General features: G+C 62.6%; 53 protein-coding genes and 1 pseudogene (2 of these 54 running past the window's edge). 16 read left to right on the top strand and 38 right to left on the bottom strand.

What is annotated here, in order from left to right; all coding sequences use genetic code 11:
* The 22 genes from nuoG to A3722_RS04800 all read right to left on the bottom strand — a co-directional run.
* A protein-coding gene (gene nuoG, locus A3722_RS04900) for an NADH-quinone oxidoreductase subunit NuoG (protein WP_067630645.1) crosses the window boundary here: on the bottom strand, positions 1–1,164 show its 5' portion. Its footprint begins 852 nt before the window's first position; the window shows 1,164 of its 2,016 coding nt (coding positions 1–1,164); its start codon is at positions 1,162–1,164; its stop codon lies off the left edge, out of view.
* 4 nt (positions 1,165–1,168) lie between these two features.
* Positions 1,169–1,579: a DUF5333 domain-containing protein gene (locus A3722_RS04895; RefSeq protein WP_067630648.1), complete on the bottom strand. Its 411-nt coding sequence runs from the start codon at positions 1,577–1,579 to the stop codon at positions 1,169–1,171.
* A 120-nt stretch (positions 1,580–1,699) separates the two neighbouring features.
* Positions 1,700–2,026, bottom strand: a complete 327-nt coding sequence (locus tag A3722_RS04890) for a hypothetical protein (RefSeq protein WP_067630650.1) — start codon at positions 2,024–2,026, stop codon at positions 1,700–1,702.
* 139 nt (positions 2,027–2,165) lie between these two features.
* Positions 2,166–3,461, bottom strand: coding sequence for an NADH-quinone oxidoreductase subunit NuoF (nuoF, locus tag A3722_RS04885; RefSeq protein WP_067630653.1), 1,296 nt, complete (start codon positions 3,459–3,461; stop codon positions 2,166–2,168).
* A gap of 5 nt (positions 3,462–3,466) precedes the next feature.
* Entirely contained in the window at positions 3,467–3,700 is a 234-nt protein-coding gene (locus A3722_RS04880; protein ID WP_067263425.1) for a DUF5337 domain-containing protein, read from the bottom strand.
* An 18-nt stretch (positions 3,701–3,718) separates the two neighbouring features.
* Positions 3,719–4,663 carry a hypothetical protein gene (locus A3722_RS04875; RefSeq protein ID WP_067630656.1) on the bottom strand — a complete coding sequence of 315 codons (945 nt, stop codon included), beginning with the start codon at positions 4,661–4,663 and terminating at the stop codon, positions 3,719–3,721.
* Between the two features lie 94 nt (positions 4,664–4,757).
* A complete protein-coding gene (locus A3722_RS04870) occupies positions 4,758–5,909 on the bottom strand; it encodes an NADH-quinone oxidoreductase subunit E (RefSeq protein WP_067625732.1) in 1,152 nt (383 codons plus the stop codon).
* A 79-nt stretch (positions 5,910–5,988) separates the two neighbouring features.
* Positions 5,989–7,233, bottom strand: a complete 1,245-nt coding sequence (locus A3722_RS04865) for an NADH-quinone oxidoreductase subunit D (RefSeq protein WP_067625730.1) — start codon at positions 7,231–7,233, stop codon at positions 5,989–5,991.
* Positions 7,233–7,406, bottom strand: coding sequence for a hypothetical protein (locus A3722_RS24515; protein ID WP_162931847.1), 174 nt, complete (start codon positions 7,404–7,406; stop codon positions 7,233–7,235). Before A3722_RS24515 ends, A3722_RS04865 begins: the two co-directional genes overlap by 1 nt.
* The gene (locus A3722_RS04860; RefSeq protein WP_067625726.1) at positions 7,406–8,035 is read right to left on the bottom strand and encodes an NADH-quinone oxidoreductase subunit C; all 630 of its coding nucleotides are present in this window, start codon (positions 8,033–8,035) and stop codon (positions 7,406–7,408) included. Before A3722_RS04860 ends, A3722_RS24515 begins: the two co-directional genes overlap by 1 nt.
* Positions 8,036–8,135: 100 nt before the next feature.
* Positions 8,136–8,750 carry a NuoB/complex I 20 kDa subunit family protein gene (locus A3722_RS04855; protein ID WP_236627345.1) on the bottom strand — a complete coding sequence of 205 codons (615 nt, stop codon included), beginning with the start codon at positions 8,748–8,750 and terminating at the stop codon, positions 8,136–8,138.
* The gene (locus A3722_RS04850) at positions 8,741–9,106 is read right to left on the bottom strand and encodes an NADH-quinone oxidoreductase subunit A (protein WP_067263411.1); all 366 of its coding nucleotides are present in this window, start codon (positions 9,104–9,106) and stop codon (positions 8,741–8,743) included. Before A3722_RS04850 ends, A3722_RS04855 begins: the two co-directional genes overlap by 10 nt.
* Positions 9,107–9,268: 162 nt before the next feature.
* Positions 9,269–10,051, bottom strand: a complete 783-nt coding sequence (locus tag A3722_RS04845; protein ID WP_067625724.1) for a crotonase/enoyl-CoA hydratase family protein — start codon at positions 10,049–10,051, stop codon at positions 9,269–9,271.
* A 1-nt stretch (position 10,052) separates the two neighbouring features.
* Positions 10,053–10,907, bottom strand: a complete 855-nt coding sequence (locus A3722_RS04840; protein WP_067625721.1) for a hydroxymethylglutaryl-CoA lyase — start codon at positions 10,905–10,907, stop codon at positions 10,053–10,055.
* Between the two features lie 31 nt (positions 10,908–10,938).
* Positions 10,939–11,607: a glutathione S-transferase family protein gene (locus A3722_RS04835; protein WP_067625719.1), complete on the bottom strand. Its 669-nt coding sequence runs from the start codon at positions 11,605–11,607 to the stop codon at positions 10,939–10,941.
* Positions 11,604–13,544 (bottom strand): acetyl/propionyl/methylcrotonyl-CoA carboxylase subunit alpha, encoded by a 1,941-nt coding sequence (locus A3722_RS04830; RefSeq protein ID WP_067625715.1) that lies wholly within the window; start codon positions 13,542–13,544, stop codon positions 11,604–11,606. The genes A3722_RS04835 and A3722_RS04830 overlap by 4 nt, the downstream gene beginning before the upstream one ends.
* A 78-nt stretch (positions 13,545–13,622) precedes the next feature.
* Positions 13,623–15,227, bottom strand: a complete 1,605-nt coding sequence (locus A3722_RS04825) for a carboxyl transferase domain-containing protein (protein ID WP_067625712.1) — start codon at positions 15,225–15,227, stop codon at positions 13,623–13,625.
* Positions 15,224–16,726 (bottom strand): AMP-binding protein, encoded by a 1,503-nt coding sequence (locus A3722_RS04820; RefSeq protein WP_067625707.1) that lies wholly within the window; start codon positions 16,724–16,726, stop codon positions 15,224–15,226. The genes A3722_RS04825 and A3722_RS04820 overlap by 4 nt, the downstream gene beginning before the upstream one ends.
* A gap of 1 nt (position 16,727) precedes the next feature.
* Entirely contained in the window at positions 16,728–17,444 is a 717-nt protein-coding gene (locus tag A3722_RS04815; RefSeq protein ID WP_067625704.1) for a flavodoxin family protein, read from the bottom strand.
* On the bottom strand, positions 17,437–17,838 hold the full coding sequence (locus A3722_RS04810; protein ID WP_067625701.1) for a DUF1622 domain-containing protein: 402 nt from the start codon (positions 17,836–17,838) through the stop codon (positions 17,437–17,439). Before A3722_RS04810 ends, A3722_RS04815 begins: the two co-directional genes overlap by 8 nt.
* Before the next feature lie 42 nt (positions 17,839–17,880).
* Positions 17,881–18,366 (bottom strand): lysozyme inhibitor LprI family protein, encoded by a 486-nt coding sequence (locus tag A3722_RS04805; RefSeq protein WP_067625694.1) that lies wholly within the window; start codon positions 18,364–18,366, stop codon positions 17,881–17,883.
* Positions 18,366–19,526 carry an isovaleryl-CoA dehydrogenase gene (locus A3722_RS04800; RefSeq protein ID WP_067625692.1) on the bottom strand — a complete coding sequence of 387 codons (1,161 nt, stop codon included), beginning with the start codon at positions 19,524–19,526 and terminating at the stop codon, positions 18,366–18,368. The genes A3722_RS04805 and A3722_RS04800 overlap by 1 nt, the downstream gene beginning before the upstream one ends.
* Before the next feature lie 143 nt (positions 19,527–19,669).
* On the opposite strand from A3722_RS04800, the gene A3722_RS04795 reads away from it, so the two are divergent.
* A complete protein-coding gene (locus A3722_RS04795) occupies positions 19,670–20,146 on the top strand; it encodes a pyridoxamine 5'-phosphate oxidase family protein (protein ID WP_067625736.1) in 477 nt (158 codons plus the stop codon).
* Between the two features lie 5 nt (positions 20,147–20,151).
* Here A3722_RS04795 and A3722_RS24710 read toward each other — a convergent pair.
* Positions 20,152–20,345 (bottom strand): annotated as a pseudogene (locus A3722_RS24710) (aminotransferase); the annotation flags it as partial.
* Positions 20,342–21,016, bottom strand: a complete 675-nt coding sequence (locus A3722_RS04790) for an HAD-IIIA family hydrolase (RefSeq protein WP_067625690.1) — start codon at positions 21,014–21,016, stop codon at positions 20,342–20,344. The gene A3722_RS04790 and the pseudogene A3722_RS24710, both read right to left, overlap by 4 nt.
* A gap of 138 nt (positions 21,017–21,154) precedes the next feature.
* Between A3722_RS04790 and glmU the strand changes: the two genes are divergently transcribed.
* The 3 genes from glmU to A3722_RS04775 are packed head-to-tail and all read left to right on the top strand — an operon-like array spanning position 21,155 to position 25,025.
* Positions 21,155–22,507: a bifunctional UDP-N-acetylglucosamine diphosphorylase/glucosamine-1-phosphate N-acetyltransferase GlmU gene (glmU, locus tag A3722_RS04785; RefSeq protein WP_067625686.1), complete on the top strand. Its 1,353-nt coding sequence runs from the start codon at positions 21,155–21,157 to the stop codon at positions 22,505–22,507.
* A 2-nt stretch (positions 22,508–22,509) separates the two neighbouring features.
* Entirely contained in the window at positions 22,510–24,330 is a 1,821-nt protein-coding gene (gene glmS, locus A3722_RS04780; protein ID WP_067625684.1) for a glutamine--fructose-6-phosphate transaminase (isomerizing), read from the top strand.
* A complete protein-coding gene (locus A3722_RS04775; protein WP_067625682.1) occupies positions 24,327–25,025 on the top strand; it encodes a DNA alkylation repair protein in 699 nt (232 codons plus the stop codon). The genes glmS and A3722_RS04775 overlap by 4 nt, the downstream gene beginning before the upstream one ends.
* A gap of 9 nt (positions 25,026–25,034) precedes the next feature.
* Here the strand turns inward: A3722_RS04775 and A3722_RS04770 are convergent, their stop codons facing one another.
* Entirely contained in the window at positions 25,035–25,562 is a 528-nt protein-coding gene (locus tag A3722_RS04770) for a hypothetical protein (protein WP_067625680.1), read from the bottom strand.
* An 85-nt stretch (positions 25,563–25,647) separates the two neighbouring features.
* Between A3722_RS04770 and moaA the strand changes: the two genes are divergently transcribed.
* From moaA to A3722_RS04755, 3 genes are read left to right on the top strand one after another with little or no spacing between them, the layout of a single operon-like run.
* Positions 25,648–26,655, top strand: a complete 1,008-nt coding sequence (gene moaA / locus A3722_RS04765; RefSeq protein WP_067625674.1) for a GTP 3',8-cyclase MoaA — start codon at positions 25,648–25,650, stop codon at positions 26,653–26,655.
* 5 nt (positions 26,656–26,660) lie between these two features.
* Positions 26,661–27,956: a 3-deoxy-D-manno-octulosonic acid transferase gene (locus A3722_RS04760; protein WP_067625672.1), complete on the top strand. Its 1,296-nt coding sequence runs from the start codon at positions 26,661–26,663 to the stop codon at positions 27,954–27,956.
* Positions 27,949–28,992, top strand: a complete 1,044-nt coding sequence (locus A3722_RS04755; protein WP_067625669.1) for a glycosyltransferase family 4 protein — start codon at positions 27,949–27,951, stop codon at positions 28,990–28,992. Before A3722_RS04760 ends, A3722_RS04755 begins: the two co-directional genes overlap by 8 nt.
* Before the next feature lie 61 nt (positions 28,993–29,053).
* Here A3722_RS04755 and A3722_RS04750 read toward each other — a convergent pair whose 3' ends face one another.
* The 5 genes from A3722_RS04750 to A3722_RS04730 all read right to left on the bottom strand — a co-directional run bounded on the left by A3722_RS04750 (position 29,054) and on the right by A3722_RS04730 (position 35,929).
* Positions 29,054–30,217: a M20 aminoacylase family protein gene (locus A3722_RS04750; RefSeq protein WP_067625667.1), complete on the bottom strand. Its 1,164-nt coding sequence runs from the start codon at positions 30,215–30,217 to the stop codon at positions 29,054–29,056.
* Between the two features lie 67 nt (positions 30,218–30,284).
* A complete protein-coding gene (locus A3722_RS04745) occupies positions 30,285–31,451 on the bottom strand; it encodes a M20 aminoacylase family protein (RefSeq protein ID WP_067625664.1) in 1,167 nt (388 codons plus the stop codon).
* 26 nt (positions 31,452–31,477) lie between these two features.
* Entirely contained in the window at positions 31,478–32,824 is a 1,347-nt protein-coding gene (locus tag A3722_RS04740) for an NAD(P)/FAD-dependent oxidoreductase (protein ID WP_067915949.1), read from the bottom strand.
* Positions 32,825–32,922: 98 nt separating this feature from the next.
* Positions 32,923–34,086, bottom strand: a complete 1,164-nt coding sequence (gene argE, locus A3722_RS04735; protein WP_067630263.1) for an acetylornithine deacetylase — start codon at positions 34,084–34,086, stop codon at positions 32,923–32,925.
* Positions 34,087–34,096: 10 nt separating this feature from the next.
* Positions 34,097–35,929 (bottom strand): ABC transporter ATP-binding protein, encoded by a 1,833-nt coding sequence (locus tag A3722_RS04730; protein ID WP_067630266.1) that lies wholly within the window; start codon positions 35,927–35,929, stop codon positions 34,097–34,099.
* Between the two features lie 316 nt (positions 35,930–36,245).
* Here A3722_RS04730 and A3722_RS04725 point away from each other — a divergent pair, with 316 nt between their 5' ends.
* The 4 genes from A3722_RS04725 to A3722_RS04710 all read left to right on the top strand — a co-directional run bounded on the left by A3722_RS04725 (position 36,246) and on the right by A3722_RS04710 (position 41,397).
* Entirely contained in the window at positions 36,246–37,967 is a 1,722-nt protein-coding gene (locus A3722_RS04725; protein ID WP_067630268.1) for a peptide ABC transporter substrate-binding protein, read from the top strand.
* A gap of 120 nt (positions 37,968–38,087) precedes the next feature.
* Positions 38,088–39,125 carry an ABC transporter permease gene (locus tag A3722_RS04720; RefSeq protein WP_067630270.1) on the top strand — a complete coding sequence of 346 codons (1,038 nt, stop codon included), beginning with the start codon at positions 38,088–38,090 and terminating at the stop codon, positions 39,123–39,125.
* On the top strand, positions 39,118–40,116 hold the full coding sequence (locus A3722_RS04715) for an ABC transporter permease (protein ID WP_067630271.1): 999 nt from the start codon (positions 39,118–39,120) through the stop codon (positions 40,114–40,116). Before A3722_RS04720 ends, A3722_RS04715 begins: the two co-directional genes overlap by 8 nt.
* Positions 40,117–40,323: 207 nt before the next feature.
* Positions 40,324–41,397, top strand: a complete 1,074-nt coding sequence (locus tag A3722_RS04710) for a YeeE/YedE family protein (RefSeq protein WP_067630273.1) — start codon at positions 40,324–40,326, stop codon at positions 41,395–41,397.
* Here the strand turns inward: A3722_RS04710 and A3722_RS04705 are convergent.
* The 4 genes from A3722_RS04705 to A3722_RS04690 all read right to left on the bottom strand — a co-directional run bounded on the left by A3722_RS04705 (position 41,333) and on the right by A3722_RS04690 (position 46,798).
* Entirely contained in the window at positions 41,333–42,601 is a 1,269-nt protein-coding gene (locus A3722_RS04705; RefSeq protein ID WP_067630275.1) for a DUF3422 family protein, read from the bottom strand. The genes A3722_RS04710 and A3722_RS04705 overlap by 65 nt on opposite strands.
* Positions 42,602–42,818: 217 nt before the next feature.
* Positions 42,819–44,252 (bottom strand): NAD(P)(+) transhydrogenase (Re/Si-specific) subunit beta, encoded by a 1,434-nt coding sequence (locus A3722_RS04700; protein WP_067630277.1) that lies wholly within the window; start codon positions 44,250–44,252, stop codon positions 42,819–42,821.
* A gap of 13 nt (positions 44,253–44,265) precedes the next feature.
* Positions 44,266–45,840, bottom strand: a complete 1,575-nt coding sequence (locus tag A3722_RS04695; protein WP_067630280.1) for a Re/Si-specific NAD(P)(+) transhydrogenase subunit alpha — start codon at positions 45,838–45,840, stop codon at positions 44,266–44,268.
* A gap of 241 nt (positions 45,841–46,081) precedes the next feature.
* Positions 46,082–46,798: a porin gene (locus tag A3722_RS04690; protein ID WP_067630283.1), complete on the bottom strand. Its 717-nt coding sequence runs from the start codon at positions 46,796–46,798 to the stop codon at positions 46,082–46,084.
* 233 nt (positions 46,799–47,031) lie between these two features.
* On the opposite strand from A3722_RS04690, the gene A3722_RS04685 reads away from it, so the two are divergent.
* Positions 47,032–47,784 carry an SDR family NAD(P)-dependent oxidoreductase gene (locus A3722_RS04685; protein WP_067630287.1) on the top strand — a complete coding sequence of 251 codons (753 nt, stop codon included), beginning with the start codon at positions 47,032–47,034 and terminating at the stop codon, positions 47,782–47,784.
* Between the two features lie 44 nt (positions 47,785–47,828).
* Complete coding sequence (locus tag A3722_RS04680) at positions 47,829–48,413, top strand: REP-associated tyrosine transposase (protein ID WP_067630290.1); 585 nt, start codon at positions 47,829–47,831, stop codon at positions 48,411–48,413.
* Between the two features lie 217 nt (positions 48,414–48,630).
* On the opposite strand, the gene A3722_RS04675 is transcribed toward A3722_RS04680, so the two are convergent.
* The 3 genes from A3722_RS04675 to A3722_RS04665 form a co-directional block, all read right to left on the bottom strand.
* The gene (locus A3722_RS04675) at positions 48,631–49,413 is read right to left on the bottom strand and encodes a gamma-glutamyl-gamma-aminobutyrate hydrolase family protein (RefSeq protein ID WP_067630293.1); all 783 of its coding nucleotides are present in this window, start codon (positions 49,411–49,413) and stop codon (positions 48,631–48,633) included.
* A gap of 52 nt (positions 49,414–49,465) precedes the next feature.
* On the bottom strand, positions 49,466–51,631 hold the full coding sequence (locus A3722_RS04670; protein WP_067630296.1) for a malate synthase G: 2,166 nt from the start codon (positions 51,629–51,631) through the stop codon (positions 49,466–49,468).
* 91 nt (positions 51,632–51,722) lie between these two features.
* Positions 51,723–51,947 carry a hypothetical protein gene (locus tag A3722_RS04665; protein ID WP_067630299.1) on the bottom strand — a complete coding sequence of 75 codons (225 nt, stop codon included), beginning with the start codon at positions 51,945–51,947 and terminating at the stop codon, positions 51,723–51,725.
* Between the two features lie 103 nt (positions 51,948–52,050).
* On the opposite strand from A3722_RS04665, the gene pepN reads away from it, so the two are divergent.
* Positions 52,051–54,609 carry an aminopeptidase N gene (pepN, locus tag A3722_RS04660; protein ID WP_067630302.1) on the top strand — a complete coding sequence of 853 codons (2,559 nt, stop codon included), beginning with the start codon at positions 52,051–52,053 and terminating at the stop codon, positions 54,607–54,609.
* Positions 54,610–54,631: 22 nt separating this feature from the next.
* Positions 54,632–55,063, top strand: coding sequence for a hypothetical protein (locus A3722_RS04655; RefSeq protein ID WP_067630304.1), 432 nt, complete (start codon positions 54,632–54,634; stop codon positions 55,061–55,063).
* A gap of 1 nt (position 55,064) precedes the next feature.
* Here A3722_RS04655 and A3722_RS04650 read toward each other — a convergent pair whose 3' ends face one another.
* Positions 55,065–55,805 (bottom strand): transglycosylase SLT domain-containing protein, encoded by a 741-nt coding sequence (locus A3722_RS04650; RefSeq protein ID WP_236627344.1) that lies wholly within the window; start codon positions 55,803–55,805, stop codon positions 55,065–55,067.
* A 253-nt stretch (positions 55,806–56,058) separates the two neighbouring features.
* Between A3722_RS04650 and A3722_RS04645 the strand changes: the two genes are divergently transcribed.
* On the top strand, positions 56,059–56,965 hold the 5' portion of the coding sequence (locus A3722_RS04645) for a hypothetical protein (RefSeq protein ID WP_236627343.1). The gene runs 368 nt beyond the window's last position; the window shows 907 of its 1,275 coding nt (coding positions 1–907); its start codon is at positions 56,059–56,061; its stop codon lies beyond the right edge, outside the window.

Genomic DNA, 56,965 nt, shown 5'->3' with positions numbered 1-56,965 from the left:
CACTGGCGCTTCAACCGCTGGGTTACAGCCGATCAGTTGGATCATCTTGGCGCCGTCCAGATCTTCGATCCGCGCGTTGCCGACATAGCCGAAGCGATTGCCTGCAGGCAGCTTTGCCCCATCGGTGCGGCACTCGACGACTCCGCCCTGCCCTTCGATCAACTGCTTTAGCGCAAACGCCGCTTCGACCGACGCCAGATCACCGACGAGACCGGCAAGCTTCTTGCCCTTCATCGCGGCAGCGGCGGCATTCAGCGCCTCGGGCCAGCTTGCTTTGCGCAGCTTGCCATTCTCGCGGATGTAGGGTGTATCCAGACGCTGACGGCGCAGGCCGTCCCAAACAAAGCGCGTCTTGTCGGAAATCCACTCTTCGTTCACACCGTCATGGTTGCGCGGCAAAAAGCGCATGACTTCGCGGCCCTTGGTATCCACGCGGATGTTGGAGCCAAGCGCATCCATCACATCGATGCTCTCGGTCTTGCTGAGTTCCCACGGGCGGGCAGTAAAGGCGTAGGGCTTGCTGACCAGCGCGCCGACGGGGCAAAGATCAATGATATTGCCAGACAGGTTGCTGTCGATCAACGAGCCGAGATAGGTCGTGATCTCTGCATCCTCGCCCCGGCCCGTCTGGCCCATGACGTGCTGGCCTGCGACTTCGGTGGTGAAGCGCACGCAGCGGGTGCAGGAGATGCAGCGGGTCATATGGGTCTCGACCAGCGGGCCCAGATCAAGGTCTTCGGTCGCCCGCTTCGGCTCGCGGTAGCGCGAGAAATCGACGCCGTAGGCCATCGCCTGATCCTGAAGATCGCATTCGCCGCCCTGATCGCAGATCGGGCAATCCAGCGGGTGGTTGATGAGAAGGAACTCCATCACCCCTTCGCGGGCCTTTTTGACCATGGGCGAGTTGGTTTTCACGACCGGCGGCTGGCCCTCGGGGCCGGGGCGCAGGTCGCGCACCTGCATAGCGCAAGAGGCGGCGGGCTTGGGCGGCCCGCCGACGACTTCAACAAGACACATCCGACAGTTACCGGCGATCGACAGACGCTCGTGGTAACAGAAACGCGGCACCTCGACGCCGACCTGCTCGCAGGCCTGAATGAGCGTCATCGCCCCTTCGACTTCGACTTCTTTACCGTCGATGATGATCTTGCGGATATCGCTCATAAGCTCACTTTGCCTTCAGTAACGAACCGATCCGGCTCGATTTTTGAATCTCTTCGCGTCCAAGCGCACAATAGCTTTGCGGGTCCGAAGTATCGACCCCCTTGGCCTTGAAAAACGCGGCGCCCCGCGCTCTCATGCGCGCTTTTTCAGCGTCACTATCAATATAGGCGTCGATCTCGGCGTCGGAGTAGCCCAGATCGCCCGCCTTGCCCTTCAAGTCCCATGCCATCTTGACCGCGCGCAGCATCCGCGCGCTGATGTCGGGGCAGTTTTTCCGGATGATGTCGGCAACGCCCATATCCAAGAGCGCGTCGTCGATGGCAGCCACTTCGCGCAGCGGCGGTTTGGCGGCTGCCGGTGTCACGGTGGCAGCGGTCAGGCTCAGGCCCATCACGGCGATCATCAGGGTGCGCATATCAATTCTCCTTCATGCAGCGGGCCGGAACGGGCCGTCTGACAGATGGAGATTGGGGGTTATGATATTCAATATCACCGCCCCTTTGGGCCGGAGCCCCGCGATATGTCGCCGATGCGATCACTGGGGGCAGCGCCCCTGAAAGGTCAGCGCCCCGCCATCGAACCGCAGCGTGCCCGTCGGCGCATCGGGGCCTATGGTCCAGTCTATCTTAGAGTTGCCGTAGTTGCCGACGCAGTATTTCACCGCCTCATAACGCGCCGCTGCGCGTGCACCGTCGATGGATTTGCCAGCATCCTTGACCGTCACCTGAAATACGTCGCGCTGGCCATCCACCTTGCGCAGCTTGGTGCTGAAATACTGCCCGTCAAAGGCAACACGCTCACCATCATTGGCACAGCCTGCCAGCAGAGCGCTGACCGTCAAAACCGTCAAAGCATATTTCATAGACCTACTCCGCTGCGCCATGGGCCCGGCTTTGCCGACCGCCCCCGCGCCTATTGTGGACGGACGCGCCTGACACGCGCCCGCTATCGCCGCTCCTGCGCCAAGCGTCAAGCCATCGGGCCTGCCGCCGCGCAGGGTTTCACTCTGCCGCGACCGCGCTGACACGGCCCGTGCGCTTGTGTTTGATCCGGTCTTCGATCTCATCCCGGAAGTGGCGGATCAGACCCTGGATCGGCCAAGCCGCCGCATCGCCAAGCGCGCAGATCGTGTGGCCTTCGACCTGTTTGGTCACGTCGAGCAGCATGTCGATCTCTTCGGGTTCTGCATCGCCGGAAACCAGACGGTCCATCACGCGCATCATCCAGCCTGTGCCTTCGCGGCAGGGCGTGCACTGGCCGCAGCTTTCGTGTTTGTAGAACTTCGACAAACGCCAGATCGCTTTGATCACGTCGGTCGAGTTGTCCATCACGATCACCGCCGCCGTGCCGAGGCCGGAGCGCTGTTCGCGCAGATAATCAAAATCCATGATCGCGTCGCGCATGTCTTTGCCGGGGATCAGCGGCACCGAAGAGCCGCCGGGGATAACGGCCTTTAGGTTGTCCCAACCGCCGCGAATGCCGCCGCAATGTTTTTCGATCAACTCTTCAAACCCAATGCTCATCGCCTCTTCGACAACGCAGGGGTTGTTGACGTGGCCCGAGATCGCAAACAGCTTGGTGCCCGCGTTGTTGGCGCGGCCAAAGCCTGCGAACCACTCCGGCCCACGGCGCAGGATGGTCGGCACCACAGCGATGGATTCGACGTTGTTCACGGTCGTCGGGCAGCCATAAAGACCCGCGCCCGCCGGGAACGGCGGCTTCATCCGGGGCATGCCCTTCTTGCCTTCGAGGCTTTCCAGAAGAGCTGTTTCTTCGCCGCAGATATAGGCACCCGCACCGTGGTGCAGATAGATATCGAAGTCCCAGCCGGATTTGGAGGCGTTCTTGCCCACCAGACCAGCCTCATAGGCTTCATCAATCGCAGTCTGCAACGCTTCGCGTTCGCGGATATATTCGCCGCGCAGGTAGATATAGCAGGCGTGGGCATTCATCGCGAAAGAGGCGATCAGGCAGCCTTCGATCAGCGTATGCGGGTCGTGCCGCATGATCTCGCGGTCTTTGCAGGTGCCCGGCTCGGATTCGTCGGCATTGACCACCAGATAGGACGGGCGGCCATCGCTTTCCTTGGGCATGAAGGACCATTTCAGCCCGGTGGGGAAGCCCGCCCCGCCCCGGCCCCGCAGGCCAGAGGCTTTCATCTGGTCCACGATCCAATCGCGGCCTTTCTGGATGATTCCGGCAGTGCCATCCCAATGGCCGCGCGACTGCGCGCCTTTTAGGGTGCGGTCATGCATGCCGTAGATATTGGTAAAAATGCGGTCTTTGTCCTGAAGCATGATGCCTACCTTTGGTTCTCACGGCTGGCCCGGCGGGCCTGCCACATTTGATATATCACGACCATCGCCCAGAAAAGCGCGGCCAGTGCAGCAAAATCGAAGAGCAGCGCATAGCGCCCCGGCAGGCCAAGCGCCGGGCCAGCCCATTGCATGGCCAGCCACAAACACATGGTCACGGCAATGACCAGCCCTGCGGTGCGGCCCTTACGGGCAAGCGCTCTGTCTTCGGCTTCGCTCATGTCTCTCTCTTACCCCGATCAGCCCTCGGCCTTGCCGTCACTGGCAAAAGCTTTGGCTTGACCGATCCAATCGTCGCGCCGGATACGGCCCTTGAAACGCAGGCGGGAATCGACCCAGTCGATCTCATCCCCCTGAAGGGCTGCGATCTGATCGAAATGGAAGATGCCCAGTTCATTCAGGGTCTGTTCCAACTTCGGCCCGATGCCGCCAATCCGCTTAAGGTCATCTGCCCCGCCCGCACGCGGCGCGTCGAGCAGCGCGGGTTTGCCATCGGTAGAATGGCTATCGGTCGCAGGCACTGGTGCAGGCTCGGCCTTCGCAGGTTCGGCGGGCGCTTCGACGACCTTTTGCGGGGTCTTCACAACAGCGGGCGCTTCTTCGGCCTCGATGACCTGTTCTGGTGCGGCTTCAACGGCAGCGGTATCGGCCACGGGCGCTGTCGGCTCCTGAAGCGGCGTTTCCTTAGAAGGCGCGGAAGGGGTTTCGACGGCCTCCTTCGGGGGCGTCACTACAGCAACTGCTTCTTCCGCCTTGGCGACCTGTTCCGGTGCCGCCTCAACGGCAGCAGTATCGGCCACGGGCGCTGTCGGCTCCTGTGGCGGTGTTTCTTCAGCGGGTTCAACCGGCGCGCTTGCCTTGCGCGCCGCCCCGATCCCGGCGTCCCCCGCGGGGACTGAACCCACAGCAGAAGAAACGCTTCCCGATGCCGTTGAAGCCCCTGCGACCGATGCAGCCGCCGCGCTGCGCGTGCTGTCTTGGGGGGCAGCGGCGGGCACGTCTTTGCACAGCAGGGTCAGCGCCAGATAGCCCACGATCACCGCCACCAGCACACCGGCCACGATCGACATCAACAGCCCCCAGATGCCGAAGGCCAGCAATAGGAATGCCACCAGCAAACCGGCACCGGCACCCAGCCACCAACAGCGCTTGGTGCAGGCCTCTCGTTCCGAAATATCCGTCATGACTGTCCTTCTCTCCCTTAATGCGGGCGATGCGGCTTATGGCTTTGCGGGGTGGTAATGGTGCCGTCCTTGGCCCGTTGTGAAATCTCCGTCTTTAGTCTTTGGCGAGGCGCGCGGCCTGCTCTGCCCAATTGTCGCGGCTGACGCGACCTTTGAACCCTTCGAGGTTCTGATCAACCCAAGCGACCTCTTCTGGGCCCCACTGGGCGATCTGGTCAAAGTGGTAAAAGCCCATGCCGTTCAGCATCTGCTCCAGCTTCGGGCCGACGCCTTTGATCTTTTTCAGGTCGTCCGCACCGCCCTCGCGGGGGGCGTCCAACTGGGCGGGCTTTTGGCCAGGCGTCGCGGGGGCGCTGGTCTCGGCCTTTACCGCATCGGGACTCTCGCCCTTGGGGTCGCGTTTGGAGCGTGGTTTGCTCTTTGACGTGGCTTCGGCTTCTTGTTCGGTGACGCCGGTTTTGTCGGTGGCCTCGCCCTCGGCGGGACGCGGCTCTTCGGCTTCGACCTCTTCCACCGTTTCAGGCTGCGGCGCCTCGGGCTGGTTTTGCCACGGGGTCAGCAGCGGCACTTCGGTGCCGTCGATGCGTTTGACGGTATCGCCGATGTCCACCGCAGCCTGCACGCTGGCATTGTATTGCGTGCGCCCGCTTTCGTGGTCCGTGAGGCTGGTCAACCCGCCCAAAGGCTCTGACGCATAGCGCCCGTTCTGCGGGCCGGGCACCGGCACGCGCCCATCGCTCAACTCATCAAGGATTTCATTGAGCCGCGCGGTGGTCAGGTCTTCGTAATAGTCTTTGCCAATCTGGGCCATCGGCGCGTTGGAGCACGCGCCAAGGCATTCGACTTCTTCCCACGAAAAACGCCCATCCGCCGACAACTCATGCGGTTTGGCGGCAATGCGTTCTTTGCAGACGGCGACCAAATCCTCGGCCCCGCAGATCATGCAGGATGTGGTGCCGCAAACTTGGATATGTGCCACGGAACCAACAGGTTGCAGCTGAAACATGAAGTAGAATGTCGCCACTTCCAGCCCGCGGATATAGGCCATGCCCAGCATTTCCGAGACATGTTCAATCGCCGCACGGGTCAGCCAACCCTCTTGCTCCTGCGCGCGCCACAGCAGTGGAATGATCGCGCTGGCCTGACGGCCTTCGGGGTATTTGGTGATCTGCGCTTCGGCCCATTCTTGGTTGGCGGGCGTGAAGGCAAAACTGTCGGGCTGGTCAGGGTGTAGACGGCGGAGCATTAGTTCGAACCTATGGTCAGGCGGAGGCCAAAAGCGCCTCCGGCGTAAATTTCTTCAAAATGGAGCGATGCGGCCTGCATCACCGGTCGATCTCTCCAAAGACGACGTCCATGGTGCCGATGATCGCGGCCACATCGGCAAGCTGGTGGCCGCTGGCCACATGGTCCATCGCCTGCAAGTGCAAGAAGCCCGGCGCGCGGATCTTAGAGCGGTAGGGCTTGTTGGAGCCATCGGCCACGAGGTAGACGCCGAACTCGCCCTTCGGCGCCTCGACCGCACAATACACTTCGCCCTCGGGCACGTGGAAACCTTCGGTGTAAAGCTTGAAGTGGTGGATCAGGCTTTCCATGTCGGTCTTCATTGCGGTGCGCGATGGCGGGGTGATCTTGCCGCGGGCGAGGATATCGCCCTGCCCTTCGGGGGCGCGCAGTTTTTCGATCGCCTGCTGGATGATGTGGGTCGACTGGCGCATCTCTTCCATGCGGCAGAGGTAACGGTCAAAGCAGTCGCCGTTCTTGCCCACGGGGATTTGAAAGTCGAATTCGTCATAGCATTCATAGGGTTGCGAACGCCGCAGATCCCACGCCAGCCCCGAGCCGCGCACCATGACGCCGCTGAATCCGTAATCGAGAATTTCCTGCTCGGAGACGATGCCGATGTCGACGTTCCGCTGTTTAAAGATCCGGTTCTCGGTCAGCAGCTCGTCGATATCGACCATGAATTTTGTCAGGAATTGCGCGCACCATGTTTCGATATCGTCCAGCAGCGCTGGCGGCAGGTCTTGGTGGACACCACCGGGACGGAAGTAGGCCGCGTGCAAACGCGCGCCACAGGCCCGCTCGTAAAAGATCATCAGGCTTTCGCGCTCTTCAAAACCCCAGAGCGGCGGCGTCAGCGCGCCCACGTCAAGCGCCTGCGTGGTGATGTTGAGAAGGTGGTTCAGGATGCGGCCAATCTCGCAGAACAGCACCCGGATCAGCGAGGCACGGCGCGGCACCACGGTGCCGGTCAGCTTTTCGATGGCCAGACACCAAGCGTGCTCTTGGTTCATCGGGGCCACGTAATCCAACCGGTCGAAATACGGCAGGTTTTGCAGATAGGTGCGGCTCTCCATCAGCTTTTCGGTGCCACGGTGCAGCAGACCGATATGCGGATCGCACCGCTCTACAACCTCGCCGTCAAGCTCAAGCACCAGACGCAGAACACCGTGTGCGGCAGGGTGTTGCGGGCCGAAGTTGATGTTGAAGTTACGGATCTTCTGTTCGCCGGACTCAAAGTCGGTCGACCCGTCGTCAAAGGCTTTTGTGCGAATGTCGCCGTCCATTACCGTTTCTCCAGTTCTTGCAGCTTCATGCCCATCCACCACAGCAAGGCGATCGTGCCCAGCGGGATCAGACAGGCCGCCGCCCAGTATTTATTAATGCCAAAGAACGGCAGCAGCTTGACCATTGGAATGGCCGTCAGCGCCGAGAGGATCAGCCAGCCCAGCCCGCCCATTACTTCGCGTCCTTGCTCACATTGCCATCGGGCGCGGACCTGTCATCGCCGGGCAGAATGTAATCGGCCCCTTCCCAAGGCGACATGAAATCGAACTGGCGGTATTCCTGCACAAGGCTCACCGGTTCATAGACCACGCGCTTGGCGGCTTCGTCATAGCGCACTTCGGTATAGCCCGTCGTCGGGAAGTCCTTGCGCAGCGGGTGGCCGCGAAAGCCATAGTCGGTCAGGATGCGGCGCAGGTCCGGGTGACCGGAAAACAGGATGCCGAACATGTCGAAGACTTCACGCTCGAACCAATCGGCACTGGGGTGAACGCCGGTGATCGAGGGCACCATATCCTTTTCACGCGCGGTGGCACGCAGGCGGATGCGGTGGTTTTGGTACATCGACAGGAAGTGATACACCACGTCGAACCGTTTCGCACGGCCCGGATAATCCACCGCCGTGATATCGACCAAAGTCGAGAAACGGCAGGTCGGGTCGCCTTTGAGGAACTCAACAAGGCCCGCGATATTTGCCAGTGCCACGGACATGTTCAACTCACCCTTGGTGACATCCCATCCCAGCACACAATCGGGCCGCTTGGCTTCGATATAGGCCCCAAGTTCCTGCAGTTGTTCGCTCATCGCAAATCTTCCTTCCACGCGCCGATCAACGCCATCTCACTGTCCCGCGCCTTTGGCGCATCGTCCTTTTGCCTGCCCCGATCCGGCGCAGGCCCTTGTCTTAGCGCACAATTGTCCCGGTGCGGCGGATTTTACGCTGCAACTGGAGGATACCATAGAGCAGCGCCTCTGCCGTGGGCGGGCAACCAGGCACATAGACATCAACCGGCACGATCCGGTCACAGCCGCGCACGACCGAGTAGCTGTAGTGGTAGTAGCCGCCACCATTGGCACAGGAGCCCATCGAGATCACATAGCGCGGCTCTGGCATCTGGTCGTAGACCTTGCGCAGCGCCGGGGCCATCTTGTTGGTCAGCGTCCCCGCGACGATCATCAGGTCCGACTGGCGCGGAGAGGCGCGCGGTGCGGTGCCGAAACGCTCAAGGTCATAGCGCGGCATGGAGCTGTGCATCATCTCAACCGCGCAGCAGGCCAGACCAAAGGTCATCCAGTGCAAGCTGCCGGTACGCGCCCAGTTGATGATGTCTTCGGTAGAGGTCAGCAGGAAACCCTTGTCCTGCAACTCGGCATTCAGGCTCTGGGTCGCGAATTCAGGATCAGGCCCCGCACCGTATTGACCGTAGGCTGCTGGCGCAGAAGCACCGGATTTCACCCGCGGGCTTTGGTGGCCATCGCCCATCACCGGGGTGACCAGCGCGTCATCATTTACTGCCATTCCAGCGCTCCCTTCTTCCATTCATAGGCGAAGCCAGCCGTCAGCACGCCCAAGAACACCATCATCGACCAAAAGCCCACCATGCTCACCTCTTTGAAGGCCACGGCCCATGGGAAGAGGAAGGCGATTTCGAGATCGAAGATGATGAAGAGGATCGACACCAGATAGAAACGCACGTCAAACTTCATCCGCGCGTCGTCAAAAGCGTTGAACCCGCACTCATAGGCCGAGACCTTTTCCGGGTCAGGATTGCGCACGGCCACGACCACGGCGGCGAGGATCAGCACGAGGCCAAGGCCAATCGCCACGGCCAGAAAAACGAGGATGGGCAGGTATTCCCGCAGCATGTCGTCCAAGGGGATGCTCCTTTCGCGGTGCGCGGCATGAGGCAAAGGCCAAAAGCCCGCGCAGACAAACTTGGAACGGGTTTAACTCTGCCCGTGGGTAGGGTCAACGGGCCAAGCCCGGTTAATGCCGCCCACGGGCCCGCAATAGAGCCATTTCGCCAAAGCCTTGAGCTAGACCACCCATGCGGCTTTGCGCTTGTCGAAGAAGGCACCGATTCCTTCAGCGGCCTCATCGGTTTCCCAGCGTGCCGCGAGCGCGTCGATCGACATTTTCACCGCCTCTGGTGTGGCGATTCCACCCAAGTCCTGCGCCAGCTTCTTGGCCGCCGCAACGGCACCCGGCGCGCAGGAGAGATAGGGCACGACTTCGGCCTCAATCGCCGCGTCGAGCTCGTCGGCCGGAACGGCGCGGGCGAGCAGCCCCAGATCGACCGCCTCCGCCGCGCCAAAAAGCCGCGCCGACATGAAGACGCGGCGCGCGCGCCCCTCGCCCATCCGCGCCAAAACGTATGGCCCGATCGTCGCCGGGATGATGCCCAGCCGGGCTTCGGTGAACCCCATCTTGAGCGTATCGACCCCCACGGCCACGTCACAAACCGAAGCCATGCCGACCCCGCCGCCAAAGGCATTGCCCTGCAACTTCCCGATCACCGGCTTCGGCAGCGCATTGAGCGCGCCCAGCATCGTCGCCAGCTTGCCCGCCTCGGCTGAGCGTGTCACGCCATCCATATCCGCCTGATCGCGCATCCAGCCCAGATCGCCGCCCGCGCAAAAGGATTTGCCCGCCCCGGTCAGCACCACCACACGCACCGCATCGTCGGCGGCCAGTTTACCCGCCGCATCCGTCAGGTCCGCCAGCATCTGCGCGGACATCGCATTGTGCTTTTCAGGACGGTTCAGGGTGAGCGTCGTCACCCCGCGCGCGTCGGTTTCGATCGTCAAAGTCTCGTACATGTCAGCCTCGCATTGCCCGCGCCATTTCAGCGGCTTCCAGCACCACCGCCTGATCGAGGCCGGTGTCATAGCCAAGCGCCGTCAGATGTTCGTTCACCGCCTCGGTGGCGACATTGCCCGCCGCGCCGGGCGCATAGGGGCAACCGCCCAAGCCGCCCACCGCCGCGTCAAAGACCCGCAGCCCCATCGACAGCGAGGCGTCGATATTGGCCATCGCCCGCCCGTGCGTGTCATGGTAGTGCCCCGCCAGCCGCCCTGCCGGCACCACGTCGCGCACCGAAAGCAGCATCCGCGCGATGCTGTCGGGCGTGCCCGCGCCGATGGTGTCGCCCAAGGAAATCTCGTAACAGCCCATCGCAAAGAGCCTGTCGGCCACCCGCGCCACCGCGCCGGGGTCGACCTTACCGTCATAGGGGCATTCCACCACGCAAGAGACATAGCCCCGCACCGGCATGTCCACATGCCGCGCCTCTTCAAGGATCGGGGCAAACCGCTCAAACGCCTCTTCGATGCTGGCGTTGATGTTCTTCTGGCTAAAGCCTTCCGAGGCCGAGGCGAAGATGGCGATCTCATCCGCCTTTGCGGCCAGCGCATCCTCATAGCCGCGCATGTTCGGCGTCAGCGCGGCATAGCGCACGCCCTCGGCCCGTGTGATCCCCGCCAGTACCTCGCCTGACCCGGCCATCTGCGGCACCCATTTCGGGCTGACGAAACTGGCGCATTCGATGCGGGCAAAGCCTGCGGCGCTCAGCTTGTCCACCAGCGCGACCTTTTCGGCCACGGGAATCTCGCGTTTTTCGTTCTGCAGACCGTCCCGCGGGCCGACCTCGAAAATCTCACATGGTCCAAGGCTCATTGGCCGCTCTCCTTCCCTGAATGGGCCACGGTCACTCAACCGGCCATGGCGCGTAGAAATCCTCCTCGTAAAGCTTTGCCCCATCGGGCAAGGCCTGTGCGAAGCTGTCACGTTCCGTGATCCGTTCATACCACGCCGCGACCGAGGGGTGGTCATCCAATTTCACGAAATGCCGCGCCATATAGACCGCTTGGCCCACCGAGATATCGGCGGCCGAAAAGCCAGAGGTCAACAAGTAGTCGCGGTTCTCCAGCGGTGTCGAGAGCCGCGCCTCCAGCGCATCATAGCATTTCCCGATCCGCGCGGCTTCGAGCTTCATCACGATGGGGCTGCGCATGGAATCGTCGCGCAGGGCGATGTGCTGCTGGGTTAGCGCCGCGGTGTGCTGGCTGACGGTTTCCGCAAAATGCACCCAGACCAGCCAAGCCATCCTATCAGGGCTGCCGACAGAACGGCCCATGCGGTCGGGGCTGTAGCGTTCGCAGAGGTACTGCGTGATCGCGCCAGTCTCAAACATACGCTCGCCGTCGATTTCCAGCGCCGGAACCCGCCCCGCGGGCGAGAGGATCAGATATTCCGGGTCGCGCAAACTGCGGTCGAAGGCATGAACCTTGACCTGAAACTCCACATCGTCGAGTTCGTGCAGCAGCCAGAGTGTGCGCATCGAGCGGGTCTGGGGGCAGTGGTGCAGCGTAATCATGCGTCTTCCTCGGCTTCCAGCCGTACCAGCGCGGCACCGGCTTCGACCTGATCACCGGGCTGTGCCAGCACCTCGGCCACCACGCCATCGCGCGCGGCGAGCAACGAATGCTCCATCTTCATCGCCTCCAGCACCGCCAGACGGTCGCCTTTGGCAACGCTTTGGCCAACCTCGGCGTCGATGGCACGGACCAGACCGGGCATCGGGGCCTCAACGATGTTGCCATCGCCATGGGCTGCGGCGGCCCGCGCCAGCGGATCGATCACACCAAAAGCGATACCATAGGCGTCAAAGACCGTGACCATGTCGCCAGCAACTGAGACCGGCGGCGCGACATGGCCGTCGATCTTCCAGCGTCCGCCAATCCGCTCAGCGCGCAACTCGTGATCGGCCACGGTCCAAAGCTGCATGTCCTCGGACAGCACCCGCACCTTCAGCAAATGCTCTTCGCCATCATGGCCCAGCATCACCTGCCGTCGCAAGGGCCGCCAGAGGTTGAACCCGGCCTCTGCCTGCGGCTGATCCAACCCAAGCGCCGCCATCCCCGCCAGCGCGAAATGCCGCCCCGGCACCTCTGGCTGCGCGGTCAGCGCGTCGATATCCCGCGCGATCAGCCCGGTGTCGACATCGCCCTTGGCAAAGCCTTCATGCCCCGCCAGTGCGCCGAGGAAGGCGAGGTTGGTGACCGTGCCGCCCACCTCGCAGCCCTTGAGCGCCGCGCGCAGGCGCGACAGTGCCACGTCGCGCGTGGCCCCGTGCACGATGACCTTAGCGATCATCGGGTCATAAAAGGGGCTGATCGTGTCGCCCGCCCGCACACCGCTGTCCGCGCGGGTCTGGGGCGTGAAGGACAGATGCGTCAGCGTGCCGGTGGCGGGCAGAAACCCCTTCGGCACATCCTCGGCATAGAGCCGCGCCTCGAAGGCATGGCCGTTGATCGTGAGTTCATCTTGAGCCTTTGGCAGGGCCTCGCCCGCTGCCACGCGCAGCTGCCATTCCACCAGATCGATCCCGGTCACCAGTTCGGTCACCGGATGCTCCACCTGCAGGCGCGTGTTCATCTCCATGAAGAAGAACCCGTCGGTCGAGAGCCCACCGGAGCCGTCGACGATGAATTCCACCGTCCCTGCCCCGGCATAGCCGATCGCTTCGGCGGCGCGCACCGCCGCTTGGCCCATGGCCGCGCGCATATCTTCTGTCATGCCCGGCGCGGGCGCCTCCTCGATCACCTTTTGGTGGCGGCGCTGCAGCGAACAGTCCCGTTCGAACAGATGCACCGCATGGGTGCCGTCGCCAAAGACCTGCACCTCGATATGGCGCGGCTTAGTCACGAACTTCTCGACCAATACATCCGGGTTGCCAAAGGCGGTCTTGGCCTCCGAGCGTGCCGAGTCGAGCGCCGCCTGAAAGCCCTTGGGCTCCTCGACCAGTCGCATGCCTTTGCCACCGCCGCCCGCGACGGCCTTGATCAACACCGGATAGCCGATCTTCTCGGCTTCCTCAGCCAAAAGCGCATCGTCCTGATCCGCCCCGTGGTAGCCCGGCACGACGGGCACGCCCGCCTCGACCATCAGTGCCTTGGCGGCGTCCTTGAGGCCCATGGCCCGGATCGCCTTGGCCGAGGGGCCGATGAAGGTGAGCCCCGCGGCCGCGACCGCCTCCACGAAATCGGGGTTCTCGCTCAGAAACCCGTAGCCCGGATGGATCGCCTGCGCGCCGGTATCCAGCGCGGCTTGAATGATCACATCGCCCTTCAGATAACTCTCAGCCGGGGCCGAGCCGCCAATATGCACGGCGGCATCCGCCATCGCCACGTGTTTCGCGCCCGCATCGGCGTCCGAGTACACCGCCACGCAGCGCACCCCCATGGCTTGTGCGGTTTCCATCACCCGGCAAGCAATCTCACCCCGGTTCGCAATCAGGATCGTGTCAAACATGCCCTACCCTTTTCATCTCTTTCTGGCTCCGAATATGTTGTGGGATCGCGGAGGGGTGCCCCCCGCTTCGCGCCACAATCACATCCGGAACAAACCAAATTTCGTCGGCTCAATCGGCGCGTTTAGGCTGGCCGAAAGGCTCAGGTAAAGCACATCGCGGCTCTTGCGCGGATCGATGATCCCGTCGTCCCACAGCCTTGCAGAGGCATAGAGCGGATGGCTCTGTTTCTCGAACATATCGATCGTCGGCTGTTTGAAGGCGGTCTCTTCCTCCTCGGTCCAGGTGTCGCCCGCCCGCTCAATCGCGTCGCGTTTGACGGTGGCCAACACCCCCGCCGCCTGAGCGCCCCCCATGACCGAGATCCGGCTGTTGGGCCAAGACCACAGGAACCGCGGACGGTATGCCCGGCCCGACATGCCGTAGTTGCCCGCCCCGAAGGAGCCGCCGACCAGCATGGTGATCTTGGGCACATTGGTGGTGGCCACCGCCGTCACCATCTTAGCGCCGTGGCGGGCGATGCCCTCGTTCTCGTATTTGCGGCCGACCATGAAGCCGGTGATGTTCTGCAGGAACACCAGCGGGATGTTACGCTGGCTGCAAAGCTCCACGAAATGCGCGCCCTTCTGGGCGGCTTCGGAAAACAGCACGCCGTTGTTGGCAATGATGCCGATGGGGCAGCCTTTGACATGGGCAAAGCCGCAGACCAGCGTCTCGCCAAAGCGGGACTTGAACTCGTCAAAGCGGCTGCCGTCGACCAGCCGCATGATCACCTCGCGGATGTCATAGGGCGTGCGCAGATCGGCTGGCACGACGCCCAACATCTCGGCGGGGTCATAAGCGGGCTCTTCGGGGCTGGCCCAATCGACGGTTGTCGGTTTGGTCTTGTTCAGCTGCCCCACCGCGCGGCGCGCTAGTGCCAGCGCATGGGCATCGTCTTCGGCGAGGTAATCGGCCACGCCTGACAGACGGGTGTGCACGTCGCCACCGCCGAGGTCTTCGGCGCTCACCACTTCCCCCGTCGCGGCCTTCACCAGCGGCGGTCCGGCGAGGAAGATGGTGCCCTGTTCCTTCACGATGATCGTCACATCCGACATCGCAGGCACGTAAGCGCCGCCGGCGGTGCAAGAGCCCATCACCACGGCGATCTGGGCGATGCCCTTGGCGCTCATCCGCGCCTGATTGTAGAAAATCGCGCCAAAATGGTCGCGGTCGGGAAAGACTTCATCTTGGTTCGGCAGGTTGGCACCGCCCGAGTCCACCAGATAGATGCAAGGCAGATGGTTCGCCTCGGCAATCTCCTGCGCGCGGAGGTGTTTTTTCACCGTCATCGGGTAATAGGTGCCGCCCTTCACGGTGGCGTCGTTGCAGACCACCATGACCTCATGGCCCTGCACCCGACCGATGCCCGCGATCACACCGGCGGCAGGGGCCGCGCCATCGTAAAGCCCATGCGCTGCCGTGGCGCCGATTTCCAGAAACGGGCTGCCGGGATCGAGCAGGTTCGCCACCCGCTCTCTGGGGAGCATCTTGCCCCGGCTCTCGTGCCGTGCACGGGATTTCTCGCCACCGCCGAGGGCTGCAGCCTCCGCCGCGTCGCGCACTTCGCTCAGTGCCTTGAGATGGGCCATCTCATTGGCCTTATAGGCATCCGAGGATGGCAGGGCTTGGGATGTCAGTTTCATGTTACGTCCTCATTCTCTCGCGCCGCCAGACGCTTTAGTTCCTTGCGGATTACCTTGCCGGTCACGGTCATCGGCAGGTCCTCCACGAATGCAATCTCGCGCGGGTAGGAATAGCTTGCGAGCCGGTTTTTGACCCAGTCTTGCAACTCTTTCGCCTCGACCTCGGCACCGGGTTTCAGCACCACGTAGGCCTTGACGATCTCGGTCCTAAGCGCATCGGGTTTGCCGACCACCCCGCAGGTCGCAACCGCGCTATGGGTGAGCAGGCAATCCTCGATCTCCGCCGGGCCGATGCGGTAGCCAGCGGAGGTAATCACATCATCCTCGCGACCCACAAAACGCAGGTAGTCGCCCTCCCAGATGCCCCGGTCGCCGGTCAGCAGCCAGTCGCCGTGGAATTTGGCCGCCGTCTCCTCGGGCCGGTTCCAGTAGTGCAGCATCATCGAGGGCGCGCCTTTGCGCACCGCCACATCGCCTTCGGCATCGGTGGGGTGGCCGCCCTCATCCAGCACGGCGATCTCGAACCCCGGCACCGGCTTGCCGATGCAACCGGGCTGCGCCGGGAAGTCACCCCCGCAGCTTGAGGCCACCATGTTGCATTCGGTCTGCCCGTAAAACTCGTTGATCTCCAGCCCGAAGGCTTTGCGACCCCATGCCAGCATCTCGGCGCCCAGAGGCTCGCCGCCACTGGCGACCGAACGCAGGCCGGGCAAGGATACATCCGCGGCTTTCAGCATGCGAAGCGCCGTGGGCGGGAAGAAGACGTTGCGCACCTCACCGCGCGAAATCACATCGGCGCAGCCTTCGACGGTGAACTTGGGCATCCGTGCGGCCACTACCGGCACGCCAAGTGCCAGCGCAGGCATCGCTACGTCGAACAGCCCACCGATCCATGCCCAATCCGCGGGCGTCCAAAGGCAATCGCCCGCCTGCCCCAGATGGTCATGGCTGACCGAGACCCCGGGCAGATGGCCCGAGAGCACCCGGTGGCCATGCAGCGCGCCTTTCGGCGTGCCGGTGGTGCCGGAGGTGTAGATCAGCACGGCGGGGTCTTCGGGGCCGACATCGGCAAAGTCGACCGGGCCGCCTGCCGTGCCCACATCAGCCGCCATCCACGGGGTGGCCAGATCGCCCAGCAGGTCCGCGCCTTCGGCATCGGTCAGCACAATCGCACAGCCTGCATCGCCAATCCGGCTGGCCAGCGCGTCACGTTTGAAAAGCTTGAACAGCGGCACAGAGATCGCGCCGATCTTCCAGATCGCCAGATGCGCCGCCGCGCACCACGGCGATTGGCTGAGCAAGACACCCACGCGCTCCCCGGGGGCTACTTCGGCCTTCAGCGCGCGGGCCAGCCCATCGACCATCTCATGCAGCGCGCCGTAGCTCACGTCGCGGCGGACCGCGTCGGTCAGATCAATGATCGCTGTGGCGTCATCGGGCTGCGCCGAACACTGCGCGGCCATGTTGCCCTGCCAGATCGGCCAATCGTCCTGTGTCATATCAGCTTCGATACTCCGGGTTTTCAAAATCAAACCGCGCGCCGGCATCCCATGCGTTGCGGTCGTTGCCCTCTTGCGAATAGCCGCCCGCCGCTTTCAGCATTCGTGCCAGATGCATGGCGTTCCAAGTCATGATGGTGGTGTTGCGCTGCGTGAATTCGTTGTCGAACCCTGCGCGCTTGCCGTCCACATCATCGCCATAAGACGGCCCCGGCCCCGCCTCGCCAATCCAGCCGCAATCGGCCTGCGGCGGGATGGTGTAGCCAAGGTGGTTCATCGCAAAACCGGTAGTCATGGCGACATGTTTGATGCCGTCCTCATTGCCCGTCACCACCGAGCCGCCGACCTTGCCGTAAAAGACCGACTGACCCTTGTCGTTCAACTTGCCCGACATGGCATAAAGCCGCTCGATAAACACCCGGCAGACGCTGCTTTCCTCGCCCAGCCAAAGCGGGGTGCCGATGATCAGGATGTCGGCGGCCAGCACTTTCTCCCAGAGCGCGGGCCAATCGTCCCGGTCCCAGCCGTGCTCGGTCATGTCCGGATAGACGCCCGGCGGCACTTGGTGGTCCAGCAGGTATAGGTGCTCGACGCTCACCCCCTGCGCCTCCATGATGCCCGCGCTGGCGTTCATCAGAAGTTGGGTATGGCTGTCGCCCGGTGTCTTTTTGAGCGAGCAGTTCACATAGAGTGCTTTGAGGTCGGAAAAGTCAGTCATCGCCAAGTTCCTTCTTAAGTTGCTCCAACTCCCGGTCGAGGAAGAAAGAGGTGATGGAGCGAATGATGACCAGCATCAGCAGGAAGAGCAGGTCCGCAAACCGCAGGCTGATCGCAGTGTGGATCACATCCGACACGATAAAAAGCTCCAACCCCGCAAGGATGTAGCGTCCCAGTTCGATGCGCTCGCGGTTGGTGCGGCGCACCCGCTCCGCGCCCTTTTTGGCGATCTCGGCAATCGTCACCCCGGTCAGGAAACGCGCCGCGCCGATCAGCAGCAGAATGATGGCCGCGATGTCGATGACCGCCGCGAGGATCTCGAACCCCTCAATCAGCCACGGCAGAAAATCGTGCATCACACCGCCTTCTGTCTCCAGTTCTATCAGGTTCTCCATTCTGATCCCTCCGTCCTGTCAGGCCGACACTTCGTGACGCGGTTAATAGGCCGCCCCCAGACGCAGAGCCTGTTCGGCCGTCATCTGCATCAGGCAGGCCAAGGTTGCAGGCCCGCCGCCCGTGCCACCGCCCCATTGGCTGCGTTCATAATCGCAGGCGGCATCGCGAAAGGTAATCCACGCGCGCTGCATGTCACGCAGGGCCTCGGCCTGAGAGGGCAATTCCGGCTGGTAGAGCGCGGCATCCTCATCGGCAGATTTAGACTGCACCATCCGCGCGCGGTAGTTCTCGTTCAGCAAGCCGTCCCAGAAGGTCAACTCCGCGTCGAGACAGCCTCCCATGCCATAGGTCGAATATCCGCCCGGCGCTTCCATGCAGAGGTTTGACGACAAGCCGATACAGGCGCGCTGGTCGGTGAACTCTTGCGCCCCGGCCAGACATTCTGCGGTGGCGGCGTCGGAATAGGTGATCTCTTGCGCGGCCACCGGCCCCGCAAGAAGCGCACAGGCCAGCAGCGCGGCGCGCATCACATGGCCCCCATCATCTCACGGCCCACCAACATGCGGCGGATTTCCGAGGTGCCCGCGCCGATCTCCATCAGCTTGGCATCGCGGAAGATGCGGCCCACGGGATTGTCGCTGAGATAGCCCGCGCCGCCCATCGCCTGCACCGCCTGATGCGCCTGCACCATCGCCTGTTCCGAGGCATAGAGGCAGCAAGCCGCCGCGTCCTGACGGGTCACATCGCCCCGGTCACAAGCCTGCGCCACGCTGTAGACATAGGCCCGGGCCGAGTTCATCGCGGTGTACATATCCGCCATCTTGCCCTGCATCAGTTGGAAATCCCCGATGCGCTGGCCGAACTGCTTGCGCTCGGCCATATAGGGCATGATCTCATCCAGACAGGCGGCCATGATGCCAAGGCCGATGCCTGCCAGCACGACGCGCTCGTAGTCGAGGCCCGACATCAGCACGCGCACGCCCTTGCCCTCTTCGCCGAGGATGTTCTCGAAGGGCACTTCGCAATCTTCAAAAATCAATTCGGCGGTGTTCGAGCCGCGCATGCCCAGCTTGTCGAAATGGTTCGAGGTGGTGAAGCCCTTCATCGACTTTTCAATCAGGAAGGCGGTGATCCCCTTCGAGCCCGCCTCGGGGTTGGTCTTGGCGTAAACCACCAGCGTCTCGGCATCGGGGCCATTGGTGATCCAGTATTTGTTGCCGTTCAGGCGGAAGTGATCGTTCCGCTTTTCGGCATTCAACTTCATGCTCACCACGTCACTGCCCGCGCCCACTTCGGACATGGCCAGCGCGCCGACATGCTCGCCCGAGCAGAGTTTCGGCAAGAACTGCGCCTTTTGCTCTGGCGTGCCGTTCAGCTTGATCTGGTTCACGCAGAGGTTGGAATGCGCCCCGTAGGAAAGCGAGACCGAGGCCGAGGCGCGGGCGATCTCTTCGACCGCGACAGTGTGGGCGACGTAGCCAAGACCGGAGCCGCCGAACTCTTCTTCGACGGTCATACCCAAGAGGCCCAGTTCGCCCATCTCGGTCCAAAGTTCAGGCGGGAATTCGTTCTTCGTGTCGATCTCGGCCGCCATCGGCTTGACGCGCTCCTGCGCCCAGCGGTGCACCATCTCACGCATGGCCGCGACGTCTTCTCCCAGATCAAACTGCATACTTGCGTTGAACACGGCTTCTCCCCCGATTTATTGAACGCTTGTTCATTACCTACCGCCCCGCCCGCTTTGCGTCAAGCAGCGCGATGTGGAACCGCGCTGCGCCGCGGCGGGTTGGCCCTGCGACCAAGGGAACACTACAACAAAGCGAGATGCAAATGAGCGATGATCTGAAAAAAGAGTTCTGGGACCGTCTGGACGACACCCGCGCCGGGATGCTAGCAACCAAGACCGCCCGTGCGATCCCGATGACCCACTACATCGACGAAGACGACCGTTCCGCCGTGCTCTGGTTTATCACCGCCAAAGGCACCGATTTGGCGAAATCTGCCGAGGGGCGCGCCGCTGCGGAATATCTGATCGCCAGCAAGGACGAATCTCTTTGGGCACGGATCGACGGTCATGTCTCTGCCGTTACCAACCCGACTGAGTTGGACAAGATCTGGAACGCCATTGCGGGCGCGTGGTTCGAGGACGGCAAGCAAGACCCCGATGTGCAACTGATCCGCTTCGACCTGACCGAAGCCGAGGTCTGGGCCACCGATGGCGGGTTCAAATTTCTCTATGAGATCGGCAAAGCCCAACTGACCGGCGAGAAACCCGATATGGGCAAACATGGCACAATCCGCTTCTAAACCTAGCCGCCCGAGGCCACGGTGAGGCAGGAATTCGCTCCCATTGACGAGGCGAATTCCTGTTCCAGTAAGGCCACCTCGGCGGGGGTCGTCCTGTACCGGTGCAACCGCCGTGTCGGATCACTGTCACCGCCGCCTCAATCGCGCCGTCAGGGACCGGCTCCCGCTGCGTGAAGCTGCCGAAACGCTCTGCCGTCAGGCGGCCTTGCCGATCAAACGTTCAATGAACTCCGGCAGGTCGGCAAAATTGTCCAACAGGGCTTCGGGCTCCAGCGCTGCCATGTCCTCGCCCGAGGGGCCAAAAGTTACTAGCACACAGGGCACCCCGGCGGCTTTGGCGGTTTTGCGGTCGGTGTCGCTGTCCCCGATCAACACGCATTGTGCCGGATCGCCGCCGGCACGCCGCGCGGTTTCGAACAAATGCTCGGGGTCGGGCTTGCGCACGTCCAGACTATCGGCCCCCAGCATCGCGCCGAATGCATCCCGCACGCCAAGCCGGGTCAACAGCAACTCTGCCAAAGCCTCGGGTTTGTTGGTGCAGATCGCCACGCGGTAGCCTGCGGCCTTGAGCGCGGCCACCGCCTCCATCGCGCCGGGGTACATGATGGTATGGGTGTCAATGTCGCGCCCATAGGCTTCGAGTAGCATTGGGTAATAGCGGTCAATCGTCGCCGCATCATCGGCACGGCCCAGCTTTTGCATTCCCAGCGTCAGCATGGCTCGCCCGCCACGCAGCGCGGTGCCCGCATCCTCGGCATGAACCAGCACATCGCCCTCGCCCATATCACGGAAACAGGCGTTGGCGGCGGCGATCAAATCGCCTGAGGTATCGGCCAAAGTGCCGTCGAGATCGAAAACGACTGTCTTCACTGGGTACTCCTTGGGCGGAACCCCGCCTTGCAAAATGGCATCGTGTTGCAGACCGCAATCTAGTTTGATGGGCCACAACCTTGCGCCTTTGTGCGAAGCGCGTAAAGAGAATGCAAGCTGAAGGACAAAGAGATTTACATGGAAACTGCACTGATCATCCTTGCCGCGGGCAAGGGGACACGGATGAACTCGGACCTGCCAAAGGTGCTGCACCGCGTCGCCTCCGCTCCCATGCTCGAACACGCCATGGCCGCAGGCGCCATGCTTGGCCCCCGTCATACGGTTGTCGTCGCGGGCCACGGGGCGGATCAAGTGCGTGCTGCGGCCACCCTCTTTGACGAGGACGCGCAGGTGGTCGAACAGACCGAACAGCTGGGCACGGCCCATGCGGTGGCACAGGCCCGCCCGGCGTTGGAAGGTTTCGACGGTATGGCGCTGGTGCTTTACGGCGACACGCCCTTCGTGCAGCCCGAGACATTGGAAAAGATGCAAGAAGCTTTGGCCACCCATGATGTGGTGGTGCTGGGGTTCGAAGCCGCCGACCCCGCCCGCTATGGCCGTCTGGTGATGCAGGGCGACACCTTGGAGCGTATCGTTGAGTTCAAGGACGCCTCGCCCGAGGAACGCACCATTACCCTGTGCAATTCCGGCGTGGTGGCTTGCAAATCCGAGCTTCTGTTCGATCTGATCGACAAAGTGGGCAACGACAACGCTTCCGAAGAATACTACCTCACCGACATCATCGGCCTTGCCCGCGCCGAAGGGCGCAGCGCCACCGTGGTCACCTGTACCGAGGCCGAGACGATGGGCGTGAACTCTCGCGGCGACCTCGCCCGGGCCGAGGCTGCGTTCCAATCCCGCGCCCGCGCGCTGCTGATGGAAGACGGCGTAACCTTGGTCGCCCCCGAAACGGTCTTTCTATCCCGCGACACCTATATTGGCCGCGACACGGTGGTGGAACCCAACGTCGTCTTCGGCCCGAATGTGACCGTGGAATCTGGCAGCACGATCCGCGCCTTCTCGCATCTAGAAGGGTGCCATGTCTCACGCGGCGGCGTGGTCGGCCCCTATGCCCGCCTGCGTCCCGGCGCGGAATTGGCCGAAGATGTGCGCATCGGCAATTTTGTTGAGGTGAAGAATGCGCAGATCGCCGAAGGGGCCAAGGTCAACCACCTGAGCTATATCGGCGATGCCACCGTCGGCGCGCGGAGCAACATCGGGGCGGGCACGATCACCTGCAATTATGACGGCGTGATGAAACATCACACCACCATCGGCGCGGGCGCTTTCATCGGGTCGAACACCATGCTGGTGGCCCCGGTGACAATCGGCGAAGGCGCGATGACCGGCTCGGGTTCGGTCATCACTTCAGATGTGGAGCCAGAGGCGCTGGCCCTGTCGCGCGCGCCGCAGATCGAAAAACCGGGCATGGCCCGCAAAATGTTCGAAATTCTAAAGGCCAAGAAGGCGAAAATGCAGAGGGGCAGCTAAACATGTGTGGAATTGTGGGGGTGCTTGGCACCCATGAAGTCGCTCCCATTCTGGTAGAGTCGTTGAAACGGCTGGAATATCGCGGCTATGACAGTGCTGGCATTGCCACGCTGAACAACGGCAAACTCGACCGCCGTCGCGCCTTGGGCAAGCTGGTGAACCTCTCGGACGCGCTGGTGCATGAGCCGCTGGCGGGCAAGTCCGGCATCGGTCACACCCGCTGGGCCACCCATGGCGCGCCGAGCGTGACCAACGCCCACCCGCATCAGGCCGGGCCGGTAGCCGTGGTGCACAACGGGATCATCGAAAACTTCCGCGAACTGCGGGCAGAACTGGCCGAACATGGCGCGCATTTCGTGACCGAGACCGATACCGAAACCGTCGCCCTGCTGACCCAGCATCATATGGCGCAGGGCGCAGGCCCGGTGGAGGCCGCCAAACAGACCCTCGCCCGCCTCGAAGGCGCCTTTGCGCTGGCATTCCTTTTTGACGGGCACGAAGACCTGATGATCGCGGCGCGCAAGGGGTCCCCCTTGGCCATCGGCTATGGTGAGGGTGAGATGTATGTGGGCAGCGATGCCATCGCGCTGGCTCCGCTAACCAACCGAATTGCCTATCTCGAAGAGGGGGATTGCGCCGTAATCACCCGCACGTCGGTAGAGATCACCGACCGCAACGGGGCGCTGGCCAACCGCGCAATCAAATACGTGCAGATTGACAGCACCCGCATCGACAAGGCCGGGCACAAGCACTTCATGGCCAAAGAGATCGCCGAGCAACCCGGCGTGATCGGTGCGGCCATCGGCCACTACCTGACCCCCGAAGGCGAGATCAACATCAGCGCGCAGGATATTGATTTTACGCAGTTTGACCGGATCATCATGGTGGCCTGCGGCACTGCGTCCTATGCCTGTTTCACCGCGAAATACTGGTTTGAAAAGATCGCCCGTCTGCCGGTCGAAGTCGATGTCGCCTCGGAATTCCGCTACCGTGAGCCGCCGATCCCGCCGCGTACGCTGGCGGTTTTCGTCAGCCAATCAGGGGAAACCGCAGATACGCTGGCCGCCCTGCGCTATTGCGAGGGCAAGGCCGCGCGTATCCTTTCGGTCGTCAACGTGCCCGAAAGCTCCATCGCCCGCGAAAGCGATCTGGCCTTGCCGATCCATGCCGGTGTCGAGGTTGGCGTCGCCTCAACCAAAGCCTTCACCTGCCAATTGGTCGTGCTTTTTGCGCTGGTTCTCAAGGCCGCACGGGACCGCGAAGCGATCAGCGCCGAGACATTCGCCGATCACATCTCAAGCCTGCGGGGGCTGCCCGCGATCATCAGCACGGCGCTTGAACAGAACGACACAATGCAAGAGGCCGCGCTGAAGCTCTCACATGCCCGTGACGTGCTGTTCCTTGGCCGAGGTCAGATGTATCCCCTCACTCTCGAAGGCGCCTTGAAACTCAAGGAAATCAGCTACATACACGCCGAAGCTTATGCATCAGGTGAACTGAAGCACGGCCCCATCGCACTGGTGGATGAGCATGTGCCGGTGGTCGTCATGGCGCCGCGCGACGCGCTCTTCGACAAGACCGTCAGCAACATGCAAGAGGTCATGGCGCGCAAGGGCAAGGTGATCCTGATTTCCGACTCCAAAGGTCAGGCCGAAGCCAATGAAGGCGTCTGGTTCAGCATCGAAATGCCCCCCGTCCCGGATGCACTGGCCCCGATCCTCTATGCGGTTCCGGCGCAGTTGCTGGCCTATCACACCGCCGTTGCCAAAGGCACGGATGTGGACCAGCCGCGCAATCTGGCGAAATCGGTGACGGTGGAATGAATTTGGAAACCGCCCTTGAGGACCTCGAAGCGCAGGCCAACCCGGCCCGCGCCGAAGAGATGCGCGCCTATCACAAAGCCGACCGGCGCTATCTCGGCTTGACCAATCCGCAGATCGCGGAGCTTGCCCAGACTTGGCGCGATGCGCTCGATGTTGAGGGCCGAGTCGCCCTTGCCGACACCCTGTGGCAGTCGGATATTTTCGAGGCGCGCGTCGCGGCAGCAAAGCTGCTGACCCAAGCGCGACTGCGCCCCGACGATCAAGCCGCATGGGCGTTGATCGCAAGCTGGACCGCGGATTTCGACAGTTGGGCGATTGCCGACCATGCCAGCATGGCCGCGCAGAAACGTCTGGTGGCCGATCCGACACGTCTGGACGAAGTGGAAGGCTGGGTCGCCTCCGATCATCTCTGGACGCGGCGGGCGGCTTTGGTCTCGACCCTGCCGTGGACCAAGCAGAACAACCCTAAACCAGAAGAGCTTGCCGCGCGGGACCGCATCCTAGGCTGGGCCGCGACGATGGTGCCGGATCACCGTTGGTTCATCCAAAAGGCGATCGGTTGGTGGCTGCGCGACCTGTCGAAACACGATCCCGAACGCACCCGTGCCTTTGTCGCCACCCATGGGGAGGCGATGAAACCTTTCGCGGTGAAAGAAGCGCTGCGCCTGCTGAAAAAGTCAGACGGCGCAGGCTGACCCCGCGCCTTACCCTTCGGTCGAGACTTCGACCGTGGTGAGGTCAGTCAGGGAGGCGCCGATCAAACGCAAAGCGGGCAGCGACATGCGGCTGCCTGCGGTTGCAGGCCCCTCCAGCGGGATCAGGGTCACGGCGGCCGATTTGCCCGTTGCGGGATTGGTCACCCGGCCCGGCTGTTCGGCGTCGACGAGAGGTGTTTTCAACCACAAGCCCGGCTCTGTCGCGCTGCCCAGACTGACCACTGTCGTCGCCAAGGCGGCACCGATGCTGGCGGGCGCACGGCTGGCTGCTTCGCGCTCGGCGGCGGTGGTTGTATCAAGCGCCTCGGCACTGCTGCCCCCGGTCGTGATCGGAGATGCGGCGGGCGGCGTCGCAGCGGCCGGCGCGGTCGCGGTTGCGGCCTCTGCCGGGGCTTTGGTCGGGGCAGATGCGGCCGCAGGCTCGGACTGGGAGGCATCCATGCCGAAACGGTCCGACAGGGTGCTGCAGCCTGCCGTGGCGGCGACGATGAAAAGCGGTAAGATAATACGTGTCATCCGCGCAGCCTATCCGCGCCCTGCCCCCTTAACAATCGTCCAAATGCCGCTTGCCCCGCAGTGGGCGGGGCATTACCTATGAGGCATGACAGCACCCCTTATCGACCCTTTCATGCGCGCAATCACCTACCTGCGCGTCTCCGTCACTGACCGCTGCGATTTTCGCTGCGTCTATTGCATGTCGGAAAACATGACCTTCCTGCCCAAGAAGGAATTGCTAACGCTTGAGGAGCTGGACCGCCTGTGCAGCAACTTCATCAACCTCGGCGTCGAAAAGCTGCGCATCACCGGTGGCGAGCCACTGGTCCGGCGCGGCATCATGACCTTCTTCGACGGCATGAAGCGGCACCTCGACAGCGGCAAGCTGAAGGAGCTGACGCTGACCACCAATGGCAGCCAGCTTGAACGCTTTGCCGATGATCTCTATGCTGCGGGCGTGCGGCGGGTGAATGTCTCTCTCGACACGCTGGACGAGCAGAAATTCGCGGAAATCACCCGCTGGGGCCGCCTGCCGCAGGTGCTACGCGGAATCGACGCGGCGCAGCGCGCGGGCCTGAAGATCAAGATCAACGCCGTGGCGCTCAAAGGTTTTAACGAACCCGAACTGCCGCGCATCACCGAATGGTGCGCCGAGCGTGGGATTGACCTGACATGGATCGAAGTCATGCCGATGGGCGATCTGGGCAACGAAGACCGATTTGGTCAGTTCTGGTCCCTCAAAGACGTGCGCGCGCGCTATGCCGAACATTATACCGTTACCGATCTGGCTGAGCGGACCGGCGGCCCGGCCCGCTATGTGCGGCTCGAAGAGACAGGCCAGAAAATCGGCTTCATCACCCCGCTGAGCCATAATTTCTGCGAAAGCTGCAACCGCGTGCGGGTCACCTGCACCGGTGAGATTTTCATGTGTCTGGGCCAAGAAGACGTGGCCGATCTGCGCGCCCCACTGCGCGATCACCCCGATACGGATGTCCCGCTGCAAGAGGCGATCCGCGCGGCGATCGACCGCAAGCCCAAGGGGCATGATTTCGACTATTCCCGCCAGCGCGTCGACGGGCAGATGCCGCGCCACATGAGCCACACGGGCGGCTGAGCCCGATGACCACGCCGTTCCTCTACCGGGCATGGGTCGCGGCAAGCACTGTGATGCTGCCCATCGCCGGACGGCAGTCCATGGCCAAGCTGCGCCGGGCCGAGGTTGATCCGAAACGCGCGCGCGAAAAGCTTGGCCACGCCAGCCAGCCGCGCCCCGAGGGGCCGCTGATCTGGTTTCACGCCGCCTCTGTCGGGGAAAGCCTGTCGGTTTTGGCGCTGATTGATCGGATGGGCCGCGCGCTGCCGCAGGCGCATTTCCTCATCACCTCCGGCACCGCGACCTCGGCCCGGCTGGTGGACCGACGCCTGCCGCCGCGCAGCCGGCATCAATTCGCCCCGCTCGACGCCCCCGGCCCGCTAAAGCGGTTCCTCAACCATTGGCGGCCCGACGCGGCGCTTTTCGTCGAGAGCGAGCTTTGGCCGCAGATGCTGCGGCGGACCCATGCGCGTGGCACGCCAATGGCGCTAATCAATGCGCGCCTCTCGCAACGCTCTATCGAACGCTGGCAGAAACAGCCCGCGCTGGCGGGGTTTCTCTTTGGTGTGTTTGACCTGATCCTGACGCAGAATGACGCAATGGCGCGGGCCATGACCACCATCAACGCGCCCGCCGATCGGGTCGCTCCGGGGATCAACCTCAAGTCTATGGCAGGCCCCCTGCCGCAGGACGATGACACCATCGCGCAGGCCCGTGCGGCCTTGGGCGAGCGCCCCGTCTGGATCGCCTCCTCCACCCATCCGGGCGAGGAGAAAGCGGTATTAGAGGCGCATCGGCAACTGCTCGAACAGGTCCCCGACCTATGTCTGATCCTTGTCCCCCGCCATCCGGAACGCGGGGACGAGGTGGCCGGTCTCATCGCCAGCGTCGGATTGACCCATGGCCGCCGGACGCGGGGCGACATGCCGCGCGAGCAGGTCTATCTGGCCGACACATTAGGCGAGTTGGGCACCTGGTACGCCCTGTCCGACATCGTCTTTCTGGGCGGATCGCTACACCCGATCGGGGGGCATAACCCCTATGAGGTTGCGCAGGCCGGGGCGATGGTGCTTTCGGGCACCCATGTCGCTAATTTCGCCGAGACCTTTGCCGAGATGGAGGCCGCAGGTGCCGCGCGTCTGGTGGCGGGCACGCAGGATTTGGCGGACCGTGTGGCGGATCTTTTGCGCAACGATATCGCCCGCGCCAGCGGTGTGGCCGCGTCGAAAACCTATGCCGCAGCGCAGACCGATAAACTCGACAGTATTGCCGAGAGGCTGATCACGGCCCTGCGCCTGCGAGAGGACAGCGCCGATGCCTGAGCTTTTCGTCACCAACTACAACCGCAATTTCACCGGCGTCTCGGCCACGGCGGCCAATGTGGTGCGCCAACAGGTCAATCGGCACGAGTTGGTGTTGGTGGGCCAACCCCTGCCCGGCTGCCCGGTACCGCTGACCCGTGCCGCCGCAGGGCGGATCACCCGAAAACATCCCCCCCAAGACCGCCCCTTCGCCATCTGGCACGTCCGCCGCAACCCCGAGATGCGCAGCGCGCTTTGGCTGCGCGATGTGCGCGGGGCGAATATCCGGATCGTCTTCACCTCTGCCGCGCAGCGCCTGCATTCAGCCTATCCACGCTGGCTGATCCGGCAAATGGACGCGGTCATCGCCACGACCGAACGCGCGGCGGAGTTCGTGCCCCATGTCCGCGCCGTGGTGCCGCATGGGGTGGATACCGATGTCTTCTCTCCCGCCACCAACCGGGGCGCCGCGTGGGAGCAATTGGGCTTTGGTGGCACCCATGGCATCGCCACCGTGGGGCGCATTCGGCCCGAGAAAGGCACCGACCTTTTCGTGGAGGCGATGCTGCGCCTGCTGCCCGAACGCCCCGGCGCGGTGGCGTTGGTGATTGGCCGCGCGGGCGGCAAACATGAGGCGTTTCTAACCAAGCTCAAGGCGCAGGTCGAGGCGGCGGGCCTCGCGGAGCGGCTGCTTTTTGTGGGCGAATACCCGGCCGCCGACCTGCCCAAACTGATGCGCGCGCTGTCGCTGGTGGTACAACTGCCGCGCTACGAGGGCTATGGCATGGTCCCGCTCGAAGCGCTGGCCTCGGGCGTGCCCTTCGTGGGCAGCGATGCGGGATATTACGGCGCCTTTTCGAATGGTGGCCGTGTGGGCAAGGTCGTGCCGCTTGGCGCGGCGGAGGCTGCGGCCCAGGCCGCGCTCTCCCTGCTTGAGCGAGAGGACCAAACCGCGCTGTCAGAGGCCGCGCGCCACTGGGCCGAACACCGCTTTAGCGCGCGGGCCGAGGCCGATGGGATCGAAGCCGTCTATAACGCGCTGTGGGAACGCGGCTAGGCCCGCCAAAGAAAAACGCGCCCCCGAAGGAGGCGCGCTAGGATCGTTTCTGATTGCGAGATCAGGCCGCTGGCATCCGCTGCTCAACGATACCCGCCCACCAGCTACAGCCTGCCGGGATCGCCTCATCGTTGAAGTTATACTCCGGATGGTGCACCGCCGCCGTGTCGCCGTTGCCGACCAAAATATAGGCACCGGGGCGTTCTTCGAGCATGAAGGCGAAGTCTTCCCCCCCCATGACCAACGGCGCCTCGACGCAATCGCCCGAGATTGAGCGTGCCACATCGGCGGCGAACTCGGTCTGCTCTTCGTGGTTCACCATGACCGGATAGCCGCGGTGGTAGGTCACATCCGCTGTGCCGCCAAAGGTGCCCGCGATGCCGTTGCAAATCTCGTTGATCCGCTTTTCGGCAAGGCTGCGCATATCCGCCGACATCGTGCGCACGGTGCCTTTCATCTGCACCCGCTGCGGGATCACGTTGAAGGCTTTGGAAGATGTCTCAAAGGCGGTGACCGAGACGACGATCTGCTCCACCGGGTCGGCATTGCGCGATGTGATGGTTTGCAGCGCCAGCACGGCCTGCGCGGCCATCACGGTTGTGTCGACGGTCTCATGCGGTTTGGCGGCATGGCCCCCGCGCCCCTCAAAGGTGATGTCGAACTGGTCCGTCGCAGCAAAGAAGGATCCCGGGCGGATGCCGAAAGAGCCCGTGGGCATGCCCGGCCAGTTGTGCATGCCATAGACTTCTTGGATGCCAAAACGGTCCATCATACCGTCCTCGCACATCTCACGGCCACCGCCGCCGCCCTCTTCGGCGGGCTGGAAGATCACCACGACGGTACCGTCGAAATTGCGGGTCTCGGCCAGATATTGCGCCGCCCCCAGCAGCATCGCGGTGTGGCCGTCATGACCGCAGGCATGCATCGCGCCGTCGGTCTTGGAGGCATAGTCAAGCCCGGTCTGTTCGTGGATCGGCAGCGCGTCCATGTCGGCGCGCAGCCCGATGACCTTGCCCGATCCGGTTTCCTTGCCCTTGATCACGCCGACGACGCCGGTGCGGCCAATGCCCTCGACGACCTCATCGCAGCCGAAGCTGCGCAGTTTCTCGGCCACGGTGGCCGAGGTGCGGTGGGTCTCAAACAGGATCTCGGGGTTCTCATGCAGGTCGCGGCGCCATGCGGTGATGTCGTCATGCAGCTCGGCAAATCGGTTCTTAACGGGCATTTAGGAAGTATCCTCCGGAGTTGGGTTGGGCGCTGTTTTCATGCAGTCGCATTTATCTGCCACATGCTTACGCCCTTGCTAGCCGGTCCTCAACCACCTGCGCGAACCATGAGCAGCCTGCCGGGATCGCGGCATCGTCAAAGTCATATGCCGGGTGATGGACCGTCGCCCCCTCGCCATTGCCGATCATAATATAGGCACCCGGTCGCGCATTGAGCATATAGGAAAAATCCTCACCCGCCATGATCGGCGGGGTGTCCCGGTCGGTGCCGGGGGTGATCTTGTCGGCAGCCTCCGCGGCATAGCGGGTGTGGTCGCTGTGGTTGCGGGTCACGGGATAGCCACGCTGATAGTCGATCTCTGCCTTGCATTGATGCGCCTCTGCCGTGAGGCGGGTGAGGTCGTGCAGGCGCTGCTCGGCCAAATCCTGCACCGCGGGGTCAAGCGTGCGCACCGTGCCGCGCAGAAGCACCTGATGCGGCAGGACATTATGGCTGTCGGTATCGCTGCGCAGGGTGCAGACCGACACGACGACCTGTTTCAGCGGGTCGGTGTTGCGGCTGGCGATGGATTGCAGCGCGATCAATACATGGGCGGCAGCGAGGTTGGTGTCGATAGCCTCATGCGGGGCCGCGGCATGGCCGCCCTGCCCGGTCAGCGTGATGTTGAACTCATCCGCCGCAGCCAGCAGCGCGCCCTCCCGGATTGCGAAATGCCCGGTGGGGTGGCCGGGCATATTATGCATGCCATAAACCTCATCAATATCCCAACGGTCCATCAGCCCCTCTTGCACCATGACGTTGCCACCGCCGCCGCCCTCTTCAGCAGGCTGGAAGATCAGCACCACGCGGCCATCGAAATTGCGCGTCTCGGCAAGGTATTGCGCCGCTCCCAAAAGCATCGCCGTATGCCCATCATGGCCGCAGGCATGCATTTTGCCGGGGGTCTTGGAGGCATAGGGCAGCCCCGTCGCTTCCATGATCGGCAGCGCATCCATATCGGCGCGCAGCCCGATGGTGCGGCCTGATGTGTTGCTCTGCCCCTCGATCACCGCGACCACGCCGGTCTGCGCGATGCCGGTAGTGATGTCGGTGATGCCAAAGCTGCGCAGCTTGTCTTCGACGAATTTCGAGGTTTCGGGCAGGTCGAACATCAGTTCAGGGTGCTGATGCAGGTGGCGGCGCCATGCGGTGATCTCGGCGTGGGTCTCGGCGAAACGGTTCTTGATCGGCATGGGCTATGTCCTTTGAAACAATAGGGTTAAAGCGCCGGACTGGGGCGGATGGGCGTGCCATCACTGAACCGGTCGGCGCGAAATCTGCTCAGATCATGCCCCGGCGCATCGCCCATGACCAGTGCGGCCAGCACCCGCCCCATGCCCGGCCCGATGCCAAAGCCGTGGCCCGACATGCCGGTGCCAATGACAAGGCCCGGAATTTGGGCGCAACTGTCCACCACCGGCACGATATCGGGCATCGTGTCGATCATGCCCGCCCATGAATTGCGCGCCGTGATCGGTGGCAGTTCGGGATAAAGCGCGGCGAACTGCTTGATCGTGCGGCGCAACCGGCGGTGATCGGGGGCGGGATCAAGGATGCGCATCGCTTCAAAGGGGCTGACGCTGTCCGCGGCCCATTGGCGCGGGGTGCGCCATGCGTCAGGAAAGCCCTTAGGCGCGGACATCCGCAGCCGCTGGCCAAAGGGGGTGGCGCGCAACTGTGGGAGGTAGTGACGCAGGGCGCGGAAGGCATCTGGCCCGACATAGAGGTCGGGCGCCGCCCCCGGAGCCAGCGTATACCCCCCATCGGCGCGGCGGCGAAAGGCCAGCCCGGCTTCGGCCACGGCACCGGCGTGCACCTCGGGCAGCACATTGGTCGCTACCACGCTTTCACGTACGGATAGCTGCGGCAGGGTGACGCCATGCGCGCGCAGGAAAAGCGCCGACCATGCCCCGCCCGCCAGCACCACCGATGTCGTGCGGATCCCCCCCGCTTCGGTGCTCACCCCCGCCACGCGGCCCGCGGCGAGGTCAAGCTTGCGCACCGCGCAGTTCTCGATGATGCGCACGCCCTCTTTGACGGCCAAGGCGGCCAGCGCTGGCACCGCGACCCAAGGTTCGGCCCGCATGTCGGAGGGGGTGATCAATGCTCCGGTGTAGCCTTTGCTCAGCCCCGGAAAAGCCGCCGCCACCTCGCCTGCGTCCATCAACCAGCTGTCGATCCCATTGGCTTTGGCGTGGGGCAGCCAGTCCGCGTAGCTTTGCATCTTGGCGTCCGAGCTTGCCAGATAGGTCACGCCGGTCTGTTTCAGCCCGATGGCGCGGTCAAGCTCTGGGGCCAGTTCGCGCCAAAGCCGCGCGGCTTCGACCATGATCGGCAGTTCATCCGGGTCGCGCCCTTGTTGGCGGATCCAGCCCCAGTTGCGGCTGGATTGTTCGGCGGCAATGCGGCCCTTTTCCAGCAGCGTCACCTGTTTGCCCGCCCGCGCCAGAAACAGGGCGGTGCAGACACCGATCACGCCACCGCCGATGACCACCACCTCGCTGTCACGCGGCGGGGTGCGGGGGTAGCTGGCAGGGGTGGCAAGGGTGATAGGAAAAACGGACATGCGAACCCCGGAGGCTGGGACCGCGCGGCTGCACCGGGCGGCCGTGGAAAGGACGGGCCCCGCCGGGGGGGGCCTGCCTTAGGTCTGTCAGGGATGGCTCAGCCCTGCAAGCGGGTCAGCAGCCGGCGCATGAAGTCGTGACCGGCCTCGAATTGCGCCACGTCGATGAATTCATTGGGCTGGTGCGCCTGCGCGATGTCGCCCGGCCCACAGATCACGGCGGAATACCCTGCCTCTTGGAACTGCCCGGCTTCGGTGCCGTAGCTCACTTTGTGGCTGGCATTGTCGCCGGTGATCTGGCGCACGATCTGCTCGGCCTCGCCGTCCTTTTCGGGCTGCAGCGCGGGCACGTCGAAACGGGTCGAAGTCTCGATATAGGTTTCGGGCACCACGTCCTGCATCTGCTTTTCGACCTCACGGACCTTCTTGAGGTAGGCGGTGCCCCATTTGTCTTTGTCTTCACCCGGCACCACGCGGAAATCCATGGCGAATTTGCAGTCCTTGGCGGTGATGTTGTGGGCCGTGCCGCCTTCGATCACACCGACATGGGCGGTGGTGAAGGGCGGGTCGAACATCGCCGCCGTCTCGGTCGGTTTGGCGGCCATGTTGTCGCTGTTCACGTCATTGGCCCATTCAATAAGCTTGGCGCCCGCCATGATCGCATTGACCCCGGTGTGCAGCAGCGAGGAATGCACCTCAAAGCCCACGAGGTGCGTGTTAAAGCCAATGCCGCCCTTGTGGCCAGTCACCGCCTGCATGGTCGAAGGCTCGCCCACGATCACCGCCGAGCCCTTGGGCACCACGCCCTGCATCGCTTGGATCATCGGCGGGGCACCGGTGCAGCCGATCTCTTCGTCGAAGCTGAGCGCGATCTGTAGGGGGCGTTTGACGTCTCCATAATGCGCCTCGACCAAAGCCCAGATCGCCAGCGCGTCAAACCCCTTCATGTCGCAGGTGCCGCGCCCGTAATAGCGGCCGTCTTTCTCGGTCACGGTGAAAGGGTCGGTGTCCCATGCCTGACCGTCGACCGGCACCACATCGGTATGGCCCGACAGGACGACGGCCCCCTCCTCCCACGGGCCCGCATGGGCGAAAAGCGCATGTTTGGGCTGATCGGGATCGACGTAGCGGTGGCTCTCGATCCCGTGGGAGGCGAGGTACTCGGCCACCCAATCGATCAGCGGGATGTTGGTGTCCCGCGACACGGTGGGAAAGCTAATGAGTTTGGTCATCAACTCAAGCGGGGTCAGGCGTTCGGTCATGGGTCTTCTTTCAATAGCCACTGTCGGTGGTCAGCACATGGTGCCCCGGCTCCACTTCGCGGTAGACCGAAGGCTCGGCCCGATAGCTGACAGGGTGGATCGGCGAGGGAATCGGTTTGAAGTTCAAGTCCTTCTCGGACTTGCGGCGCCGCGGATCGGCGATCGGCACGGCCTTCATCAGCGCTTGGGTATAGGGGTGCTGCGGGTTCTCAAACACCCGCTGGCGCGAGCCCATCTCGACGATGCGCCCCAGATACATGACGCCGACGTAATGGCTCACCCGCTCCACCACCGCCATGTCGTGGCTGATGAAGAGGAACGACAGTTCCATCTCGGCCTGAAGCTCCATCATCAGGTTGAGCACCTGCGCCTGCACCGACACATCGAGAGCCGAGACCGCTTCATCCGCGATGATCAGCTTGGGGTTCAGCGCAAGCGCGCGGGCGATGGCGACCCGTTGGCGTTGGCCGCCTGACAACTCATGCGGAAAGCGGCGCATGAAGCTGCGCGGCAATTCCACCCGGTCGAAGAGCATCTCGATCCGCTTGGTAATTTCGGCCCCCTTGAGGGTCGCGAAATTGTGGATCGGCTCGGCCACCTGATCCGCGAGTTGCATCTGCGGGTTGAGCGAGGCGAAGGGATCCTGAAAGATCATCTGCATGTCGAGCCGCGCGGTGCGCAAAGCTGATTGGTCGAGCGACATGATATCGACACCGTCAAGGTTCACCTCTCCCGACATCGGCTCCACCAGCCGCAGGATCGACCGTCCGGCGGTGGATTTGCCACAGCCCGATTCGCCAACGAGGCTCAGCGTCTGACCTTTGTTGAGCGTAAAGGACAGGTCTTCGACCGCATGCACATTGGCCACGGTGCGGCGCAGGAAACCGCCCTGCACCGGAAAGCGCGTGGTCAGGTTCTTGACTGACAAGAGCACCTCTTCGCGGCCCTTGATCGGAACGATTTCCTTGTCCTCACTGCCCAAAAGCTTCATCGGCTCAGGGTATGGCTTGCCCGTCATCTCGCCCAATTTCGGCACGGCGGCCAAGAGCGCTTTGGTATAGGGATGCTGCGGGTTCTCAAAGATCTCCTCGACGGTGCCTTCCTCGACCTTCTTGCCGCGGAACATGACGACAACCCGGTCAGCCATCTGCGCCACCACGGCCATGTCATGGGTGATGAACATCACCGCCGTGCCGGTTTCGCGCTTTAGCCGGTCCATCAGGGCGAGGATTTCGGCCTGAATCGTCACGTCGAGCGCGGTGGTGGGCTCATCCGCGATCAACAGGCGCGGCTCGCAGGCCAGCGCCATGGCGATCACCACGCGCTGGCGCATACCGCCCGAAAGCTCATGCGGATACTGCTTCAACCGGCGCTCAGGCTCAGGGATGCGGACCTGCTGCATCAATTCCAACGCACGTTCCTCGGCCTCTTGCCGGGACATGTTCAGATGCAGGCGCAGGCCCTCGGTCATCTGCTTGCCGATGGTAAAAACGGGGTTCAGCGCGGTCATCGGCTCTTGGAAGATCATGCCGATTTCATTGCCGCGAATCTTGCGCATGAGGCTGCCGCTGCTGGCCGCCAGATCGACCTGCCCCTTTTCACCACGCTCAAAAAGAAGGCGCCCGCCTGCAATTTCACCGCCGCCGTATTCGACCAGCCGCATCAGCGACAGCGAAGACACCGATTTGCCCGATCCCGATTCCCCGACGACGCAAACCGTCTCACCGGGGTTGATGTCGAAACTGACATCTTCGACGCCGACAACGGGGCCATCTTTGGTTTGAAATTCGACGCGCAGGCCCTGAATTTGGGCGATTGGCGCCCCGTTTGCGTGATCCAGCATCTGTTTCCCTGTTGGTTTTATTGGCGCAGATTTTGCCCGACGCTACGGCGAATGTCATGAGACTGTCAAACCTGACGCGGGCAGTTCGCGCTTTGTCATATTTGCGCCATGTCCGCCCTTGCAATTTTTGGGAAACCTGTTTCGATATGGCCCATGCGGTTTGGAAAGAACGCTTCGATCATAGGTTGAATATTGCTTTTTTTGTTATGTTTAGCTGGTGAAGCTCATGTTCTTTCTGGGGCGACAACAACAACAAGGCGGGGGCAATCCCGTCGACAAAAAGCGGCACGCCCACGTGTCCAACATGGAGTAAGATATGAAATTGAAGACCCTATTGATGGGGGCTGTCGCATCGACTGCGTTTGCCCCTATGGCCTTTGCAGAAGCCCATGAGGGCGAGCGTGGCCGCGACGGCGAAGTCAAAATCATCTATTGGCAGGCGCCTTCGATCCTGAACCCCTATCTGTCGAGCGGCACGAAGGACGTCGAAGCGTCCTCGCTGATCCTCGAACCCCTTGGTCGCTATGACGAAACCGGCGCGCTGGTCCCCTATCTGGCGAACGAAATTCCGACGCTGGAAAACGGCGGCGTGAGCGAAGACCTCAAGACCATCACATGGAAGCTGAAAGATGGGCTGATGTGGTCCGACGGCAGCCCCGTCACCGCCAATGACGTCAAATTCACCGCTGATTACTGCATGAACCCCGAAGGCGGCTGTGCGCAGCTGGCCAAATTCGAAGGCGTTTCCTCGGTTGATGTGGTCGACGACCAGACGGTCAAGGTTACCTTCTCCGAGCCGATGCCGAACCCCTACGGCCCCTTCATGGGCGGCCAGTCCCCGATCATTCAGGCGGCGCAGTTTGCCGATTGTACCGGCGCCAAGGCGCCCGAGTGTACCGAAGCGAACTTTAACCCCATCGGCACCGGCCCCTTCACCGTCACTGAGTTCCGCCCGAACGACGTGATCACCATGGCCGCGAACGAAAACTACCGCGACCCGAGCAAGCCCGCCTTTGCCTCGCTGACCTTCAAAGGTGGCGGCGACGCGACAGCTGCGGGCCGTGCCGTGATGGAAACCGGTGAGTTCGACTACGCCTGGAACCTGCAATTGGCCCCCGATGTCATCGCCAAGATGGCCGAAGGCGGCAAGGGCAAGCCGATGTCGGCTTTCGGCACGCTGGTTGAGCGTCTGGAACTGAACATGACAGACCCCTCCCCGGACCTGCCGGAAGGTGAGCGCGCCACAGCCAAGCACCCGCATCCGTTCCTCACCGATGAGAGCGTCCGCCGGGCACTGTCGATGGCGATTGACCGCGAACTGCTGGTCGAAGTCGGCTACGGCCAAGCGGGCCGCGCCACCTGTAACATGGTGCCCGCGCCAGAGCTTTACGCCTCCGACAACACCGACTGCCTGACCCAAGACATCGAAGGCGCCAAGGCGCTCTTGGACGAAGCGGGCTGGGTTGACAGCGATGGCGACGGCATCCGCGAAAAAGACGGCGTGAAGCTGGAAATCCTTTACCAGACCTCGACCAACGCCGTGCGTCAGGACTTCCAAGCGCTGATCAAGGATTGGTGGAGCCAGATCGGTGTTGAAACCGAATTGCGCAACATCGACGCTTCGGTCTTCTTTGGGGGCGACCCCGGTTCGACCGACACGTTCCAGCGTTTCTATGCAGACGTTGAAATGTACGCCAACAACTTCGATGGCACCGACCCGCAAAGCTATCTGGCTCAGCGGACCTGCGCCAAATTCCCAAGCCCGGAATCGCAGTGGCAGGGTGAGAACATCAACCGCTTTTGCGAAGAAGAGTATGACGCGATGGTGGCCGAGCTGGGCCGTACCGGCGAAATGGAAAAGCGTGGCGAACTGGCCAAAAAGCTGAACGACATGCTGACCAAAGACAGCTACTCGATCCTGCCGCTGGTTGACCGTGGTCGCGTTTCTGCTGCAGCCAACACCCTTGGTGGCGTTGTTCTGAACACATGGGACTCCGAGCTGTGGAATGCCGCCGATTGGTACCGCATGGAAGAGTGATCTAGGACGGAGGCGCGGCATGCTGCGCCTCCCTTCACCGACCTTTGGGGGGTGTGCGCCATCCGCACGCCCCCCTCTCGCCCCCACCCCCTCACAGACTGACCTACAAAGGCGACGCCCATGTTGACCTTCACCATCCGACGACTTCTTTTGTCGATCCCGACGCTTTTGTTTATCAGCCTGGTGATTTTCCTGCTGCTGCAACTCGCCCCCGGCGACCCGATGGCCCAGGTGCCGCTGACGGTCCCGCCCGAGGTGAAAGAGAAAATGCGCGAGGCGCTCGGCCTCGGCCAGCCGATCTATATCCAATATTGGAAATGGCTCGTGCAGGTCTTTTGGATCGAGCCGCAGGTCTTCATCGACTATCTCACCAACCGTTCTGCCCTGTTTAGCTGGCTGCCCGACACCAACCTTTCGGACGGCAAGCTGCGCGTGATCTCTTGGCAGACCCGTTCGCCTGTAATGGACATCGTGATCCAGCGCATGCCGCAGACCCTCTGGGTCGTGGGGCTGGCCTATATCGTGGGCATCGTTATCGCCATTCCGATCGGCATCTACTCGGCCTACCGTCACTACTCGGTCTTCGATCAGGCCGGGACGTTCATCACCATGATCGGCTTCTCGATCCCGCCCTTCTTTACCGGGCCTCTGCTGATTGTGATCTTCTCGGTCTCGCTGGGGTGGCTGCCGTCGATCTATGACACGACGCATGTCGTGAACGACTGGGAAAGCTTCAAGGTGCAGTTCTTTCAGATGATCATGCCGGTGATGGTGCTGGCGCTGCAAACCACGGCGCAGATCAGCCGCTACATGCGCGGTGCCATGCTCGACAACCTCAACCAAGACTACGTGCGCACCGCCCGCGCCAAGGGGCTGAAGGAGAGCGTTGTCGTCATGGTCCATGTGTTGCGCAACTCGATGATCCCGGTGGTCACCATCATCGCGCTTGGCATGCCCGCCATCTTTGGCGGCGCCATCATCACCGAGAACGTATTTAAGGTGAATGGCATCGGCCAGCTTCTGTTGACCGCGCTGCGCGCCAACGATTTGCCCATGGTGATGACCCTGACCTTTATCTTTGCGGTGTTGATCGTGCTGTTCAACCTGATCGCAGATATCCTCTACGGCCTGCTTGACCCAAGGATCCGTTATGACTGAGCAACCCATTCCCACCAGCCCGGTCGAAGCCGACCTCGAATTCATGAAAGCCCTGCAAGACAAGGGCCCGCAGAAACCGCCGCGCAGCCAATGGCGCGATGTCTGGGACCAGTTCCGCAAGCACAAGGGCGCGCTTTTCGGCGGCGGTTTCTTGATCTTCATCACGCTCGCGGTGATCTTTGGCCCCTATCTGTGGGACATCGACGCCAAGAAGCTCGACATTCGCAACAAGAATTGGCGGCCGATCTATACGCTGCTGTGGGACGGCGATGCCAAGGCAGGGTGGAGCCATCCTTTCGGCACCGATCAGTTGGGCCGCGACATCCTTGCGCAGATGCTTTTTGGCGGGCGCGTGTCGATGGCCGTGGGCTGGATGGCCATGGCGCTGGCGCTGATCATCGGCACGGCCGTCGGCGTGCTTTCTGGCTTTTTCAAGCGCATGGACTTCTGGTTGATGCGCTTCACCGATCTCATTCTCAGCCTGCCGATCCTGCCGCTGGTGCTTTTGGCGGTAACACTCTTCGGGCAACCGCTGCGCTCGCAGTTTGGGCCTGAGGGGGGCATGTTCATCCTCATCGTCTCGGTCATCAGCCTGACCTCTTGGATGCAGACGGCGCGGATCGTGCGGGGCGATATTCTGGCGCTGAAGGAACGTGAGTTCATCCTTGCCGCCCGCTCTATCGGCACCACGCCGGGCAAGATCATCCGCCGTCACCTGCTGCCTAACGTGATCTCGCCCATCATGGTCTCGGCCACCCTTGGCCTTGCCACGGCGATCATCACCGAAAGCGCGCTGAGCTTTCTGGGCGTCGGCTTTCCGTCGGACTTCCCCACATGGGGCAAGCAACTGGCCGACGCAGTGGACCGCATGCAGGAGTTTCCCGAGCGCGTGATGCTGCCCGGCATCGCCATCTCGCTGACCGTGCTGGCGGTGAACTACCTTGGCGATGGTCTGCGCGACGCGCTTGATCCGCGCATTCGCGGACGCTGAGCCAAATAAGGACCGACCGGCCCCCGCCCCGCGCGACGGGGGCCGGTTGTTTCGCGGCCCCTGACGCAGGGTGAACAGCGTCGCCCATTCTTCCATCAAAACAGAAATAATTTCGCTGACGCCGGAGGCCCCCACGTCAGCTTTCACTTGATTGTGACCCCCAGCCCCTCCAAATGGGAAATAATTCCGTTTTCGAGGGTTTTCGCGATGTTTGAGTCTTTCGGCTTTGAAGAGACGACAGCAAAAGAGGCGTCCGTTCTGCTGGCGGCGCTCATCGGGCTGGCGTTTGGCGTCTTGGCACAGCGCACGCGCTTTTGCTTTCGCCGCAGCCTCGTGGGCGAAGACCGGCGTCAAGCGCTCGGGGTCTGGCTCACCGCGCTGGCGCTGGCGGTGATCGGCACGCAGGCCGCCGTGGCCGCGGGTTGGATCAGTTTCGACGCGCATCGCTTTATGGCGTCTGAAGTGCCGTTTCTGGCGATTGCCATCGGCGGGTTGCTTTTCGGCGCGGGCATGGTCCTGACACGCGGCTGCATCTCGCGGCTGACGGTGCTAACCGGCGGCGGGAACCTCCGTGCTGCGTTGGTGGTGCTGGTCTTTGCCGTGGTGGCCCATGCGACGCTGAAAGGGGTGTTGGCACCGCTGCGCGTGGCGCTTGGGTCCGTGACCGTCGACATGGGCGACAGCGTGAGCCTTGCTGCCCTGCCCGGCGGTGCGCTGGTTTGGGGCGGTCTGATCGCCGTGGCGGCGCTGGCCTATGCGCTGCGCTCGGGCAACCGTCCGGGGCAACTGGTAATGGCCGGTTTGATCGGGCTTTTGGTGCCTGCCGCATGGGTCGGCACCGGGTATATCCTGCTGGATGAGTTCGATCCGATCGCGATGGAAAGCCTCAGTTTCACCTCACCTTCCGCCGACACCCTGTTTTGGACCATCGCCAGCAGTTCGATCCCCGCGGGCTTTGGCACCGGGCTTTTGGGCGGCGTGTTTGTCGGCGCGCTGGTCGCCAGCCTGATCGCGCGAGAGTTTCAGTGGCAGAGTTTTGACGCCCCGCGCCAAACCGGACGCTACCTGACCGGGGCGGCCATGATGGGCGTGGGCGGTGTGCTGGCCGGCGGCTGCACCTTGGGCGCAGGTCTGTCGGGTGTCCCCACGCTTTCCGTCGCGGCCATCGAGGCCATCGTGATGATCGCCTTGGGCGGGCTGGCCATGCAGGCGTTACTCAGCCGACCTTCCGCCGCAGGTGGCGCAGCGTCCACCACACGCCAAGCACAACCGGCACGGTGACCACGGCGGTCAGCAGCCCCTTGCTGACCTCCAGCGGCTCTGCCAGCGGGTAGAGCAGATAGCTGACCAGCGACACTGCGTAGTAGCTGATTGCCACCACAGACAGCCCCTCGACCGTATGCTGTAGCCTCAATTGCAAGTCGGCGCGGCGGTCCATGCTGGCAAGGATCGCTTGGTTCTGGGCCGAGCGTTCCACATCCACCCGCGTGCGCAGAAGGTCCGCGGCCCTCAGCGCGCGGGCTGCGATGGTCTGCAGCCGCGTCTCGGTAGATTTGACCGTGCGCATGGCGGGCGCATAGCGGCGCATCATGAATTCCCCAAACCCCTGCCGCCCCATGAAACGCGCCTCGCGCAGGGCAGAGATACGCTCATAGACAATCGCCTCATACGCGCCCGTTGCGGCAAAGCGATAGGCTGTCTCGGCGGTCAGCGCCTCAAGCGCCACCGATACGTCCAAGAGCGCGTGCAAAGTCTCCTCCGCCGCCGTGCCCGCACCGCTGCGCATGGCCTCCATGAGGGTCGAGAGTTGCCCATCCAGATCATTCAGCGCCGTTGCCATTTCTCGCGCCTGCATGAAGCCCAGCATCGACATCGCCTTATAGGTCTCAATCTCGCACAGCCGCTGCACGATCCGCCCAATCCGCCGCTGCCCGGTCGCCGCATCGGTAAAGAGTGCCAGCCGCAGATGGCCAGCGGGATCAATCCGAAAATCGCTAGCAACCACCGCTGCCCCGTCGAGCACCTCTGCCACGGCGAGGCTCTCGGGCACGAACCAGTCTTGCAGGTGACCCGCGATCTCTTCGTCCTCCTCTGGCTTCGGCAGGACCGCAAGCAGAGCCGAGGTGATCCGCTCCCCTTCTATGTCGGCCAGCCAATCATCGGGAAAGGCGGCGAAATCCGCAGCGGCGAAAGGCAGGCTTCGGCCAGTGGGGGCGATCACCGTATAGGTAACGAATTCGGTATGCTGCTCCCATTTCAGCGTAAAGCGGCCCATCTCGCCATAATAATGCGTGGCCGAAGCATCGGCGCGCGGCGCGCCGTAATGGGCCAGCAGCGCATTCAACTCGGCCTGCGGTGCGGCATCCGGCGACGGCTTCACCGCAAGAAAGGCGACCCGCGAGGGCGCGGCGAGCTGCGGAAACGGGCGTGCGTGCATTTCGCCAGTGAGGGCAAGGCGCTGCGGGTGGTCTTTGATCGGGGCCATGAGGGGTTCCGCTGCTGGAGAGAGTATCTTCCTCCAAGAATAGCGCCATCGCCGCCGATGAACAGAAGAAAAATACGCCTTTTCAAATACTTACTGCATACCGACGTATACCGCCCCTAGAAACGGCAAACGCCCCACCGTTTCCGGCGGGGCGTTTAAGATGTATAGGTCGGGAATTTTTTAAAAATTCCCGGTCGTTTTCTTTTAAAGAAAACGATCAGTCGATCAGCGGCAGCAGCTTGTCGAGGCTGGCTTTCGCATCACCGTAGAACATCCGCGTATTCTCTTTGAAGAACAGCGGGTTCTCGATGCCCGAATACCCAGTACCCTGCCCGCGCTTGGAGACGAAGACGGTTTTCGCCTTCCAGCATTCCAGCACCGGCATGCCAGCGATGGGGCTGTTGGGGTCTTCCTGCGCCGCAGGGTTCACGATGTCGTTGGAGCCAATGACAATCGCCACGTCGGTGTTGGGGAAATCATCGTTGATCTCATCCATCTCCATCACGATGTCATAGGGCACCTTGGCCTCGGCCAGCAGCACGTTCATGTGCCCGGGCAGACGGCCCGCCACTGGGTGGATGGCGAAACGGACGTTCTTGCCGCGGGCGCGCAGCTTCTTGACCAAATCGCTGACCGCGCCTTGAGCTTGCGCCACCGCCATGCCGTAGCCGGGGATGATGATGACACTGTCGGCCTCGTTGAGCGCCTGTGCGACACCGTCGGCCTCGATCGCCACCTGCTCGCCCTCGACTTCCATCGCCGGGCCAGAGGTGCCGCCAAAGCCGCCCAAGATCACGCTGACGAACGAACGGTTCATCGCTTTACACATGATGTAGCTCAGGATCGCACCGGAAGAACCGACCAAAGCACCGACCACGATCAACAGATCGTTGCCAAGCGAGAAGCCAATCGCCGCCGCGGCCCAGCCGGAGTAGCTGTTGAGCATCGACACAACCACCGGCATGTCAGCACCACCGATGCCCATGATCAGGTGATACCCGATAAATAGCGCCGCCAGCGTCATGATGAACAGCGGCAAGAAGCCCCCAGTGTTGAAGTACCAGATCAGGCAGAGCAGCGAGAGTGCTGCCGCAGCGGCGTTGAGCATGTGACCGCCCGGCAGTTTCGTCGCCGCCGAGCTGACGCGGCCCGCCAGTTTGCCATAGGCAATGACAGAGCCGGTAAAGGTCACGGCACCGATGAAGATGCCGAGCACCAGTTCGACCCGCAGGATCGCGATCTCGACACTGTCCTTCTTGGCCAGCAGCGCCGCGAAACCTTCGGTGGAGGCGCGCGCCACCTCGTCCATCGCCATTACGTTGCCCAGTTCGATATGGGCGTTATAGCCCACGAAGACCGCCGCGAGGCCCACAAGGCTGTGCATCGCCGCGACCAGTTCCGGCATCTGCGTCATCTGCACGCGGGTGGCCAATTGGTAGCCGATCGCGCCACCGGCGGCGATCAGGATCAGCGAGAGGAGCCAGAACCCCGCCCCCGGCCCGATCAGCGTGGCGACAACCGCCAGCGCCATACCGGCGATACCGTACCATACCGCGCGTTTCGCGCTTTCCTGACCTGACAGACCGCCCAAGCTAAGGATGAAGAGAACCGCTGCAACCACATAGGCCGCTGTCGTAAATCCGTATTCCATGATGCTCGCTCCTTCAGGATTTCTGGAACATGGCGAGCATGCGCCGTGTCACGAGGAAGCCGCCGAAAATGTTGATCCCACACATGAAGACCGACAGGGCAGCAAGAAGGATCACCAGCCACGAGCCAGAGCCGATCTGCATCAGCGCGCCCAAAATGATGATCGAGGAGATCGCGTTGGTCACCGCCATCAGCGGCGTATGCAGGCTGTGCGCCACGCCCCAGATGACTTGGAAACCGACGAAGACCGCCAGAACGAAGACGATGAAGTGCTGCATGAAGCTGGCGGGTGCGACGAGGCCGACACCGAGCAGCAGCGCCGCGCCTACGGCCAAGAGCGTGACTTGGTTCTTGGTCTGCGCTTTGAAAGCAGCCAATTCGTCAGCCCGTTTCTCTTCCGGGGTCTTTTCTTTAACCTTTTCCTTCTTCGGCGCGGCCGCGATGGCTGCGACCTTGGGCGGTGGCGGTGGGAAGGTCACTTCTTTTTCGTGGGTGATGGTCGCGCCCCGGATCACGTCATCTTCCATATCGTGGTTGATGACACCGTCTTTCTCGGGCGTCAGATCCGTCATCAGGTGGCGGATGTTGGTGGCGTAAAGTGTCGAAGCCTGCGTCGCCATGCGCGAGGGGAAATCGGTATAACCGATGATCGTGACACCGTTGTCGGTGACGATCTTCTCGTCCATCTTGGTGAGCTTGCAGTTGCCGCCCTTCTCTGCCGCGAGATCGACGATCACGGAGCCGGGCTTCATCGCCTGCACCATGTCCTCGGTCCAAAGCTCGGGTGCTTCGCGGTTGGGGATCAGCGCCGTGGTGATGACGATGTCCACATCAGGCGCCAATTCGCGGAACTTGGCCAATTGCGCTTCGCGGAATTCGGGCGAGGAAACAGAGGCATAACCGCCCGAAGCCGACCCATCGGCCTGTTCTTCTTCAAAGTCGAGATAGACAAACTCAGCGCCCATCGATTCGACCTGTTCGGCCACTTCGGGGCGCACGTCGAACGCGAGCGTGATGGCACCCAGCGAGGTCGATGTGCCGATGGCGGCAAGACCCGCAACACCCGCGCCGACGACCAGCACCTTGGCCGGGGGCACCTTGCCCGCCGCCGTGATCTGCCCGGTGAAGAAACGGCCAAAGTTGTTGCCCGCCTCAATGACCGCACGGTAGCCCGCGATATTGGCCATGGAGGACAGCGCGTCCATCTTCTGGGCACGGCTGATGCGCGGCACCATGTCCATCGCCATGACGGTCGCGCCTTTGGCGGCGGCGGCCTCCATCAGCTCTTTGTTGCCCGCAGGGTTGAACATGGAAATGAGCGTCTGGCCCGCGCGCAGGCGCTTGACCTCGGCGTCAGACGGCGGGCGCACCTTGGCAACCACATCGGCGGCCTTGTAGAGAGCAGCGGCGGTGTTCACCACCTCGACGCCTGCGCCCTCATATGCGGCATCGTCAAAGCCCGCAGCCGCACCGGCGCCGGTTTCGATGACGCATGTATGCCCAAGCTTTTGCAGTTGCAGCGCGCTGTCCGGCGTCATTGCGACCCGGTTCTCGCCCTCAAATATTTCTTTTGGTGTCCCGATCTTCAAACCAAGAGTCCCCCTTTGCTGGCCCGTCACGCCGCTTTGGCGCAACTTTGTTAGTCAGAGCGATAGCGCGCGCGCAGCAATAGTACAAGCAAACCGCTACGTGAAACGAAGCAAAATTGCTGCACTGCGACACCGAGAGAACGGTTTGCTGTTTTCGGAGCGGAGATAGAACAGCCGTTCTAGACCGCGCTAATGGCATGGCCCGAAGGCCATACCAAATTGCTGACCCAATGCGCGGGTATCAGAGACCGGGGATCAGCCGGGCCAGCCCGCGCTGGTCAAAGGTGGTCCCACGATCTGCACCAAAGGCGATCTCGCCGCCCAAGCCGACGAAGGGTTCCGAGACGTTCACGCCACCCGCTTCGGCCTTGGCCGAGCCGACCTCAAGGAACAGATTGGTGTTAACCGATACGTCGCGGTCAAGACGGATTGCGAACCGGGACAGATCGCCGGTGTCATCGTCGGCCATGTCATAAGAGCCTGTCAGGCCAAAGCCCTCCTGCATCTCATAGCGGGCTTTGATCCCGCCAAGCGTGGCATCGCCCAGATCGGTGTCGACATTGGCGATATAGCCCTCGAACTCCCATTCGCGGACTTCATAGCCAGCCTCGATCCCAAAGATATCGGCCTCATCGCCTTCGACGTCTTCAAAGGTGTAGAAAGCGCCGAAAGAGGTCGCGTCGTTCAGGTGATAGATGCCGTGCAGACCCAGCAGCGTGCTGTCGATATCGGTAAAGCCAAAATCATGATAGGCGGCATCGATTTGCAGGCTGAAATCGCGGCTGAACCCCAGTTCCATCGCGCCTTCGAGACCCCAGTGGTTAAAATCGGTGTCTTCGGCGAAGGCCGAATAAGACAGCCCGACCGACCCGCCGGTGACTTCGACGGCGCCTGCCGTTGTCGCGCCCAATGCAAAGGACGCGGCCAGCGCCAAAGAGGAAATTTGCGAAAAATTCATGATACTGCTCCAATACAAAACAAGGCCCTGTGATCAGGTTACCTGCTGCAACCTGTGAGGGAATGTTCGCGCGGTTGCAAGGGTGGCTGTGCCCGCCCAAGATAATTGTGTCTGCGCCGCCACTACCCTGCGCCACTCGCCTGTGCTGCCCTTCAAATAACGCCCCGTCATCCGAAGCTGCCTCTTGTCCTGTCGCCGCCAGCGCGCCACCATGCCCGCAAAGGGGAGGCATTATGACATTGCAAGACAAACACGCATTCATCACCGGCGGTGGCACCGGCATCGGGCTCGCCATCGCGCAGGATCTGGCGGCCAAGGGCGCGCGGGTCACCATCACCGGGCGGCGGCAGGAGGTGCTTGACGCGGTGTCGGGCAGTGGCATCACCGGCATGGCGATGGACGTCCGCGACGAGGCGCAGGTCATCGACACGATCGCCCGCGCGGTAGAGGCCAACGGGCCGGTGCAAATCTGCGTGGCAAACGCTGGCGTGGCCGAGGGGCGATCGCTGCATAAAACCGACCTCGATTTCTGGCGCGACATGATGGCGACCAATCTCGATGGCGCCTTTCTCACCATCCGCGAGAGCCTGAAATCCATGCGCCAGACCGATTGGGGCCGGGTGATCGCGGTGTCCTCCATGGCGGGGCTGCGCGGGCTGCCGGGGGCGGCCTGCTACTCGGCCTCGAAACACGGGATGATCGGGCTGATCCGCTCGCTCAGTGAGGATTACATGGGCCAGCCCTTTACCTTCAACGCCCTCTGCCCCGGCTATGTCGATACCGAGATCATCGCGCGCAACACGCAAGCGATCTCCAAACGCGCCGGGCTGTCCGAGGAAAAGGCCCGTGATGTCATGGTCAACGCCAACCGCCACAAACGCCTGATTGCCCCGTCTGAAGTGGCTGCGGCAGCGGCTTGGCTGGTTGGCGAAGGCTCGGAAAGCGTCAACGGCCAGTCGATCGAGATTGCAGGCGGGCAGATGTAGTAGGGTTAAGGGGAGTTTAACCAAGCTGCGCCAAACATGGGGCCATGAGAGACCGCATTTCATCCCATGGCCCGAACAGCTATTTCTTCACCCTGCGCCTTGCAAAGCGGGGCGATGATGCGCTGTTGCGGCATATCACGGCCCTGCGCCAAGCGATGCGTGAGACTTTGGCGCGCAGGCCGTTTCGGATTGATGCCATCGCGGTCCTACCGGATGTGATCCACACGGTTTGGACCCTGCCCCCGAATGATAATGACTACGGCAACCGCATCGGCATGTGGAAGGGGCGCTTTTCCAGACACCTCCCCCCAGCCCCGCATCGCAGTTTGCAGCAGATCAAACGGGGGGAGAAAGGGATATGGCAGCGGCGTTTTTGGGAGCATCGGATACGCGATCATGCGGATTTCGAGCGACACTGCGATCTGGTGCACCTCAGCCCGGTGCATGCAGGATATTGTCAGCGACCAGAGGGTTGGCCCTACAGTTCCTATTCCCGCGCCGGTTCTCGTGAGGTCCCGCCGCAGGATCGGAGGGCGGACCATCCGGCGGAGGAGGCGGTCTTGGACGATGATGTGACGCCGCTCAGTCACATGATGACACCCGCGCCCCCGAACCGCCTGCACAGTTGACTTTCTTGGCGGCAGATCACAGTGGCAGCCGGTATCGTGGCCCCATTTAAAATGGCCCGTTTTCAACAGGGGATTGGGGTCGTATCCTTGCCCGAAGCTCCGCGCGGCACCCCCACAAGAGAGCCTTCAACCCGGCAGCGCCCGCTATATGCGCGACCCGCGCTCACAGGGTGAGGGCCGCGCGCGCCGTGAAAACCCCGCGGCCCGCCGCCCCGCTCTATTGCGCGGCAGTCATCACCGGCAGCGCCGAACCATCCGCGGCCCAAGCCCGCACCGCGGCACCGAAATGTTCGAACAGAGGGCGCGAGACCGGGTCACTGGCCGCGTTCCACTCAGGATGCCATTGCACTGCGAGGGTAAAGCCCGGCGCGTCCTTGATGTAGATCGCCTCAGGCGTGCCGTCATCCGCGTGGCCGTCGATCACCACGCGCGGGCCGGGTTCCTTGATCCCCTGCCCGTGCAGCGTGTTGGTCAGCACCTTCGATGCCCCCATCACGTGATGGAAAACACCGCCTTCGGTAAAGCTCACGTCGTGGCGCAGCTCGAACTTCTCTTCGATGGTGCCGTCGGGGGGCATCCGGTGATTCATCCGCCCGGGCAGCTCGCGTATTTCGGGGTAGAGTGAGCCCCCCATGGCCACGTTGACCTCTTGAAAACCGCGGCACAGGCCAAGAAACGGCTGACCCCGCGCCACACAGGCGCGCACCAGCGCCAGCGCCACGGCATCGCGGGCGCGGTCAAAAGCACCATGGGCCTCTGTTTCGGGTTCACCGTATTCTTCGGGATGCACATTGGGGCGCCCGCCGGTCAGCAGGAAGCCATCGCAGACCTCCAGCAACTCCTCGACCGAGACAAAGCGCGGATCGCCCGGCACGATCAGCGGCAGGCAGCCCGACACCTCGGCAATCGCTTCGGTGTTCATCTGCCCGCCCGCGTGGACGGGGTATTGATCGTTCAGCAGGTAGGAATTGCCAATAATACCAACGACGGGTCGGGCCATGAGTTACCTCTTATTCACCATGGCCCGAACATAGGCGCTTCGCACCGCGGCCTCAACCTCGGCTCTGCGCCTTCAACTCCAAGCGCCGCGCGTGCAGCACCGGTTCGGTATAGCCCGAGGGCTGTTCGCGCCCCTTCAGCACCAGATCGCAAGCGGCCTGAAAGGCCACCCCGTCAAAGCCGGGCGCCATGGGACGATAGCTGGGATCGCCCTCGTTTTGACGATCCACCACGGCTGCCATTTTTTTAAGCGCAGCTTCGGCTTCTTCGCGGCTGATGACGCCGTGATGCAGCCAATTCGCCAGCGCTTGGGCCGAGATGCGGCAGGTGGCGCGGTCTTCCATCAGGCCCACGTCGTTGATGTCGGGCACTTTGGAGCAGCCGACCCCCTGATCGATCCAGCGGACGACATACCCCAAAATACCCTGCGCATTGTTCTCAATCTCGCGGGTGATTTCTTCGGTGCTGAGGTTGCGGCCTTCCAGTACCGGGATGGTCAACAGCGCGTCGAGCGTGCCGCGCGCGCCGCCCGCTTTGATCTCTTCTTGCCGCGCCAACACGTCAACCTTGTGGTAATGTGTGGCATGTAGCGTGGCCGCCGTGGGCGATGGCACCCATGCGCAATTCGCACCGGATTGGGGGTGGCCGATCTTGGCCTCCAGCATCTCGGCCATGCGGTCGGGCATGGCCCACATGCCCTTGCCGATCTGCGCCCGCCCCTGCAATCCGCAGGCAAGGCCTATGTCGACGTTGCGGTCTTCATAGGCGGCGATCCAAGCGCTGTTCTTCATCTCGCCCTTGGGCACCATCGGCCCGGCTTCCATGCTGGTGTGGATCTCATCCCCAGTCCGGTCAAGAAAACCGGTGTTGATAAAGGCCACACGATGTTTCGCGGCCCGGATACATTCGGCGAGGTTCGCGCTGGTGCGGCGCTCTTCGTCCATGATGCCCAGCTTCACGGTATATTGCGGCAGGCCGAGCGTCTTTTCCACATGGGTGAAAATCTCATCGGCAAAGGCCACTTCCTCGGGTCCATGCATCTTGGGTTTCACCACATAGACGCTGCCGGTGACCGAATTGCCGCCTTCGCGCTTAAGGTCGTGGATCGCGATCAATGTGGTGATCATGGCATCCATCAGCCCTTCGCCGATCTCATGCCCCGCGCGGTCGAGGACGGCAGGGTTGGTCATCAGATGACCGACATTGCGAACCAGCATCAAAGAGCGGCCCTTCAGCGTCACTTCACCGCCATCCGGCGCGGTATAGCTGCGATCATCCGCCATGCGGCGGGTGACGGTCTGGCCACCCTTTTCAAAGGTTTCTGCAAGATCGCCCTTCATCAGCCCCAGCCAATTGCCATAGGCCAGCACCTTGTCCTCGGCGTCCACCGCTGCGACGCTGTCTTCGCAGTCCATGATGGTCGACAGCGCGGATTCGATGACCACATCGGCGACGCTGGCGGGATCGTCTTTGCCAATCGCATGGTCCGGGTCGATCTTGATCTCAATATGCAGCCCGTTGTTGCGCAAGAGGATCGCATCTGGCGCTTCTGCCGCGCCCCGGTAGCCCGCAAACTGCGCTGGATCGGCCAAGCCGCAGGGGGCCGCGTCCTGAGACATTACACCTTCGAGATGCCCGTCCACAACGCGGTAGCCCGCCAAATCTGCGTGGCTGCCCGCAGAGAGCGGCACCGCGTCATCCAAGAAAGCTTTTGCCCGCGACACCACCCGCGCACCACGGTCGGCGTCATACCCCTTGCCCATCGGCAAATCACCCAGCGCATCGGTGCCGTAGAACGCATCATAAAGGCTCCCCCAGCGCGCATTGGCGGCGTTGAGCGCGAAACGAGCATTGGTGATTGGCACCACAAGCTGCGGCCCGGGCACCTGCGCAATCTCGGGGTCGACGTTCTGCGTTTCAATCTGAAAATCTGGCCCTTCGGGCAAGAGGTAACCAATCTCGCGCAGGAAGGCGGTATAGCTTTCCGCGTCATGCGGCTGACCCGCGCGGGTGCGGTGCCAGTCGTCGATTTGGGCTTGAAGCTCGGCACGTTTTTCGAGCAGCGCGCGGTTCTTTGGCCCAAGGTCATGCACGAGGTCCGACAGGCCCGCCCAGAAAACATCCGCTCCTACATCGGTGCCCGGCAGGGCCGATCCCTCAATGAACTCAACCAGTTCGGGGTCTACCTGCAAACCGTTTTTGTCAATTCTACCCGTCATTCTCTGCCCTCTCCCGCGCTGAATACCTTTGCGAAATGTCTAGCAGAAAGGCAAAGCGGCGCAAGCGCGTGAAGGACGGCGAGGCATGGCGTTATTTTACCGTTGGTTCTGGGGTGGCGATCACAGGCTCGGCGTCCGCCGGGCCGTCCACGGGCTGCACCTCTCCTTCTGGCGAGGGGTCGGTGGCCTGCAACACCGCGTAAACGATGCCAGCAATCATCAATAGCGCGCCCGCGATGATAGCGGTTTTGATATCGATCAAAGCGGGGCTATGACGTTTCTTCTGCGTTTCGGTATCGTTGTCGGGGGCGGACATGGATACACCTCATTGCTCGAAGTTGGGGCGGCTCGGCTTGCAGGCCGCCTTCTAGAGACATAACCTTTCCCAGACCAATTACGTTCCCCCGACTGGAGGCCCAATGCGCGACGCCACCCCCCAAACGATCTATCTCAGCGACTATCAGCCGTTCGGCTTCCTTGTGGATGAGGTGGCACTGACCTTTGAGCTTGATCCCCACAAGACGCGGGTCAAAAGCCGCATCGCTTTTCGCCCAAACCCTGCGGCGCAGACGGCGGAATTCTTCCTTCACGGAGAACAGCTCAAACTGATTTCCGCGCAGATTGATGGCAACCCCGTCTCCCCGAAGGTGACGGAGCGGGGTTTGACCTGCGATGTGCCAGACGGCCCATTTATCTGGGAAGCCGAGGTTGAGATTGATCCCAAGGGCAACACCGCCCTTGAAGGGCTTTATATGTCGGGTGGCATGTATTGCACCCAATGCGAGGCCGAAGGCTTTCGCAAGATCACCTATTATCCCGACCGCCCCGATGTGATGAGTGTCTTTACCGTCACCATCAACGGGCCGCATCCTGTCTTGCTGTCCAACGGCAACCCGGTGGCGCAGGGGCAGAACCACGCCGAATGGCACGACCCATGGCCCAAACCTGCGTATCTTTTCGCGCTGGTGGCGGGCGATTTGGTCGCCCATTCCGATCGCTTCACCACCATGTCGGGCCGCGAAGTCGATCTGAACCTCTATGTCCGTCCCGGCGATGAGGGCAAATGTGCCTTTGGGATGGAGGCGCTGAAGGCGTCGATGAAGTGGGACGAGAAGGTCTATGGCCGCGAATATGACCTCGATATTTTCAACATCGTCGCGGTGGATGACTTCAACATGGGCGCGATGGAGAACAAGGGGCTGAACATTTTCAACTCCGCCGCCGTGCTCGCCTCGCCCGAGACCTCTACGGATGACAATTTCGAGCGGATCGAGGCGATCATCGCCCATGAGTATTTCCACAATTGGACCGGCAACCGCATCACCTGCCGCGATTGGTTCCAGCTTTGCCTCAAGGAAGGGCTGACCGTCTACCGTGACAGCCAGTTCACCTCCGACATGCGGTCCCCAGCGGTGAAACGCATCAGCGATGTGATCGACCTGCGCGGGCGCCAGTTCGCCGAAGATCAAGGCCCGCTGGCCCATCCGGTACGGCCCGAAAGCTTTCAGGAAATTAACAACTTCTACACCGCCACCGTTTATGAGAAAGGCGCCGAGGTGATCGGCATGCTCAAGACATTGGTAGGCGATGACGCCTATGCCAAGGCACTGGACCTCTATTTCGAACGTCACGACGGCGATGCGGCAACGATCGAAGATTGGCTAAAGGTGTTCGAAGACACCACGGGCCGTGACCTTACCCAGTTCAAACGCTGGTATGCGCAGGCGGGCACGCCGCATCTGTCGGTGACAGAGGCATGGGACGCGGGCAAAGGCATCTTCACGCTGACCTTCACCCAACACACCCCGGCCAGCGCCGCCACGCCTGAGCCCAAGCCGCAGGTTCTGCCCATCACCGTGGGTTTGATCGGCGCGGACGGGGCCGAGGCGGCCCCCTCTCGCGTGCTGGAAATGACCGAAGCGGAGCAAAGCTTTGCCTTCGACGGGCTGGATGCGCGCCCGGTGGCCTCGGTGCTGCGGGGCTTCTCCGCTCCGGTAGTGCTGGATCAAGACCTCTCGAAAGAAGAGCGCCTGCTGCTGCTTGCCCATGACAACGATCCGTTCAACCGGTGGGAGGCCGGGCGCACCTTGGCGCGGCAATCCTTGCTGGCCACGATCACCGAAGACAGCGCGCCGGATGACGAATGGCTCGCAGCATTGCGGGCGGTGCTGGAGGATGAGGCGCTGGAGCCTGCCTACCGCGCGCTGATGCTGGGCCTGCCCAGCCATGCCGATTTGGCCAGCACCCTTCATGACGCGGGCAAGACCCCGGATCCGGCGGCGATCCATCAAGCGGTGGAAGCCACGCGCGATGCCATGGCCGAGCGTTTTGCCCCGCTGCTGAGCGAGCTTTACGATCGGCATAAGGTCGACGCTCCCTATCAACCCAATGCCGCGCAATCGGGCAAACGCGCACTGACCAATGCCGCCCTTGCCTTGCTGACCCGCGTGCAGGGGCCAGAGCGCGCGCAGGCGCAGTACGATCAGGCCGACAACATGACCCAGCAACTCAGCGCGCTGGCCGCATTGCTGCGCGCAGGCCATGGCGACAAAGCGTTGGAGGATTTCGAAGTCCAATGGCGCGATGACCGTTTGGTGATGGACAAATGGTTCGGGCTGCAAGTCAGCCAAGCCGCGCCGGAAGAGGCCGCCGAGGTGGCGCGCAAACTCACCCAGCACGCGGATTTCAATTGGAAGAACCCCAACCGCTTCCGCGCGGTCTTTGGCAGCCTTGCGATGCATCATGCGGGCTTCCACCATGAAAGCGGCAAGGGCTACGCGCTGCTGGCGGATTGGCTGATCAAGCTTGACCCGGTGAACCCGCAGACCACGGCGCGGATGTGTTCGGCCTTCCAGACATGGCGGTGCTATGACGCGACGCGGCAAGGGATGATCGAGACGCAACTGGACCGCATTCTCGCCAGCCCCGACCTCAGCCGGGACACGTCAGAGATGCTTAGCCGCATTCGCGGTGCCTGACGCGGCACCCCAGACAGAAAGCATGGCGGCCTATACCTACCGCCGCCATGCCCGCAGCCGGACGGCCCTGCTGGTGTTGCCCGCGATCTGGGCGGCCCTCGGCGCGGGGTGGCTCTGGCTTGATGCTTCGGGCTGGCTTGTGGGGCTGCTGGGGCTCTTCACCCTGCCTGCGCTTTGGGAGCTTTTTACCAATCCGAGCAGCGGCTTGACGCTAGACACCGACAATCTGTCATGGGAAACCGGCAAGCGTGACGCGAAAATTGCGCTGACGCAGATCGACCGCGTTCGGCTTGATACGCGGCTTGATATGTCGGTCCGCGCCACAGTCATTCTAAAGACGGGCCGCAAGATCAAACTGCCCTTCGAGGCCACCCCACCGCACCGCGCATTGGAAACCGCGCTACATGCGCGCGGCATCACCACAGAGCGGCACCACTTCACGCTGATCCAATGATTTACGGACGGCTGCGGGGCCGTGTCGCGTTCAACGGTTTGCAATAGGACTGCTGCCGAAGCCAGCGAGACATATCCGCCCGTTTGGACGCACTGCGCATCGGCCCCCAATCGGCCCCGACACCGCGCTTGCCATTTCCGGCAATCACCCCGTCCCGCGGCACCGTCGTCGCCATGATCCGCACGGCACAGCTGAGATTCGCCGCCCCGTTTTTAAGCGCATCACCGCTGCCAACGTTACACTTATAGCCGCGCGCCGTGCCCGGCAGGATCTGCAACAGCCCATACCACCGACCGCCCCCACCCACGGCCCAAGACCGATAGGTGCTTTCATGTTTCGCCAGCGTCGACATAAAGCCGACCCAAAAGGCGCGCCGCTGGCTCTCGGATGCCTCCGGATAGGCGGGGCACCATTCCTGCACATCCGCAGGCACCATATCCACCAAGGGCTTGCCATGCGACTTGAGCGCCGAAATAGCGGCCCGCGTCCAAAGCGAATGCCCCCGCATATGCTGCCAGCGCGTGCGCGGCAGATTGCCCGGACGCGCCGGCGGGCGCAGCGTTGTCGTGAACGGCGCGGTTTCAAGCGCCGGCGGTTCCTCGTCAGCCTCCACCGCATCGGGGAAAGACAAAGAGGTCGCGGCGGTCTGCACCACGTTATCCACCTCCACCACAGGGGCGGGCTGTTTGGGAAGCTCGGCCCAAAGCAATGTGGGGCTTGTGCAGAGCAGCAGGGCAATCATGGCAGGTCTCATGGCGCGCATAAGACCGCCCCAAAGCGCGGTTCGCAAGCATGACGGCCTTGCAAGATCGGCAGATTTCCTCTGATCGGGAAACAGCGCGCCGCCCAGATGCCAGATTGTGGCCTGTGGCTACGCTTTCATGCCCGCCCCCGCTGCAGAATTTTCCCGAAAGCTCCGCACCCCGGACACGGTTCCGCCCCATTGCCCGGTCAAACCTAAATCATCGACAAATAGCAGGCAGGACCGGCCCCAGATGAAGAAACTCTCGCATATGATCCCGTCCGCCTTGCAGGGGTTCTTTGGCAAACCCGCGCCCCAAGCGCCCGAGCTTGAACCGCTGGAAATGCCGCTGCTGCGCCGCCGTGCGCCGCGCGACGCCTTGCTGCGCATTTCCTGCCCCGACCCCACCGCCGAAGAGATGCAGCGCGACCGCCACCAATACCGCGCGCAATGGCTGGTGCGCCAAGAACGCTGGGATGAGATGGCAACCCTGCTGCATGACGCCGATATGCGCCGCGAAATGACACCGGGCGCCATGCCGGTGGCCGAACTGATGGCCTTTGGCGCGCGGGCGGATGTGATTCTTGCTGCCGAACATGCGCTCTATGACGGCAAACCGGCCAGCGACGCCCCGCTGATGGCCGGGATCGAAGCCTTGGAACATGTGCTCGCCGACCATGCCGAAAGCCCCGTGATCGCGGCCATCGTGGCCCAAGCGCATATGGACATCGGCTGGGCCTGGCGCGGGACGGGCTGGGACAGCGACGTGCCCGCCCGCAACCACGCGGCCTTTGTGGCGCATTTTGAACGCGCGGAGCAAATCCTCGCGGCATTCGACAAGGACACAGCCGCCTCGCCCCTGCTCGCGGCGACGCACTGTGCCCTATTGGGGGGAACCGGCGGTGACGCCCGCGCCGTGGCCGACCGCTACGCACGGCTCATCGACCTGAACCCCGCAAACCCGCGCCCCATGCGGGCCATGGGCAACCACCTTCTGCCGCGGTGGCATGGCTCATATGACCAATTGGAACTCGAGGCCCGTCGCACTGCCGCGCGGACCGAAGAGACATGGGGCGCGGGCGGCTATACATGGGTGCAATTCGACGCGATCAGCTGCGATGCGCGGGCCTGTGCCAATCTTGATGTGCCGTTTTTCATCG

This window comes from Sulfitobacter sp. HI0027 (genome assembly GCF_001634775.1).
Classification (GTDB): Bacteria; Pseudomonadota; Alphaproteobacteria; order Rhodobacterales; family Rhodobacteraceae; genus Sulfitobacter.
This window is presented reverse-complemented; position numbering and strand designations above follow the sequence as displayed.

Coding starts and splice junctions, on each gene's coding strand:
- argE (WP_067630263.1), bottom strand. CDS start 34,086: ATGACCGAACGCCTGACCCCGCTTGAGTTGATGACCAAACTCATTAGC.
- A3722_RS04880 (WP_067263425.1), bottom strand. CDS start 3,700: ATGAGCGAAGCCGAAGACAGAGCGCTTGCCCGTAAGGGCCGCACCGCA.
- glmS (WP_067625684.1), top strand. CDS start 22,510: ATGTGTGGAATTGTGGGGGTGCTTGGCACCCATGAAGTCGCTCCCATT.
- A3722_RS04685 (WP_067630287.1), top strand. CDS start 47,032: ATGACATTGCAAGACAAACACGCATTCATCACCGGCGGTGGCACCGGC.
- A3722_RS04810 (WP_067625701.1), bottom strand. CDS start 17,838: ATGGAGAACCTGATAGAACTGGAGACAGAAGGCGGTGTGATGCACGAT.
- A3722_RS04730 (WP_067630266.1), bottom strand. CDS start 35,929: ATGCTGGATCACGCAAACGGGGCGCCAATCGCCCAAATTCAGGGCCTG.
- A3722_RS04680 (WP_067630290.1), top strand. CDS start 47,829: ATGAGAGACCGCATTTCATCCCATGGCCCGAACAGCTATTTCTTCACC.
- A3722_RS04840 (WP_067625721.1), bottom strand. CDS start 10,907: ATGAGCCTTGGACCATGTGAGATTTTCGAGGTCGGCCCGCGGGACGGT.
- A3722_RS04860 (WP_067625726.1), bottom strand. CDS start 8,035: ATGAGCGAACAACTGCAGGAACTTGGGGCCTATATCGAAGCCAAGCGG.
- A3722_RS04670 (WP_067630296.1), bottom strand. CDS start 51,631: ATGACGGGTAGAATTGACAAAAACGGTTTGCAGGTAGACCCCGAACTG.
- A3722_RS04655 (WP_067630304.1), top strand. CDS start 54,632: ATGGCGGCCTATACCTACCGCCGCCATGCCCGCAGCCGGACGGCCCTG.
- A3722_RS04675 (WP_067630293.1), bottom strand. CDS start 49,413: ATGGCCCGACCCGTCGTTGGTATTATTGGCAATTCCTACCTGCTGAAC.
- A3722_RS04775 (WP_067625682.1), top strand. CDS start 24,327: ATGAATTTGGAAACCGCCCTTGAGGACCTCGAAGCGCAGGCCAACCCG.
- A3722_RS04705 (WP_067630275.1), bottom strand. CDS start 42,601: ATGGCCCCGATCAAAGACCACCCGCAGCGCCTTGCCCTCACTGGCGAA.
- glmU (WP_067625686.1), top strand. CDS start 21,155: ATGGAAACTGCACTGATCATCCTTGCCGCGGGCAAGGGGACACGGATG.
- A3722_RS04795 (WP_067625736.1), top strand. CDS start 19,670: ATGAGCGATGATCTGAAAAAAGAGTTCTGGGACCGTCTGGACGACACC.
- A3722_RS04650 (WP_236627344.1), bottom strand. CDS start 55,805: ATGATTGCCCTGCTGCTCTGCACAAGCCCCACATTGCTTTGGGCCGAG.
- A3722_RS04895 (WP_067630648.1), bottom strand. CDS start 1,579: ATGCGCACCCTGATGATCGCCGTGATGGGCCTGAGCCTGACCGCTGCC.
- A3722_RS04700 (WP_067630277.1), bottom strand. CDS start 44,252: ATGGAATACGGATTTACGACAGCGGCCTATGTGGTTGCAGCGGTTCTC.
- A3722_RS04875 (WP_067630656.1), bottom strand. CDS start 4,663: ATGACGGATATTTCGGAACGAGAGGCCTGCACCAAGCGCTGTTGGTGG.
- A3722_RS24515 (WP_162931847.1), bottom strand. CDS start 7,406: ATGGGCGGGCTGGGCTGGCTGATCCTCTCGGCGCTGACGGCCATTCCA.
- A3722_RS04865 (WP_067625730.1), bottom strand. CDS start 7,233: ATGGACGGCGACATTCGCACAAAAGCCTTTGACGACGGGTCGACCGAC.
- A3722_RS04815 (WP_067625704.1), bottom strand. CDS start 17,444: ATGACTGACTTTTCCGACCTCAAAGCACTCTATGTGAACTGCTCGCTC.
- A3722_RS04890 (WP_067630650.1), bottom strand. CDS start 2,026: ATGAAATATGCTTTGACGGTTTTGACGGTCAGCGCTCTGCTGGCAGGC.
- A3722_RS04725 (WP_067630268.1), top strand. CDS start 36,246: ATGAAATTGAAGACCCTATTGATGGGGGCTGTCGCATCGACTGCGTTT.
- A3722_RS04855 (WP_236627345.1), bottom strand. CDS start 8,750: ATGGCAGTAAATGATGACGCGCTGGTCACCCCGGTGATGGGCGATGGC.
- A3722_RS04830 (WP_067625715.1), bottom strand. CDS start 13,544: ATGTTTGACACGATCCTGATTGCGAACCGGGGTGAGATTGCTTGCCGG.
- A3722_RS04805 (WP_067625694.1), bottom strand. CDS start 18,366: ATGCGCGCCGCGCTGCTGGCCTGTGCGCTTCTTGCGGGGCCGGTGGCC.
- A3722_RS04820 (WP_067625707.1), bottom strand. CDS start 16,726: ATGACACAGGACGATTGGCCGATCTGGCAGGGCAACATGGCCGCGCAG.
- A3722_RS04715 (WP_067630271.1), top strand. CDS start 39,118: ATGACTGAGCAACCCATTCCCACCAGCCCGGTCGAAGCCGACCTCGAA.
- A3722_RS04690 (WP_067630283.1), bottom strand. CDS start 46,798: ATGAATTTTTCGCAAATTTCCTCTTTGGCGCTGGCCGCGTCCTTTGCA.
- A3722_RS04665 (WP_067630299.1), bottom strand. CDS start 51,947: ATGTCCGCCCCCGACAACGATACCGAAACGCAGAAGAAACGTCATAGC.
- A3722_RS04835 (WP_067625719.1), bottom strand. CDS start 11,607: ATGATTACGCTGCACCACTGCCCCCAGACCCGCTCGATGCGCACACTC.
- A3722_RS04845 (WP_067625724.1), bottom strand. CDS start 10,051: ATGTACGAGACTTTGACGATCGAAACCGACGCGCGCGGGGTGACGACG.
- A3722_RS04870 (WP_067625732.1), bottom strand. CDS start 5,909: ATGCTCCGCCGTCTACACCCTGACCAGCCCGACAGTTTTGCCTTCACG.
- A3722_RS04745 (WP_067625664.1), bottom strand. CDS start 31,451: ATGCCGATCAAGAACCGTTTCGCCGAGACCCACGCCGAGATCACCGCA.
- A3722_RS04770 (WP_067625680.1), bottom strand. CDS start 25,562: ATGACACGTATTATCTTACCGCTTTTCATCGTCGCCGCCACGGCAGGC.
- A3722_RS04760 (WP_067625672.1), top strand. CDS start 26,661: ATGACCACGCCGTTCCTCTACCGGGCATGGGTCGCGGCAAGCACTGTG.
- A3722_RS04750 (WP_067625667.1), bottom strand. CDS start 30,217: ATGCCCGTTAAGAACCGATTTGCCGAGCTGCATGACGACATCACCGCA.
- moaA (WP_067625674.1), top strand. CDS start 25,648: ATGACAGCACCCCTTATCGACCCTTTCATGCGCGCAATCACCTACCTG.
- nuoF (WP_067630653.1), bottom strand. CDS start 3,461: ATGCTTCAGGACAAAGACCGCATTTTTACCAATATCTACGGCATGCAT.
- A3722_RS04740 (WP_067915949.1), bottom strand. CDS start 32,824: ATGTCCGTTTTTCCTATCACCCTTGCCACCCCTGCCAGCTACCCCCGC.
- A3722_RS04755 (WP_067625669.1), top strand. CDS start 27,949: ATGCCTGAGCTTTTCGTCACCAACTACAACCGCAATTTCACCGGCGTC.
- A3722_RS04710 (WP_067630273.1), top strand. CDS start 40,324: ATGTTTGAGTCTTTCGGCTTTGAAGAGACGACAGCAAAAGAGGCGTCC.
- pepN (WP_067630302.1), top strand. CDS start 52,051: ATGCGCGACGCCACCCCCCAAACGATCTATCTCAGCGACTATCAGCCG.
- A3722_RS04825 (WP_067625712.1), bottom strand. CDS start 15,227: ATGAAACTGACATCCCAAGCCCTGCCATCCTCGGATGCCTATAAGGCC.
- A3722_RS04720 (WP_067630270.1), top strand. CDS start 38,088: ATGTTGACCTTCACCATCCGACGACTTCTTTTGTCGATCCCGACGCTT.